Raw genomic sequence first — 56,483 nt, 5'->3', positions numbered from 1 at the left:
AATATTTGCCCAAATGGAATTATCGAGCCGTCCCCCAACCAGAGTAATTCATTAAGTTATTTATTTTTCATTCCTTAATTCTGTGAGAGTGTCATTCTCAGAGGTTGCCGAGCATGGAAATTTTATATTTTGGTTAGTATCTATAGTAATTGTAAATGATAAGAAAAAGTGTTGTATGGGCAATCAAAATCGTGGTTTACCCCTCGATAATGGCGGTAGCCAATCTTAATTGCCCATACCGTTTTTTGATAAATAAATTAGAGGCGGTCTAAATATATTTTAAGGAATTTTAAAATTAGCAGTTTTAAGTTGTTTTTTAGTCATCCCCGAAATATAGCAATCCTAAATAGGTCGTGAAAAAATTCCCTACTCTGAAAGTTTCGGGAAATCAAATATTTGACCATCAGCAAAAAACTTAAATAGCCACTTGACTATTTTAAAAGATTTACATAAATGGTAGAATTGTCTGATAAAGCTTTTAATTTGTAGCCAAATATCTTCTAGGGGATTTTGTTCTGGAGCATTAGGGGCGAATTTATGACAAGTAATTATCCATTCTTCTTCTAATAACCCTTCATTTACTATACTTAAATATTCCCGAAATACTTTTGAGTCATGGTAAGTGGCTCCATCCCAAAATATAGCTAATCTTTTTCCTTTTCTTTTTGAGCGTAAATAGTTGATGAACTTAATCGTATTTTCTGTATTTCCCCTCTCGTATTCTTCGACAATAAACTCTTTCATTCTCTAGTCTAATGCTCCATAAGTAGAGACGTTACGCCGGAACGTCTCTACTCGATTTTTTTCATTTTTAATGGGAATTTCTATTCGTTGATCTGTTCTACCCCATACATAGCCTAAAATGTCTCCCCAAAGTAAATGGCATTCATCAACCATAAACACCACAAGTTCTCCACTTTCTATTTCTTCTTTCCATCTCTCTAATTTTTCAGTGATTTCTTTTTTTTTAGCTTCCACGAGTTCTTCGTTTTTTGCCGGATTCTTTTTTTGAGTTTTTTTTCCAACTGATTTTTGCTTCTGCCATCAAAGCATAATAACTTTGATTCGATTTATAGATAACTTTATACTCTTGTTCTAAATATTTTTTTAAATCTGATAATCTTGGATGTTCTTGTTCTCTTAACCAGCAAATAACTTGGCTTTTTTCTTCGGGTTTAATTTACCTTTAGTTCCTTTATACTGTAATTTTAAACTCTAGACATCTCCAAAATAGTAACAGTTCGTGGTAATATCACATCATAAAGCTTTTTTGACACAGAAACATGAGCGACATACTAAATCATATTGAAGAGCATCCTCAAGAAACACAGCGATTAATTGGTTTGGATTATGAACAGTTACAACAATTAATCCAAAACGCGGAACGATTACATCATAAAAAACAAGCTTCACTCGAATCAAAAAAAGTTAGAATTATTGCTGGTGGAGGCGGTAGAAAACCAAAACTCTCGTTGGGCGAACAAATAATTTTAACATTGGTCTATCTGAGGCATATGACAACATTTCAACTTCTGGGAATCCAGTTTGGAGTAAGTGAGTCTACAGCTAATAATACATTTAACTATTGGTTGCCTCAATTGCGAGAATTGCTACCATGTAGCTTACTAGAACAAGTAAAAAAAAACGCTGCTGACTATGAAATAGTTAAGGAAATACTCACAGAATATGAATTAATAGTAGCTACCTACGAACAAGTCAGAGAGAGACCTGGAGATAAGGATGAACAAAAAAAATACTTTTCAGGCAAGAAGAGTAATCATACCTTCATGCATTCAAATAATTATTATGCCAAATGGTAGAGATATCGTTGATGTTGTGGCCGGGGAACCTGGACCTAAAAGCGATATAACTTTATTCCGAGAAGAACGCTCACAGTTTGACCCTCAACAAAGATTTAAGGGAGATAAAGCTTACGTTGGAGAAGCTTTAATTACAACTCCCATTAAAAAACTCAGAAATCAAGAATTAACAACTGAAGAAAAAGAACAAAACAAAGCATTTTCGGCTAAAAGAATCTTTGTTGAACATCGAATTCGTTCGCTCAAAATATTTCGACTTGTCCAAGAAAGATTTAGGTTGAATCCCCAAAAATATGAGCAAGTAGTGTTGACGATTTGTGGAATAGTAAGGTGGCGAATTAGAGCGCTAATATTACCATGATAAATATCTGCTACATTATCAGTTTAAAATCAACGCACATAACTAGATATTTTGGCTTAATTATCAACAATAAATATCTCAAAGCCTTATTATAGCGTACAGAGCCGCTAATTTAGGATGATTGCATTTACGTCATACAACCTAGTTACACAAAGGCTTTAATTGTTTTTGGAGATGTCTTCTCTACTCCGAAAAACAGAGCTTGATTTTTCCACAAACTAATAAAACTATGAGAAACTTGTAATAATTCTTTGATTTCATGGTAGGATTTTCCTTTTAAAATCATTTTGACAGCTAAAGCTCTTTTTATTTCTCTAGCTTCTTTCGTGTGATTAATAAAATCATTTAACTCAGAAATAATTTCCATGTTCATTTTTTAATTTAGACACCAATTAATACTATACCTGTTATGACCCAGAAGTGTTGAATGTTAAGAACGAGGTTAAAAAAAACGCCCAAAATATGGTAAACTTTGGGCGAACAATTAAAATAAATGATTAATAATGATTGTAAATTCATTTCCGCAGATTGTCAAAGACATCCTCAAAATTTTGCCTAAAAATGATTATCCGGTTTTGAACAGCCGCCTGTATGTTGAGTGTTGGTTGGCTTATGCCCTCGATAATAGCTCGCGCGAGTATGAGGGACTTATTTAAAAGGTTAAATAATACAGGGATTGACGTAAGAATTTCAACATTTTCCAAGGCCAACACTCACAGAAGCCATGAAATATTTAAGAAAATTTATGCTCAACTGAATCGGTTAGTCCAGAAAAAAGTTCCTACTAAATTCCGGGATAAATACGCTATATGTCCAATTGATTCAACCGTGATTACCTTAACGAGTAAATTACTATGGGTTCTAGGATATCATCAAGTAAAACTTTTTAGTTCTCTAAATTTGTCTAAGGGAAGTTTAGAAGAGAGCTTGGTAAATTTTGGAGATACACATGATTATAAATTTGGCTCAAAAATGATATCTGAATTGCCTCCAAATGGAGTTGGTGTAATGGATAGGGATTTGCCGGACTAGATTTAATAGAATTCGCAGTCCAAAAAGACAAATATTTTGTCTTGCGAATTAAAAATAATTGGAAACTCGAAATTGACGAAGAAAGGGGATTAATAAAAATTGGCTCATCTTCCGAAGCTAATAGAGTTGTGAATTTTTGCGATGTAGAAACTAAAACGGAATTTCGCTTAGTTACTAATTTACCTAGAGATGGGGAGGCGGCAGTCACCGATGATGAAATTAGAGATATTTATCGCTTACGTTGGGGAGTTGAATTGTTATGGAAATTTTTAAAAATGCACCTAAAATTGGATAGACTAATCAGTAAAAATGTCAATGGGATTGGCATACAAATTTATGCCAGTCTCATAGCCTATCTGATTTTACAACTTGTATCGACTCCCCAAGAATGGGGTAATAAAATGTTAGATAAGTTTCGCTATTTACAGGCTTGTATGTGCCAAAAAATTAGTTATGTCCATTGGATGGAAGATATTATGCGATGTTGACATTTTAACCCTTGATAAGCGTATTATAATCATTTGTGTAAAGTTTTGTAACAACATTCAACATTTCTGGTTATGACCTATTTAGGACTGCTATAGTATCATTTTCTGATATAAAGAATATAATAACAGTTTTTTCCACCAAACTTAGGAGTTCTATACTAGAGCATATAAACAAGAACCCTCAAGAAACACAACGATTAATTGGTGTCGGGTATCCTGAGCTACAATCATTAATTCAAAATGCCGAAAAGTTACATCAAAAAAAACAAATTCTCGCCGAATCAAAGAAAATAAGAATTATCTCGGCTGGAGGTGGCCGTAAACCCAAGTTATCTACAGAAGAACAAATAATTTTGACTTTAGTGTATTTAAGACAAATGACCACATTTCAACTTCTTGGTATCCAGTTAGTAGAGACGTTCGCAGCAGTTCGTCTCTACTGAAACAACAGCCAATGATACATTTAATTACTGGCTACCACAAAAGAGTAGAATTACTACCATGTAGTTTACTTGAACAAGTAAATAAAAAGATTCCGACTATTAGATGGTTAAAGAAATACTCACAGCTTATGAATTAATTGTTGATAGCTATGAACAAGTCAGGGAAAGACCTGGAACTCAGACCGAACAGGGAAAGTATTATTCAAGCAAGAAAAGTAATCATACATTTAAAACTCAAATTATTGTCTTACCAAACGGCAAAGAGATTTTGGATGTTATAACAGATGAGCCTGGATCAAAAAGTGATATAACTTTATTTCGAGAAAACCGCGACAGCTGTGCTCCCGAACAAAAGTTTAAAGGAGATTTAGCTTAGAAGGGGGAAGATTTAATTGAGACTCCAATTAAAAGACCAAGAAAGGGAAAGTTAACCAAAGAGCAGAAACAAGAGAATAAAATTTTTTCCAGCCACCGAATATGTGTTGAACACCAAATTCGTTTGCTCAAAATATTTCGAGTTGTTCAAGAAAGATTTAGGTTAATTCCTAAGGAGTATAAACTAGTCATTATGACAATTTGTGGATTAGTGAGACTCCGAATTAAATCCCTTATTTTACCAGTCGTGAAAGCTTCTGTTATCTCCTCATAAAAATCAGGCAAATTCCTCGATTTTTTTAGCTGAGTTAGCAATAGCAATAAACTCAAACCCTTATTTTATGGTGTAGGCTAGTTAATCATCTGTGCCTTTACTTAAAGAAAAAAAGCTAGTCAGAGAGCAGCTTTGAGAGTTTGCGGAGATGTCTTTTTTACAAAAACTATTTTACAGGGTTTAAAATATTTGGGAAGCTTTGGGATTATCCGCAAGCTGAGCAGGTTTGTGTGGTGTTTGTTCTGGGAGCCAGTTCAACCTTAAATTAGTTTTTGATACCGAGGAAGGTACACTCAATGCTAAAAACAAATTGAGCAAAAATGTGAGGGTAGTTGCCAAAATGACTTTTTCTAACATGGGTTTCTCTCCTTGGCTGTCTTGGTAGCGGCTATTCTCCGAGAATTATTCCTCTAAATTGATAGTGCCTCTTAGAGAGGACAGTAGAAGTGATATTAAACTGCTAAAAGCTGTGATTGTTATCTTGGTGGTTGGTGATCTAGATCGCAATCAGGGTTTCTGCGCTCACTTGGTTGATGAGCAGCACCACAAAAATCATTGCTGGCTAGGTGAAAAAATTTAACAAAAAAACGCTTTTTTCAGTTTTCGATGCTTTAAAATTGTCCGGCTAGAAACCGAGGTTTCTCCAGATATGCCAAGAGTCGCCACCTTTACCTTTGGTAAGAATTTGCTCAACCGGCTTGACAGTCCGCTGTTGACAGGAATGTCATTGAGTCGGCTTGATAAAAAATCATAATGCAGGCTTTTTGTCAAGGCTATATAGGAAAGTATAGAGTGGAGCGAGGTTGATTGTACAATTAGTCAAAGCTCCAATAGTAAAGGTTAATAGCTGAACTGCGAATCGCAGAGAGCTTTACATGAGAGAAAATACTGCATCTCCCGCACCACAAACCTATGACGATCTGACCGGCCTTAGCTCCCAGTTAAGGACGGCTCCCGAAAAAACTCAGATCCAACTTCTCCAACAGTTCGCCAACCCTAGCGAGGCGGCTGTGGAGATTTTGATGCAATTTTTAAGTGAGCTTTCCCAACAATCGGTAACACCAGCCGCCGGCAAAGCTTATCAAATGCTTTTGCAGTCAAAACAACCGAAAGTCACTGAATTTTTAACAAGCCACTTTCCTTGTGGTGTCATTCCTCTGTTTTCTGAGCGAGATATCGATTACAAACCTTTGTTTGAGTTGCTTGCTCGCTGTGAGTTTGAAGCAGCCGACCGGCTAACGATACAATTGCTGTGCCAATTAGCAGGGGAAGGAGCCGTTACCCGAAAATGGCTGTATTTCACCGAAATAGATAACATTCCGGGGGGCGATTTACAAACCATTGACAAACTGTGGTTTGTTTATTCGGAAGGAAAATTTGGCTATAGAGTCCAGAGGGAAATGTGGCTATCTTTAAGTAAAAACTGGGATAAATTCTGGCCTAAAATTGGTTGGAAAAACGGCAACAACTGGACGCGCTACCCGCAACAGTTTACCTGGAACCTGAGCGCACCGAGAGGGCATTTACCGCTGTCGAACCAACTGCGGGGGGTGAGAACGATGGAAAAATTGTTAAATCACCCTTGTTGGCAGTCGTCTCTTTAAGAACTTGGTAATGGGTGATGGGTAAAATTTAAAATTTAGCCATACCCAACCATTGGCGGGTTTTGTAAGTTGTTATGGCTATGAAATAACCAGCCAGTGAGCATTTAAAATTGAGGCTTAAGCGCTAGAGCGAGATTGAGAGGAAAGGTCAGGGGAAAGCAAAGAGATTTTGTTGCGTTGAAGAAATATTTGTAAGCGCCCAAACGAGAAATCCCTGGAGCGATTGTTAAAAGAGTTGCTACTTAGGGAAAGATGAATGTAAGTCAACTTCCCCATAAAGTGATAAGCGCTTAGCCTACATCTGTTGTGGGGGGTAAATTTGGAAAAAAAATATCGCCGGTGAGCAGTAACAATGGCCATACCGGCCGGTGGTTGCTCTTGAGCCTCGCTGGGTACACCGGCGCGGGAAATGGTGAGAGGATGGCGCGACAAGATCATTTTCCCGATCCAGCGTTTGTAATACTTATAAAGCGCAACTTAATCCATCGCTTGTTGGCAGAGGAAAAGAAAAAAGTGAGTAGAGAGGATTGTTTAAGTGCGCTAGCACTGCAAAACTACCGTCTTGGTCAGCCGCTAGAAGATAATGGCTATTTAGAAGGGCAACCGTGTCCGGCTTTTGAACAAGCGTCGAAAGCGGCGGCTGAGTTTTTAGAGATTCCCATTGCGATTGTGGGATGGCTCGATCAAAACCGGGTTTGGGTTTTGGCTGCTGAGGGGTTGCCCCACTTGATGCCTATCAAACGAGGATCGGGGACGGTTTATTTATCTTGCGATGAGAGTTTATGTAAGACGGTGATCGAAAACCGGCAGGTTGTGGCGATCCGCGATACGGCGGCTTACCCGGATCTTGCTCAGGTTGCTTTGGTGCAGGAGGTCGGTATTCGTGCTTATTTGGGGGTACCATTGCTGAGTTCAACGGGCAAGTGTTTAGGAACGTTGGCGGTGATGGATCTGGCTCCGCGCTATTTTAGTTCAAAAGAAATTCAATTTTTGGAAATGACGGCTCGCCTTTGTATGAGTGAATTTGAGCGCCTGTCGTTGCTGGCTTCGATGCCGGTGCCTGAAGTTGCTTCGGCGATGGTGCTAGGCCCAGAAATTAGGCTGGGTGCAGCTTCCAACCCGAATGAGGGTTTCAAAAGCATTAAAACGCAAATGATCACTCGTGTGACTGAGGCGCTGCGAACGCCTTTAACTTCGGTGTTGGGGATGGCAAGTGTACTCAACCGGGGAATTTATGGGTCTTTGACGAATAAGCAGCAGGAATATCTCGGTATTATCCACGATAGCGGTAAGTATTTGCTTTCGCTGGTGGATGAGGTTTTGGCTTTGATGGAACTTGACGACAGTGGGGAAGCTCTGCACCAGAGTCCGCTGGATGTGGAGATGCTTTGCTCTAAGGTAATTAATTCTTTGGAGCAAGACTTGAACCGGCGTGAACAAGAAATTCGCTTGACGGTGGAACCGGGAAATCGCATCTGGGTGTTGGATAAACTGAAAGTTCAGCAGTTGCTCTATAACTTGATTTTTTGTGTGATTGAGTCTTCTTCTGCGGGTAGTATTGTTCGCATTCATGTTTCGCGGAAAATGCAGCGTCTCCATCTCACGGTCTGGGTGTCTCATCCTTGGCTGGGGGAGGGTTTACCTCTGGCGGCGTTGTCTTCTTGTTCGCTAAATGACCGTGTGGTTGGGCCGGCTCTTTTGGATGAGTCGGAGACTAAGGTGTTGTCTGAGGGTGAGTATAGGCTGCCGATGGGGGGGATGGGAAATGGTGTGGCGGTTGAGGAGGTTGTAAATTCAGAAAAATTAGAGTCTCACCGGCATTCTACGATAGCAAACCAGGGGCGAAGTGCATTCCACCGGTCGCGTGAAAGTTTGGGTCTTCTGTTGAGTTGCTTGCTGGCGGAACTTCACCGGGGTGAAATTTCTGTTCAGGGTTCGCCGGAAGCAGGATATCGTTATGTGGTGAGTTTACCGGAGTTGGGTTAGTCAACTGTTATGGGTCATTATGTTAAAAGTCAATTGTCATGGGCTCAGGATCTCTGGTTTGAATGATTTTTGACGGTTGACTTTTTTGTGTGGACGGAAATTTTACTTTTATTAGCACTATGTTTTCTATTTGGCAACGTTTATCTTTGGAGAATTTTTTGCTACAGGGGTGGCAAAATTCTAGTTTACTTTTTGGGTTTGTCAATCGCCCTCTGCGCCGGTGGCGAGAAAGTAGTTTTCTGATGCAGTGGGGAGATGTAATTGCGGCTTCTATTGTCTCTTGTGTTTATTTATTGGCTCCGTTTTCTAGTAATGATTTGTTGGGGATTCTGCTGCTTTGTTGTGCTGGTTTTTGGCTTTTGCTTACGTTGTCTGATGATTCTGGGGTTGGGGTAACTCCTGTTCATTGGATGGTTTTGCTTTATTGGTGTGTGGCGACGGTGGCTACGGCTGTTTCGCCGGTGAGGAAGGCTGCTTTTTCTGGCTGGACTAAGTTAACTCTTTATTTGATAATTTTTGCTTTGCTTTCTCGGCTTCTTCGTTCGCCGCGTATTCGTTCTTGGTTGATTGCTGTTTATTTGCACGCTGCTCTTGTGGTAAGTGCTTATGGGATTCGTCAGTGGTTTTTTAAGGTGGAAGCTTTGGCTACTTGGACTGATCCTACTTCTTCGACTGCAAATGTGACGCGGGTTTATAGTTATTTGGGGAATCCTAATCTTTTGGCTGGGTATTTGGTGCCGGCGGTTGCTTTTAGTTTGGCGGCGTTTTTTGTTTGGCGTGGTTGGGGGCCAAAGTTGCTGGCTTTGACTATGTTTTTGTTAAATTCTGGTTGTTTGGTTTTAACTTATAGTCGGGGGGGTTGGATTGGTTTTGCGGTTGCTTTGTTGGCAATGATTTTGTTGTTGGTTTTGTGGTTTAGTGTTGATTTGCCGCCGGTTTGGCGCCGGTGGGGTGTGCCGGCAACTTTGGGGGGTTTGGCTGCTATTTTGGTGGTGGCTGTGGTTTTGGTTGAGCCGGTGAGGGATCGGATTTTTAGTATGTTTGCAGGACGGGAAGATAGTAGTAATAATTTTCGGATTAATGTTTGGGAGTCGGTGCGCCAAATGATTCGGGCTCATCCTATTTTGGGAATTGGGCCGGGAAATGTGGCTTTTAATCAGGTTTATCCGCTTTTTATGAAGCCTAAGTTTAGTGCTTTGAGTGCTTATTCTATTTGGCTTGAGGTGGCTGTGGAAACTGGTTTGATTGGTTTTAGTTGTTTTGTTTGGTTGTTGATTGTGACTTTTAATCAGGCTCGTGTGCAGTTTTTACGTTTGCGAGATTTGAGGAGTGTTGATGCTTTTTGGTTGATGGCTGCTGTGGCTTCTATGTTGGGTATGTTGAGTCATGGTTTTGTTGATACGGTTTGGTACCGGCCAGAGGTTAGTACGCTTTGGTGGTTGGTTGTGGGGATGATTGCTAGTTTTTATTCGGTTCGCCGGCGGGTTGTTAATGAGGGGGAAATTGAGGCCGGGTAAAAACAGTTTTCTTATGTGTGTAGTTGCTATTTAGCGCTTTTGCATTTAGGTTATGCAAAGAAAGCGTGAATGGCAACTACATACATTTTTTTAGTTGCTCCGCTAGGATTTTTACATGAGGTTTTCTCACCATAGTTAAATGATTACCTGGAATCTCAAGAATGTCTACTCTTTCTGTGGTTAAATGACTCCAGCCAAGGGTTGAATCTGTGTTGTTTAAGCTTTCTTGATTTGATTTAAAAAGGGTAATTCGGTTTGGATAAATTTCGGGTGTGTAGTTAAGGGTGGCTTGATTATTTGCCCAAAATACAGGGAAGATGGGACGCAGTGCTAGTTCTCGGAAAATTTGCTGTTTTGAATCGTTAGAGATGAGGTTAAGTATTTGGGAAAATTTGAGGGCAGATTTTTTATTTTTGGGGTTGTCAGAAAGAGTAGTGAGGGAAAAATAATCTAAGAAAAAAGGCCAAATATAGCGGGATACGGTGGTGAAAAGAAATTTGCAACTTTGCCACAACGAGGGTTTATTTGTACTGACCGGCGCTTGGGTATCAAGTAGGGCTAATAAAGCTATTTTTTCGCCGGCTTTTTGTAGTTGTTGTGCCATTTCAAAGGCTACTAATCCACCAAAAGACCACCCTCCTATATAATACGGCCCTTTTGGTTGGACGGTTTGCATCGCTTGTATGTAAAAAGCTGCCATTTCTTCTATGGTGGTGAGGGGTGGGTGCCGGCCATCAATTCCTTTGGGTTGGAGGGCGTAAAAGGGTTGATTTTTGCCGAGATGAAAGGCTAATTCATAATAGGGAAAAACTACGCCAAAGATGGGATGAACGCAGAAAAATGGCGGTTTTTTTCCTTGGGTTTGCAGGGGAACTAAGGGCGACCAAGAAAGATTAGGTTTTTCTAAGGTAAGGGTTTTTGCTAAGGCTTCTAATGTGGGGTTTAAGAAGAGAAAAGATAGGGGGAAGTCGCGGTTAAATGTGGTGCGAATTTGGTCTAAAAGCTTGACGGCGGTGAGGGAATCGCCACCGGCTTCAAAAAAGTTATCGGTAATGCTGATCTGCTGGGTGTTTAGTATTTCTGCCCAAATTTTTGCTAGGTTTATTTCGGCGGGGGTGCGTGGGGCGATGAAGGTTTTATTGTCTGAGGTATTGTTGAAAAATTCGGGTGAGGTTAAGCGGTGCCGGTCGATTTTGCCATTGGAATTTAGGGGGAAGGAATCGATGCAAATAAAGGTATTTGGTAGCATGAATTGAGGGAGTTTTTCTTTAAGAAAGTTCCGCAATTCTTGGGGTGAGGGTGCGGGGAATTGATGATGGGTTGTGTAAGCGATTAGGCGTTTGTTGCTGTCGGGATTTTCTAGGACAATTACGGCGGTTTGTTTGATGTTTGGATGCTGAGTTAATAGGGTTTCAATTTCTTCTAATTCGATGCGGTGGCCGCGAATTTTTACTTGTTGATCTATGCGTCCTAAAAATTCTATGTTTCCATCTGGTAAATAGCGGGCGAGGTCGCCGGTTTTGTAAATGGGGGATGGGGAATTGGGAATTGGGAATGGGGGACTGAGGGAAATAAATTTTTCGGCTGTTAATGCGGGCCGGTTGAGGTATCCTCTGGCTACACCGGCTCCACTAATGTATAATTCTCCGGGGATTCCTACGGGGACTGGCTGTAAATTTTTGTCTAAAATATACAGTTTGGTGTTGGGAATTGGCCGGCCTATGGGTGGGTTTTTGCTAGTATCAATAATTTCGGCAAAACTTGCCCAAACTGTGGTTTCTGTGGGGCCATAAGCGTTAATAAATGTGCGGTTTGTTGCCCATTTTTTTACGATGTCTGGGGTGCAAGTTTCCCCGGCACAAATAATAGTTTGCAGGGCGGGTAATTCGTCGTTGGGTAAAAGTTTGAGGACTGCGGGGGGGAGGGTGATGTGGGTGATGGAATGCCGCTTTAGAAATGAGATTAAGGGCTGTCCGGGTAAGAGGGATTCTTTTTTGCCTAAATAGAGGGTTGCGCCGTTTGCTAGGGCCATGACAATTTCAAATATTGAGGCATCAAAACTGAGGGAGGCAAATTGCAAAATGCGGTGATGGGGTTGGGGGTTAAATATTTGTTTTTGGGCTTGTATTAAGTTGTTTAATCCTCTATGTTCTATTAATACTCCTTTGGGGGTGCCGGTTGATCCAGAGGTGTAAATTACATAGGCTAGATTGTCTGGGGTGAGGTTGGTGGTTGGGTTTTTTTGAGTTGTTTTTTCTAGGGGTTTATCGATGCAAATTATTGATAATTTGGTTTTTTTATTTTCTTCAATATGGTTAAAGGTGGGGGCTAAGGAACTATGGGTTATTAATAAAGATATTTGCGTATCTTCGAGGATAAATTTGAGCCGGTCTTCTGGGTAGTTGGGATCTAAAGGAAGATAACCACCACCTGCTTTTAAAATGCCTAATAAGGCGGCGATGAGTTCTGGAGAACGTTCAAGACAAATACCCACTAAAACATCTGGAAGAACGCCTAATTTTTGCAAGTGGTGGGCGATTTGGTTGGCTTTATTGTTGAGTTGCCGATAGGTTATTTGCTGGTTTTCCCAAACTATTGCTACGGCTTCTGGGGCTTTTTCTACTTGGGTTTCAAAGTGTTGATGAAATAGTTTCTGATTGTTTGGAGTGGTGGGCTGAAATTGATTTTGATTGAATTTTATTAAAATTTGATGTTGTTCGTCTGGTGCTAAAATTTGGAGGTGGCTGAGGGGTTGGTTTGGGTGGGCTGCAATGGCTTGGAGTAAAGTTTGAAAATGCTCTGCCATGCGGGCGATTGTGTTTTGATTAAATAAATCTGTGCTGTAAATTATTTGACATTTAATAATTTCTAATTCTTCCCAGATGTGAAATTCTAAATCGAGTTTGGCTGTGCCGGTTTCTATTTCTAAAGGTTGCAAAGTTAGCTCTGGTAATTGCAAGGTTTGTATGGGTGTGTTTTGCAGACTAAAGCTTATCTGAAATAGGGGGTTGCGGCTGGGATCTCGTTCTGGTTGGAGTTTTTCTACTAATTTTTCAAAGGGTAAATCTTGGTGGGTGTAGGCTTCGATTGTTGTTTGTTTGACGCGGTTTAATAGTTCCTGAAAGGTTGGGTTGCCGGTTAAGTTTGTTCGCAAAACTAATGAATTGACAAAAAAACCGATTAATGGTTCTATTTCGCTTTGGTTGCGGTTGGCTATGGGGGAACCTATGGTGATATCTTCTTGTTGTGTATAGCGGTAAAGTAAGGTTTTAAATGCGGCAAGGAGGGTGACAAATAAGGTGACGTTTTGTTGCCGACTTAGGGTTTTTAGGGCTTGTGTTAAAGGGGGAGAGAGTGTGAGGTGTTGTTTTGCTCCTTTGTAGGTTGGAAGGGGGGGTCGGGGCCGGTCTGTGGGGAGGTTAAGGGGGGTTATTTCTTTGAGTTTTTGTTGCCAATAATTTAGCTGGGTTTCTAATATTTCTCCTTGCAAATATTGACGCTGCCATTCGCTAAAGTCGGCGTATTGGAGGGGTAGTTGGGGGAGTGTTAAAGGTTGGTTTTTTTGAAAGTTTGTGTAGAGGGTGGCGAATTCTTGAATTAAAACGCCAATTGACCAACCATCGGCGACAATATGATGTAGGTTTAAAAGGAGGATAAATTGGGCTTCGCTGAGTTGTAAAAGGGTGGTTTTGAATAGGGGGCCGGTGGCTAAGTCAAAAGGTTTTTTTGCTTCTTCTGTGGCTATTTTTTGGGTTTGTTTTTGTTGTTCGGTGGCTGGAATATTTTGCAGGTTGATGATGGGGAGGGGGAGGGTTAGGTTGGGGTGAATTAATTGCAGTAGTTGGCCGTTTTGCATTACAAATGTGGTGCGTAATGTTTCGTGCCGGCGGATAATTTCGTTGAGGGTTTGTTGGAGGGCTGTTATGTTGAGGGGGCCGGTGATTTGTAGGCCGGCTGTGACGTTGTAAAATGGGTTGGCTGGTGCTAGTTGGTTGAGAAACCAAAGCCGGTTTTGGGCAAAGGATGCGGGGAAGATAAAAACTTCTGTTTCTTGATCGGGGAGGGAATTTGTATTTTTTTCAACTACCATTATTTTTTTGGTTTTCTTTGTTTAAAGATGACAATTTCATACGCCGGCTTTCGCGGGAAATGGGTACTAAAGCAGGGGTTTTTGTTTGGGTACTACTTTGTTTAATATTGTCAATAATTTTGGCTAATTCGGCAATCTTGGGGGCTTCAAATACCTGCCGCAAAGGTAACTCTATCCCCAAAGTGTCGCGCACTCTGGAAACAAGCTGAGTTGCTAACAACGAATGACCTCCTAATTCAAAGAAGTTATCGCGGACTCCAACTCGTTTTATTCCTAAAATTTCTGCCCAAATTTTTGCTAATATTTGCTCTATTTCTGTTCGCGGCGGTGCATAATTTCCTGCGACTTCTATGTTAATTAAATCGGGAGTAATTAAAGCGCGGCGATCTATTTTGCCATTGGCTGTCAAGGGGAAAGATTGCAAGATTACAAAAGCTGCCGGTATCATATATTCTGGCAGTTTTTCTGCTAAATATGTTTGCAATTGTGGTACTACTTGACGCGCTGCTTTTGCTTGTAAGGGATTATTGGCGTAGGTATGCCAAGGACGCATTTTTTTAGCATTTTCTTGGGGGATAAATTTTAGGGCATCGCCGCGCACAAAGGTTACATCATAGCTGTCTTTCTCTGCCGGTTTAATGTTGACAATATAGGGTATATCTAAATCCCACCATTCTTGCGGATCTATTCCGCTATTCTGGAGTTTTTGCACGGCATTTTGCAATTGGCCGGCTGTTTTAAATTTCTCTGTTTGCAGCCATTCTGCGGCTTTCAGTGCGGCGGTAATTCGGGGATTCGGCACACCGGCTACCCGCAAAGATTCCGGCTGCTTTTCTAATAAAAACTGATGCACTTCTGCAACTGTCAAAGCCGGCTGAAAAGAAACGAATTCCTCATTTTTGCAAGTTTCAATTTCACCGACTATCTGGAGAATGACATTATAACGAAACTGCGTTAGCTCATTGTGAAAACTTCCTCGTAACAGTTCAATTTTTACACCGCTTATTTGGGGAAAATGTTGTTTTAATGCCAGGAAAAAATCTGGAGCAATCACTAACTCACTTTCTTGAAAAATTTGCAATTGTACGCGCTGCTGTAACTGTTTGCAACTCAGAGAAGGTTCGGCGCGATACAGTTGCACGGCTGTATGAAAAGCCTCTAAAGTTTGCAAATTCCGCACATCTCCGATGAAAATAAACCCGCTTGGGGCTGTTGCTTTTATGGCTTTTCCTATTACTTCTAAAAGGTAATCAATGCTGGGAAAGTATTGGACAATTGAGTTAAGAATGACTGCATCAAAAGCGCTGTTTTCTATTTGATTAAAATCTGTTGCCATTTGCGGAAGCAAAGTTACATGATTTAAGTTTCCCTCTCGCAATTGTTGTTGAATATAGTTAAGAGATGGCAAGGAAAAATCTGTGCCGTAATATACCGTGCAGTGCGGCGCAATTCGGAACAATAATAAGCCCGTGCCACAACCAATTTCTAATACTTTGTTTGGCTGTAATGCTAAAATTTCCGCGACTTGATTATTTACCCATTCTTGCAGTTGTTGTGAGGGTATGGGTTGGCCGGTGTAGCTGCTATTCCAACCGATAATATTAAAGTCTGGGTTGCTGTCGGCTGCCGGTTGTTTATAAGTATCGTTATAGAGCATTTGCCATTGGGATATATGCTCTTCTTGTAATTGCTTAAAGTGGTGGTTGATTAGTTCGGAATTGAGGGCAAGATAAGCTATTAAACGCTTATCTTGTTGGGCATTTTCAGCGGCTATTACAACACATTGCTGGACGGCGGGGTGCTGAGTTAATAGGGCTTCTATTTCTCCTAATTCAATACGGAAACCTCGAATTTTTACTTGTTCGTCTGTGCGGCCTAAAAATTCCAGATTTCCATCGGGTAAATAGCGTACTAAGTCTCCTGTTTTATAAAGTTTTGTTGGGGGTACAATGTTGTTTTTTGAGAGCCAAATAAATCGCTCTGTGGTTAATTCTGACCGGTGGCGATAGCCTCTGGCTAAACCCTCACCGCTGATGTATAATTCTCCGGGGATACCAACTGGCACCGGCTGCAAATGTTTGTCTAATATATAAACACAAGTGTTGGCAATAGGCCGGCCAATTGTAGGTGATCTTTCGGGGTTGTTTTTAACAGGAATTATGGCAGAAGTTGTGACAACTGTATTTTCTGTGGGGCCGTAATTATTGACAAGTTTAAACGGATGGTATGCTAAAGGATATTGGTGCAATTTTTCGCCGCCGGTGAGCAAAATTCGTAATGCTGTATTAACCGGCCATTCTAATTGCAATATTTTCTCTGCCAAAGGTGTCGGCAAAAATGTTATTGTGATTTGTTTTTCTATTAGCCAATCTCGCAATTTATAAGGAGAAAGCCGCGTTTCATTATCGGGAAAATAGAGGGTAGCACCGGCAGTTAGATAAGGCCAAATTTCCCATACGCAAGCATCAAAGGCAATTCCTGCTATTTGCGTGGCGCGGTCATTTGGCGAAACGGAAAACTGTTTTTGATGCCAAAAAATGAGATTTAGCAAGCTGTGATGTTCTATTTCAACGCCTTTGGGGGTGCCGGTTGATCCAGAAGTATAAATCACATAAACTAGATTATTTGTTGAAACATTAACGGTAGGGTTGTCCGAAATTTGCTCATTTTCTTGGTAAATTTCATTTAAATAAATAATTTCTAAATTTGACTTTTCCCACCGCTTTTGTTCCTGTTTATGAGTTAATACCAGAGAAATTTGAGCGTCTTCTAGCATAAAATTTAAACGCTCAGATGGATAAGTTGGGTCTAAAATAAGGTAAGCTGCACCAGCTTTTAAAATTCCCAACATTCCCACAATCAAATCTACAGATCGGCCCACACAAAGCCCCACTAAACTCTCCACAGTCACGCCTTTTTTTTGCAGAATATGCGCGAGTTGATTACTGCGATCATTTAGCTCTTTATAGGTAACTTTTTCTTCTCCAAATACCAGCGATAGTGCATCTGGACGTTGTTTTGCTTGAATTTCAAATAACTGATGAACACATAAATTTTTCTGGAAATCGGCCTGAGTTTGGTTCCACTCTACTAATATTTGATGTTGCTCTTTTTTGCTTAAAATCGGCAACTCAGAAAGCCGCTGTTCAGGGTTTTTAACAATGCCTTCCAGCAAGATTTGAAAATGCTCTAACATTCTCGTGATGGTGGCTTCATCAAATAAATCGGTACTGTAAATAACAAACCCACTAATACCACCGCTATCATCTACCCAAAGGTTATTATTTGGGGTTGATTCCCACAAATGAAACTCTAAATCAAACCGACTTGTTCCCACATCTAATTGTTGTGGACTAAGCGTTATTCCCGGTAATTCTAACGCTCCCACCGGCGCATTTTGCAAAGCAAAAACGACCTGAAATAAAGGATTTTGATTTAATTGGCGTTCGGGATGTAGTTCTTCTACTAACTTCTCAAACGGTAAATCTTGATGAGCATAAGCGCCTAAAGCAGTTTGTTTGACTCTCTGCAATAATTCCAAAAATGTTGGATTTCCTGATAAATCTGTTCGTAGCACTAAAGAATTAACAAAAAATCCAATTAACGGTTCAATTTCGATGCGGTTACGGTTAGCAACCGGCGAACCTATAGCAATATCTTCTTGTTCGGTATAGCGATAAAGTAAAACTTTAAATGCCGCCAGCAATGTCATAAATAAAGTAACTTTTTGCTGCTGACTCAAAGTTTCTAAATCTTGACTAAGTTGTTTTGGTAGTTGCAAAAGTTTTCGGGCACCTCGATAACTTTGAACTGCCGGCCTGGGCCGATCTATTGGCAAATTTAAAGCTGATATTCCCTCCAATTTTTGACGCCAGTAACTCAGTTGATTTTCTAATACTTCCCCTTTCAAAAACTCGCGTTGCCAGCAAGCAAAATCTGCATATTGAATTGGTAAGTCGGGGAGAGGAGAAAACTTTTCGTTAGTAAATGCTGTGTAAAGTGAACTTAATTCCTGAATTAGCACTCCAATAGACCAGCCATCGGAAACAATATGGTGCATATTCAACATTAATAAATATGCCTTTTCTTCTAGCTGAATAAGCAGCACTCGCAACAAAGGGCCGGTGCTTAAATTAAAAGTTTTTTGTGCTTCTTGAGTAGTTATTTTTTGCGCTTCTATTTCCCGTTGCGAAGAAGGCAATTTTCGCAAATCTGCTATATCAATGGTTAGGGAAAGATGAGAGCTTATCTTTTGCACCGGCTCCTCTCCAACCACAGCAAAACTTGTGCGTAAAACTTCGTGCCTGCGGACAATTTCATTAAAAGCTTTTTCGAGAGCAACTAATTTGAGATTGCCGGTTAACCGCAAAGCAGCCGGCATATTATAAAATGGATTATTCCCCACTAATTGGTCGAGGAACCACAACCGCTGCTGAGCAAAAGAAAGCGGTAAATTTGCTTTTTGCGCTAGGGGTACAAGAGGTTTAATCTGCTGGCCGATGGGGCGGCGAGTTTGTTGCAAAAAAGCGATAATTTCTGCTTTACGTTCAGCGATTTCTGCTTTTAATTCTGCCGTTAAAATTCCTTCCTTCGCATCGCAGCAAAGGCAATTTTCTTCTACAAAAACATTAATATCTAAACGGCTCAGGTAAGATAAAAATTCAACAGTATTCAAAATTGCACCTCTTCTCTAGCATCCTTATTTGCAATTTTTTGACTTTTTGTAATCCAAGAAGCAGCCTCAATATATTTGGCTAAACTTGCTACTGTGGGAGCTTCAAATACATGGCTTAATGGTAACTCGATTTCAAAGCTGTTGCGAATTCGAGAAATTAACTGTGTTGCCAGCAAAGAATGGCCGCCTAATTCAAAAAAGTTATCGTACACACTCACTTGCTTTTTCCCCAAAATATTGGCCCAAATTTTTACTAATTTTTCCTCTACTGAAGTTCGAGGAGCGACATAATCTTCTGGGAAATCTTCTGGTTCTGCATCTATCTTAGGTAAGAGTTGCCGATTAATTTTGCCGCTGGGTGTGAGGGGTAAGGATTCCAAAATTGCATAACTTGAAGGTATCATATATGCCGGCAGTTTTGCTTTCAAAAATTCCCGCAATTCTGAGATGATATGTCTGCCTTTTTGATGTGTAACAATATAGCCTACTAAATTTTTCTCACCTGGAATTTCTTCGCGGACAATAACTGCTGCATTTTGCACGTCTGGATGCTGGTTTAAAATGCTTTCAATTTCTCCCAATTCTATCCTAAACCCACGAATTTTTACCTGATTGTCAGCGCGTCCTAAAAATTCTATGTTCCCGTCTGGTAAATATCGCGCTATGTCGCCAGTTTTATAAACTCTCGATTGTTTATTCTCAGGTAAATTAAGCGAAATAAATTTTTCTGCTGTTAATTCTGGCCGGTTGATGTAGCCTTTTGCTAATCCTTCCCCGCCAATGTAAACCTCACCGGCAATGCCAATGGGAACTGGGTTTAAATGTTGGTCTAAAATATAAATTTGGGTGTTGGAAATAGGCCGGCCTATCGGTAGTGATGTAGATTCTTCTGCTAAACTTTCCACAGGATAATAAGAAGTAAAAGTGGTGTTTTCTGTAGGTCCATATACATGAATTAATTCTTGAGGCGCACCGGCTTTTAAAACTTTTTTTACCCATCTTACATCGACTCTTTCACCGCCAAAAAGCAAACAGCGTAAAGACTCAAATGCTTGCGGCACATTGCGGGCAATTTCTTGAAATAAAGCTGTAGTTAAAAACAAAAAGCTAATTTTTTTGGCGCGTATTTCTGCCGCGAAATCGTGGGGAGAAAGCAAGATTTCTTGATTGATTCCTACAAGTTCTGCACCGTTGAGAAGCGCGCCCCAAATTTCAAATGTGGCGGCATCAAAGCAGAGGTTAGCGGCTTGAGCAATTTTATCAGTTGCATCTATTTTTATGTAATTTGTATTGACAACAAGCCGGTTAATTGCTTTGTGGGTAACCGCTACGCCTTTCGGTTTGCCGGTAGATCCAGAGGTGTAAATAATGTAAGCAAGATTGTCAGATTTCAATAAATTATCTTGCACTATAAAGTTAATTTCTTGCTGCTCGAAAATTTCCCAATCTTTATCTAGGCAAACCACTGGTATTGATAAATCTTTAAATCGCTCAATTTGCTTTTCTTCCCCTAGCAATAAACTAACTTGTGCGTCTTCCCGCATCAATTTTAGTCGCTCAGCGGGATAATTTGGGTCTAAAAGTAAGTAGGCTCCTCCTGCTTTGAGAATTCCTAAAATTCCCACTATTGTATTAACGCAAGCTTCGGCACAAATTCCCACTATAACTTCTGGTTTTACTCCCATTTTTTGCAAGTAAGCCGCTAATTTATTGCTCAGGTTGTTTAGTTCTTGGTAAGTTAATTTTTGGTTATCAAAATTAATAGCAATTTTATCAGGATTCTTTTTAACTTGTTTTTCAAATAATTGATTAACCCCCAAATATTCAGGATAATTTGTTTGAGTGTTGTTCCATTCTGTTAATAGTTGATGCTGTTCTGCTTGGCTCAAAAACGCTAAATTATTAATACTCTCGTGGGGGTTGATAATGATGTTTTTCAGCAGATTTTTATAATGTTCCAGCATTCGTTGAATTGTGGCTTCATCAAATAAGTCTGTGCTATAAACCGCCACGCCTCTGAGACTATCTAAATGCTGCCATTTTTCGCCGTAAATGCTGCGGAAACTGTCGGAGGGTTCCCACAAATGCAACTCTAAATCAAAGCGAGTTGTTTTGGCTTCCCAAGTAAGTGAATTTAAGGTTAATTCTGGCAATTCTAAGGTTTCCATTGGGGCGTTTTGCAGGCTAAATACAACTTGAAATAGAGGATGCCGGTTTAGCGAACGCTCTGGATGCAAATATTCTACTAATTTTTCAAAAGGCAAATCTTGATGAGCGTAAGCGTCTAGGGTGACTTCGCGCACACTAGCTAAAATTTCTTTAAATGTTGGGTTAGCAGCTAAATTTGTTCGCAGCACTAACGAGTTGACAAAAAAGCCGATTAATGACTCTATTTCGCTTTGGTTACGGTTAGCAACCGGCGTACCTATGGCAATATCTTCTTGGCCGGTGTAGCGGTAAAGTAAAACTTGAAATGCAGCCAGCAATATCATAAATAAACTAACATTTTCTTGCTTGGCTAAGGCTTTAATATCATCGGTTAGTTTTTTGGGTAGTTCTAAAAATTGACTGGCTCCTTGGTAAGTTTGCTGGTGAGTTTTTGGCCTATCTGTTGGCAAATTTAATACAGATATTCCTTTAAGTTGCTGTCGCCAGTAAGCAAGTAAAGTTTCTAATTTTTCTCCTTGCAAACAATCACGTTGCCATTCTGAAAAGTCGGCGTATTGCAGGGGTAATTCTGGCAGAGGTGAAGGTTGATTTTCTGCTAAAGCTTTATAAATTGTTCCCAATTCTCGAATTAGCACGCCCACAGACCAATCATCTGATATAATGTGGTGCATACTCAGTAAAAGGATATTTTCTGTTTCTTCTAATTGGATAATGCTGGTTCTTATTAAGGGGCCGGTTGCTAAATTAAACGGTTGTTCGCTTTCTAATTCCGCTAGTTTTTTGGCTTTACTTTCTCTTTCAGTTTTTGGCAATTCTTGTAAATTTAATATTTTTAAAGGTATATTTAATCTAGGGGAAATTATTTGCATTGGTTCCCCTTCGATGGCTGCAAATGTGGTGCGTAATGCTTCATGTCGGCTGATAATTTCGTTGAAAGTCTGCTCTAAAACTGTTGAATTAAGCGGGCCGGTTAAGCGCAAAATTGTTGAGACATTATAAAAAGAATTGGCCGGTGTTAGTTGGTCGAAAAACCACAGTCTCTGTTGAGCAAAAGATGCGGGAAAAACAAAAACTTCCCTTTCTTCATCATCAAAATTACCTTGTTCTTTATTTCCGTTATGGTCATTTTTAAAAGTGTCGATGTTCATTATGCTTTTTTTTGAGGATAGCTAGAGTTGGGAAAACTAATTATTTTATTGAGGTTAAACCTCCCGATTTAAAGTTTAAACTTTATCGAAATTTATCAGAGCTTTTTTAGATAAAAGGACAGGTTTTTAATTGCTTAAATTTTTTCGTTAGTTTAGCAGGCCGGACTTTATTTTTAAGTCTGTCTAAAGATAGATTTTTAGGCAATTGGCTTTTATAGGATGGCTTTAGAAAGCGATTTTTTTTAACCGGCCCCTAATTCCACCCTTTCAAAAGCCAAAAATTATTTTGACAGTGCGCTAGTCCCAAATAAACTAATACCAATGGGCTAAAATATCTCACCTAAAAATTTTACATTCAACCCAGCTTAAGCATACCCAATAAACTTAATAATCTCAGCCCTACCCTTCAATAAACCCACTAACTGCACGAGAAAACTCCTCATTTAACTCCATCAAAGCCATGTGTCCCCCTGGTTTTAAAGTGACGATTTCTGCTTGCGGTAAAAGAGCTTTCATTCGCCAGCTAGTTTCAGGAACAATTGCAATATCTGAAGCGCCTGTTACCAGCAACACAGGAATATTAATCGCTTTTAAGGTGGCACTTTCTTCTAATTTCAACATCGCCAGAGTTCCCCTTGCTAAAACTCCGGGTTCACCCAAAGCAGATAAGTAGGCGGAAAAATCTAATTGACCTCGCGTTTCTTTGCCGGTGTAACCAGACAATTCTACAGTCAAATATAGCGAACCGTTGAAATAGCTTAACCACGTCAGCAACCATAAAAGCGGTGACAAAAATATCGTCAGATAAAGCATTGGTTCCAGCACTGGTTTTTGCAAAACTTGTAATAAACCACTTAAAATAGAGGTCTTTACTGGATTGATATAACTTGTATCTACAAGAATTAATTTTGCTAATTTCGTCCCTAAATATTGAGGAAATAACCGGCAAAATGTTAAGGCAATCATTCCCCCCATACTATGTCCTAAAACAATGGCCGGTTTATCTCCCGTAAGGCCAAGAACCGCCTCTAAATCACCGGCATATTTTTCTAAGGAATAATCGTTATTTTTCGGGCGTTTTGATTTCCCTAAACCAGGCAGATCCCAAACAATCACCCGGTAGCGGTCGCTCAGTTGCCGTTTTGCATAATACCAAACTGTGCTATTTGGCCCCCAACCATGTATCAAAATCAGCGGTTGGCCGTCTTCTGGGCCATACAATTCTATGTGCAGTTCACTACCATCCGGGCGGGCTATGCGGCGCACTGTTCCTGTACGCATGGGTTTGGGTTCGTTCACACCCCATCGCCGCAGCAAGGGCAAGCTGAAAAAACGACCGGCCACAGACCACAAGATCATTAGCAAACCAGCCACTAAATAACCATAACCATCCAGTTCGCCGCTGTACCATTTATAGACAATGTAAATTCCTCCCCCCAAAACTGCTAACGATAGCAGGCCGGTGAGCCATACTAAAGGAAAAATTAGCGGTATAAATTGCATAACTTAAAAGTCCTTAAATTAATTTGAAATACCTTGTCCCGCTTTGACTTCTCAAATCATACCTATCCATTTAACAAAATCGCTTGTAAAATTGCCGATGGAGTTGAGACTGTTGGAACGTCATAAAAATAGAAAAAAGGCTCAAGCATTCATGCCTGAACCTTTTTAGAAATTTATAAGGGCTAACGGTTTAGCCTTAAAGCTTAGTAACGACGAGAAAAATTGTTGTTACCACGACGGTCACCACCGCCGCCGCCACCGCCGCCGCGATAACCACCACCACCACCACGCTCTTCACGGGGTTTGGCCTTGTTCACTTTCATGTCACGGCCCATCCATTCTGCGCCGTCCAAAGCTTCAATCGCTGCGGTTTCTTCGGCATCGCTATCCATTTCCACAAAAGCAAAGCCACGCAAGCGGCCCGTTTCGCGGTCTGTGGGAAGCTGAACCCGCTTAACTGTTCCATATTCGGCAAATACTGCGCTCAAGTCTTCTTGGGTAACTTGATAAGAAAGATTGCCTACATAAATCGACATAACTCGTCTCCAAAATCAGAAAGGTGGGATTGGTGAGATTTCGGAGAGAAGCCTGCCAATACTAAAAGCCAAATGCCTGTCAATACTAAAAACAAACGCTACAACCGAATTCTACTCTCGCCACTCAATATAGCATATCTTCCGAAAAAAAAGGGGGAAATTTTATTTGTAACAAAACTTTACATTCCCCCTAAAACAAGAAAACGCTTGCTCGCCAGCAGTTTTCACAGCAAAAGAGCAGATCCTCTCCTTGCGGCTAACAGCTTAAACAAACTTATAAAGAGTGAGATTTCAAGTATTCGTCGAGTGCTTCCGAACCGCCAATTTGTTTACCATCAATAAAAACTTGCGGTACTGTAGTCGCCCCCGTCACCGCTCGTAAAGAACGAGTGCTAATCTCTTTACCGAGAACAATTTCTTCAAACTCAATACTACGCTCTTGGAGAGCAGTTTTGGCACGAGCGCAATAGGGACAACCCGGTTTTGTAAACAAAGATACCAGCTTAGGTTTAGCAGCAGTCGGATTAATGTAGCTCAGCATTGTTTCAGCATCGGAGACTTCAAACGGATCTCCTGGCTTTTCTGGTTCAATAAACATTTTGTCGATGACGCCATCTTTGACCAGCATAGAATAGCGCCACGAACGTTTGCCAAACCCCAAATCTTCTTTATCAACCAACATCCCCATTTTTTCAGTAAATTCTCCATTACCATCGGGGATAAAAGTAACGCGGTCGGCTGCTTGAGTTTTCTTCCACTCTTCCATTACAAAAGGGTCATTAACCGAAAGGCAAATAATATCATCTACGCCATTGTCTTTGAAAATTTTGGCGAGTTCGTTGTACCCCGGAACATGAGTAGAAGAACAAGTTGGAGTGAAAGCGCCTGGTAAAGAAAAAACAACCACTGTTTTACCGGCAAATAAATCGTCAGAAGTGACATTAACCCACTGACCGCCGTTGCGAGTCTTGAAGGTAACGTTGGGTACTTTTTCTCCTTCTCGGTTTTTCAACATTTTTGTTTTCTTTCCTAATATGTGAGCTTTGATGAGCCAGACTTTTAGAGTCAGGTAGGCGTTGGGAGAGTCTTAGTGCCATTAAATCATTTCGCGCCACAGCGGGCCGGCTCAAGTGGGGCAGTTTTCCGGCTTCCTCTAAGCGCCGCCTACATTTTAGGCTGTTCGGAAACAAAATTTCCGGATCTCTCAGAGTCTCCTTTCAAAGGATACCTCAAACACCCCCACCCCCGGAGCGGCGGCCAGTCAGACAGAGTTTTTCTTTGCCAGCGGGGCTACTTTTGAAAAACCGAAATTAGATAAAGCTCTTGATAATATTAGGCAACGGTGAATGATATTACCTGCAAAGTTACCTCAATTTTTAATTTTTTTGCCAAATTATAGCGATTTATTACAGAGCTTGTTGTATATTTATCACTCGCCTGATAAATATAGTATTATTTGGTTTGACAACTTCTGGGGCGAACTCTCACCAAAAATGATATTTTGAAATCGCTACTTTAATAGATTTCCCCGCTTTGGTGTGTCGCCACCTTGCCTGATTATACCGAAGACAAACAAACTAAAAACCCATGAATATAGATGATTTTTTGAAACGACACGCAGCCGGCGAACAAAGTTTTCCTGAAATAAACTTAGCGGAGGCTTGTCTGCGGGAAGCCAATTTAGTCAGCACAAATCTCAGTAAAGCCAATCTCAGCAAAAGTGATTTGCGGGAAGCGCGCCTAGGACAAGCTAATCTTTCTTTTGCGAATCTTAGCCAAGCAAATTTAAGCGAAACAATCCTCTGGGGAACAAACCTCAGTCATGCTAATTTGAGTCACGCTGATTTGCGAGAAGCTGACTTGACGGGAGCGAAGTTAATTAAAGCAAATTTAGAAGAAACAGAACTTATTAAAGCCTGTTTGTGTGGGTGTGATTTGGGAGGGGCTGTGCTTTCAAAAGCTCTGCTTGTTGAAGCTGATTTTCGCCCAAATTACGAGCAGCACACAAATCTTAGTGAAGCGATTTTAAGCGGTGCAAATTTGAGCTATGCTAATTTAAGCGGGGTGATTTTGCAGCGGGCAAATCTGGATGGTGTTAAACTTTGCCGAGCAATTTTAGGAAGTTTTAAAAATAACAAATTCTATCAAGCGGATCTCAGCGAAGCCAGTTTACAAGGTGCAGATTTGAGTTATGCGGATCTCACTGGGGTGAATTTGTCAAAAGCGAATTTACAAGGCGCTGATCTTTCTAAAACTATCCTTGCCGGTGCTAATCTCCAAGGTGCCATTATGCCTGATGGTACCATCCGAGACTAACCCCAAGTTCGAGTTTTAAGGGTTCTTTTTTTGGCTTTGACTCCATTCCCCAGTGGCGCAGGCGTCCCGCCTGCCCGCCCCTACAGGCAAGATGCCGGCTCCCCTACAGGCAAGATGCCGGCTCCACCCATTAGCCCATTATTAAGAATTTTTAAGAAAAAACTCCTCTACGCTTAATCGCTATATAGTGATTAAAGGCTAAAACATGACACCGATGGCCAAAAGTGGCTTGAGGAAGTCGCGCAAAGCTTTTTGGATGAAAGATTGAGGATTTGATGATGAATAATTTAGCGATAAAACTGCGAAATGGAATCCAGCAATCTCATGGGGATGCGGAACATTCGGGATTTATGAAACGCTTTTTGGCCGGCCAAATTGAGCGAGATTTGTTTGCAAGATTACTAAGTAATTTTTATTGGATTTATAGCCAACTTGAGGAAGAATTGAAACTCCACAAAGATAATCCTCTGGTGGGTGGGGTTTATTTTCCTGAACTGAATCGTCAAGCAAATTTAGAGAAAGATTTGGCGTTTTATTTTGGAGAAAATTGGCGCTCACGAATTACGCCTGGGCCGGCTGTGCAAGCTTTTGTAGCCCGTTTAAGAGAAGTTTCGGGTTCAGAACCGGCCCTATTAATTGCTCATGCTTATACGCGTTATATGGGCGATCTTTCAGGGGGTCAAGGTCTTAAAAGAATTGTCCGCTCAGTGTTTAATTTAACAGGAGAGGAAGGCAGTTGTTTTTATGAGTTTGAGCAAATTGCTGATCCGAATGCTTTTAAGGCTATTTATCGCCAAGCATTAAATGAGTTGGCGGTTTCCGAAGAAATGGAAGACAAGATTGTGGCGGAGGCAATTGTGTCTTTTAAGTTGAATATTAAAATGATGCGAGAACTGGAGGATAGTTTTGCGTGTCGTTCTGTGGTGCCGGTGTAACTCAAAGAAATCGGGTTTTTATAAATAAACCCGGTTTCTGACACTCTAAATTTTGTTGTCAAAAATAGTTGAAAAAAGTTTGAGAGGTATCAATGGTTTTTTCTGTGCAAAATGTAACCTGGGATTTGAATTTGATCAAAAAGTATGATAATCCGGCTCCCAGATATACGAGTTATCCACCGGCAACCGAATTAAATGCAGAGTTTTCTGAGAGAGATTGGCGTGAGGCAATTGCTGCTTCTAATCAGCGGAAATCACCGCTTTCGCTTTATTTTCATATTCCCTTTTGTCAAAGTGCTTGTTATTTTTGTGGCTGCAATGTGGTGGTTTCTAATAACAAAAAAATTGCCGAAAAATACCTGCAATATTTAACAAAAGAAATTGAAATGACTGCTGGCTTGATAGACTTAGACCGAAAGGTAGTGCAACTGCATTGGGGAGGTGGAACGCCAAATTATTTGTCTATAGAGCAAGTACAGTTTCTCTGGAAAGCGATTAATGATAAATTTAACTTTGCGGATAATGCAGAAATTTCGATTGAGATTAATCCCCGTTATGTAGACAGGAATTATATTTTTTTCCTGAAGTCTTTAGGGTTTAACCGGCTCAGTTTTGGCATTCAAGATTTTAATCTTATCGTCCAAGAAGCGGTGAATCGAGTTCAACCAGAAAAAATGCTTTTTGAAGTAATGGGTTGGATTAAAGAAGCGGGGTTTGAGAGTGTTAATGTCGATTTAATTTATGGGTTGCCTTTTCAAACTTTGGAGACGTTTAAGGAAACGTTGAAAAAGACATTGCAGTTAGAGCCGGCGCGAATTGCAGTGTTTAATTTTGCCTATGTGCCTTGGATAAAGCCGGTGCAAAAGAATATTCCTGAATCTGCTTTGCCACCGGCACCTGAGAAGTTAAAAATTTGGCAAATGACGATTGAAGAATTGACAAATAATGGTTATGTTTTTATTGGGATGGATCACTTTGCCAAACCGAATGATGAATTGGCAGTTGCTCAAAGAAATCAAGCTTTAAAGCGGAATTTTCAAGGTTATACAACTCAACCAGAGGCCGAGTTATTTGGTTTTGGTGCTACGGCGATTGGAATGTTGGAAGATACTTATAGCCAAAACCACAAAACTTTGAAGGATTATTATCAAGCGATTGATGAGGGATGTTTGCCGGTGAGTAAGGGAATAAAACTCAGTCGTGCTGATATGCTGCGGCGGGAAGTAATTATGCAAATCATGTCTAATTTTCAGCTTGATAAGTCAGAAATAGAACTCAAGTATGGCATTGATTTTGATAATTATTTTGCCGCTGAATTGGAGGCAATTTTGCCTTTAGAAAAAGATGGTTTGGTAAAGTTATATCCTAACCTCCTTGAAGTTACGCCTCTGGGAAGATTGCTAGTCCGAAATATTGCTTTTCTTTTTGATGCTCATACAGAGATACGAGGTGAGCAGCGGCTTTCTCGGACGATTTAAACGGATTTTTTGAAGGATAAGACAGCCGGTTTTTCGGAAAAGCCGGCTTTGGAAAGGAGAAAAAATGGCTTATTTATGGTTGAAAACGTTTCATATTGTTGGGATTGTTGTATGGTTTTCGGGGTTGTTTTATTTGGTGAGGCTTTTTGTATATCATGCAGAAACAGAGCAGCATCCAGAACCGGCACGCGGGATTCTTAAGCAACAGTATGAGATAATGGAAAAACGCCTTTATAATTTGATAACAACGCCAGCAATGATGGTGGCGCTAACAATGGCGTTAGGGATAATTTATACTGAGCCAGAAGTCATAAAAGAAGGATGGCTTCAGGTAAAATTAGTATTAGTTTCCGGGTTGATAGGTTATCATTTTTATTGTGGTTGGTTGCTGAAACAATTAGCTAAAGATAACTGCATTTGGAAAAGTCAGCAATTCAGAATTTTAAATGAAGTTCCAACGGTTTTTTTAGTGGCGATTGTGCTGTTAGCTGTTTTTAAGAATAATCTGCCTTTGAATAGTGCTATGTCGCTGTTGGGGAGTTTAATAGTTGTAATGATCGGGGTGATTCACGTTTATGCTAAAAAGCGCCTGCGGGAAAGTTTAAAGAGCAGTTATCCTATGTTGTAAAAATAAAAAAGGCAAAAACTTATTCTCTGGGTTTTTGCCTTTTTTTTGAGTGATAGCTGAGTTTAATTTGAAAAGGTGCTGTTTAGAATATTGAAAAATTCATCTAAACTTCCGCACATCCAAGCTTGCACTGATAATTGTCGTAATTTGTCAATTGTCAAGCCTTCAACTTTTGGATTAACTTCAGGTGGAACACTATTAAAACGCATTTGCAGAGCCTCATAAATAGACGTTTTTAAGGATTCTTGAATTCCTTGTTGAATTCCTTGTTGAATTCCTTGTTGAAGACCTTGTTGAAGACCTTGTTGGACACCTTTTTGCAAGATATCTTGATAAGTAGCTGATTCTCGCATAATTTCCTCCCGAAATAATCGATTTATCAAGTTTTTGTCAAAGCGTAAACCGGCTAAAATATTGGTACAGGCAGTAATTTGTCCCCGCTCTGTGATTGGTTCAATTTTAGCCAATTGTTCAGCAATTAAATTTAGCAAGTCTTCCCCTGAATTTGTGCGACATAAACTAGCTAAGGGTAAAAGTGCCGGGTTTTGTAAAAATGGGGTGGGATCTAATTCCCAGAGCCGTATGATTTGATAGCGATGTTGTGTTCCCTCCAGCCGAAATTGATTTTTTAATCGTTTGTTGGCTGCGCTTTCTTTTAGGAGAATGAGGGTTTGGGTGATGGGTTGGCGATAGCGCCGGTAGAGTCTCACCCAATAGTCTAGCATTCGCAGCGGTAAAGGTGGATCACCTTCCACATCAACCTCAAATTCTAAATGTAAAATTCTCTGTTGAGTGCGTAAAAAGGTCAGGTAGTCGGCTCGAATTGGTTCGATGCTGAGTTCTGTTTTCAGAACTTCTACCGATGGCGGAGTTTCTCCTAGTATCCATGTGGCAAATTCCAAAGCATATCTTTCGGAGAGATATTTGCAGGCGTTGTCATAAGCCATTCTCGCACCCTTTTATTGATAAGTTGTTTGTCTAAATTTACTGTAAATTTTAAAATCTAACAACCTTGTAGATTCTCTACAATATGGCACAATACTCTTACCATAAACCCTTAACGGCGTGAGAAATTACTAACTTCCCAACAACAACAAAAGCGCCAACAGACTAATCAAAATTGCATTATAAATCGCATGATCCGCCGTACTCGCAGCCACCCCCGCCTCCTGCGCCTTTAACTCATCATCTTCAATTTTTTTCAAAAACCGATCATGCACATACTTATATCGCCAAGCAAACAAAAATCCCGGCACCGCCAACACAAACCCCATATAAATCGGAATCCCCACAATCAAATGAGTCAACCCAAACTGAAGCGACTTCACACAAATCTTACCCCAAGAATTCACACCTTTACGAAAAATTAACTCCTCAGTTTGCGCCCAAAAAGGTAAAATAAAAACCAACACCGCCCAAAACAAAACAATCAAAACCGCACCCCAATTCACACTCGAACCCTGCGCCACACTCGCCGCCCCTACCTTCTCCATCGTATCAAACGGCTGTAGTAAAACATTAGTCGGCCCACTCGAAATTAAACTCCCCCACCCCCACCGCAAAAACTTCGGCACAAACGGATAAACCCCAATAGCCAAAGTAATCGTCGTCACCGCAATTAAAAACGCCCGTAAATAAGCCAAAAACCCACTAAAATAAATCTCTAAAACAAAATTAAACTTAGACCGATTAATCCACAACTCCTCCAAAACCAAACCTACAATCAAACCTGAAAAGCTCAGCGAAATCGCAAACTTCGCCAAACTCAGCAAATCACCTTCACCCAAAAGAAAAACCAACAAAAAACTTAAAACAGTCAAAACCAAATATCGATAACCAATCAATGTATCTTTCAAACTTATAAAAAACTTTTGAAAACCGCTCAATTGCGGCACCGGCTTCTCAGGGTTCGGCATATAAGGGGAAATAAAAAAACAATTTTCACCTAAACATTTTAACCGCTTTTCCCAGGACTTGTCCCTTTAAACACACCGGCATAGTAAACTATCTCATGCAGCCTCAACCATCCAACCTGCTGCTACCTTAAAAACCAAAGGAGAAAACCTGCGTGAGCGAACAAGATACAGCCAAAATAATGAAACAACAAGTCGGCAAAGCCGCCGCTGACCGCGTGCAATCCGGTACAATTGTTGGACTAGGCACCGGCTCCACCACCGCCTACGCCCTACAATACATCGGAGAACGCATAGCCAAAGGCGAACTCAAAGACATCAAAGGCGTCCCCACCTCATTTCAAGCCGAAGTCTTAGCCAAACAATACAACATCCCCCTCACCACCCTCGACGACATTGATCATATCGACATCGCCATCGATGGCGCAGACGAAGTAGATCCCAACAAAAACCTCATCAAAGGAGGCGGCGCCGCACACACCCGCGAGAAAATTGTAGACTGCCTCGCCACACAATTTATCGTCGTCGTAGACAGTACCAAACTCGTCGAAAAACTCGGCTCAACCTTCCTCTTACCCGTCGAAGTTATTCCAATGGCAAAAACCCCAGTAATGAACGCCATCGAAAAACTCGGCGGAAAACCAACCCTCCGCATGGGAGTCAAAAAAGCCGGCCCAGTTATCACCGATCAAGGAAACTTTGTAATTGATGTAAAATTCGACAACATCGAAAACCCCGCCGAACTAGAAAAAACCCTAAACAACATTCCCGGCGTATTAGAAAACGGCCTATTTGTAGGAGTTGCTGATGTTATCCTCGTAGGAGAAATAATAGACGGACAGCCAAAAGTCCGCGAAATTTAACCAAAAAATCTAAAACCTAAAAACTTAAAAACCCGATCCCTAGTAAGAATCGGGTTTTTAAAAACTCAAAAACACTAGACTCCTGCATCTTCGATATGATTATGAAATTCCTCTTCCGAAGAAGGAAGAGCCATTTGAGAACGCGGACAACACCAATTACTAGGAAGCATAGACGGCCATCCCAAACGCAAAGCTTCAGGACAAATAGTGTGAATCGTAAGCTGGCAATCAATCATTTGCAGACCCGTTTTTTCTGCCTGTTTCAAGCCACTTTTTAAAATTGAATCATTTTTAAACTCAATCGTCTTATTGCATTGAATGCAAACAAGATGATGGTGGTGGTGGGGGTAGGGTTGATTCAATTCATAATGCTTGTGACCTTCAGCCAACTCCAACTCACGCAACAAACCCATTCTAGCCATCAGCTTTAGCGTTCGGTAAATCGTAGATAAGCTAATAGCTTCACCACGTTGGTGAAGAACATTGTACAAATCCTCCGCACTCAAATGATTTCCCCTGGGAAGATTTTGGAAAACGTGCAAAATCGTTTCCCGCTGCGGAGTCAGGCGCCACCCACGAGCATTGAGTTCGGCCTTTAGTGAAGTTGCTGTGTACAGAGCCATAACCCTCTTCCCAAAAAAGTCGATTTATTGACAATCATAGCTATTTTTTCGATTAATTTTCAACAACTGGCAATAATTGAGAATACTTTGCATTACTAACCTTACCATGCCGGTGATTAGTGACCCTTCAATAGCCAATAGTCAATAGTCATAGCAGCATCTACCACTGACAACTGACCCCTAAACAATTACTAAAAATTCCTTTTTACATTTGTTTTAAAACAATCGTTTTTCCCTGTGGCCGGCAAATAATCCCTTCCCGCTCAAACTTTTGTAACAATCTCGTTACAGTTACCCGCGCCATCCCAATCGCCTCGGCAATTTCTTGATGCGTTAGCCTTAACTCAATCTGCCGGCCAGTTTCCACTTCCTCGCCAAACTTTTTAGCCAACCAAATTAAAAAATTTAACAACCTTAAATAAGCTCGCTCACAACGCACAATCGCCAACAATTCTTGCGCCTGCTTTAGTTGCAAAATCATCGCCTCCGAACCTCTCTCCATCAAATTTAAAGGCACCCGACTTAACTCTGTCGCCTTCACACACTCAACCTGGCAAGGTTCAACCGGCAACAAAAACCCAGACACAATATCCCCAACACCCCAATATCCTAAAATCACTGGCCTCCCCTCCTCACTCCAAGTCACAGCCCTCACAGCACCCCGTTCAATTTTCCAAACCACCTCTGGCCATAGCGGAATCACATCTCCAACCGCAAACGTAGAAGGCAGCCGGCCAGAACTTAAAGTTGAAGCAACCCCAGAAAAAGCCCCCTTCTGATTAACTCTCGATTGTGCAGAACATAAAACACCCATATCCCTACTCCGCCATCATGTCATTAAAAAAGCTGGCCTTGTTGCTAAAATTTCTAGTCAGCATCAAGCCACCGGCAGCCTGCAAACTTGAGCAAACCACCGATCCGGGTTTTTGCCTCCCGCAACACCTTAGCAACAATAACTTAGACATCACTCTAAAATTATTGATAAATAATGTCAATAGTTAGTTTAGAAAATTTCTTACTCATCCCCCACAAAACCTATAATCTCAAGCAAAACCCAAAAAAATAAAGATTTATTGCAACAAGTTGACTCGGCTGCAATATTTATGTAATCGGCTTTTACAGCCCCAAATCGGGAAAAACCGCCATTGCAATAAACAGTTACAATATAAAAAACCTATTGATACTTAGTTGCAATAAGGAAAGCGTAAATAGAATAACTCTGATTACAAAAGCCGATTTTGTAGCAAGCGGAGGTACAGAGACAACAGCAAAACAAGTCCTATTTTAGGGACAATTATAAATAAGACACAAAATGTAGCCTGCAATACAAAGTCAGTGGCGCAGGCGTCCCGCCTGCGATAGGCGTTCCCAACCCTTCTTATAAACTCATAAACAACAAAGGTATTTATGGAGCAACTACTTAAACTACTAATTGAGTATGCCATTCCCATGTTCAACACCCTCATGTATGTACGCTCAGGACATCCCCTCAATGGCATACAAATCGCCCTAGATCCCAAACAAAAAGGAGCACATTTAATGCTCGATTATGCGGAAAATAGCCGCCAACAAACAGCCATACAAATAGACAGCCACCCCGCCGAAAAAATCCTAAAACTCGCAGTAGAAAACAGCGGCAACATTTCCCAACTTTTCCAAAGATTAAACCCAGGAACTCAACAAAACAACCTCGATTTTTATGCGTGGCAAATAAATCAACAAAAAAACCTCCAAAAAGAACTCGCAATTTATAACCGAGAAACCCAACTAAAACTAGCCGATGAACGCAAAGAAACCAGCTTAAAACTGCCAGAAATAGAAAAAATAGTCCAGAACTGGCCCCTGCGATTATTACCCTCCCAAATCTTAAATACACACACCGGCACCGCACCCATACCTTTGCGAATTATCATCGCCCCACCCGACACCCAAACCTTAAGAGCCAGCCTGACAACAAACAACCAACCTCCAAACCTACCCGAAATAGAAATAAAACTCGCCCAAGGACTCCGAGAATTTCTCAGCCAAAACTACCCCCTGCAAAGCCAAAACCGGCCCGTCGAATTTTTAGGAGACATTTGGCAAAACAAAAACTTTCACAGCGAAGCCGGCATCAAAGCCCTATATAGCCACCTCTCCAGCGAACCAACCTTAATATTAGAATCAGAAATAGACGGTGATTTTCTCATTTTTCGCCTAGCATACTGGGGAAACAATCAACACACCTACACCTATCAAACCCTCTTCAAACTTCCCTACCGCAGCATTGTATATGAAAGCGTTAAAACCCGCGCCAAAAAATGGCAACAAACCCGCGCCAAACTCATCGACCTTGGCAAAACACCCCAAGAAATTGAAATTCTCGGAGGCGAAAACGAAATTAATCTAAAAATATTACAAGAAGAAGAAGAATTAAACGCCGCCGGCATTGATACCAGTGATTTACAATTTCCCTACAAAATCACCAACAAAGACTTTGAACCCATCAACCAACTATTAATTACCTCTCATTGCATAGTAGCCGGTTGGATGGCAGACATACATCATCTTGCCGACAGACAAATAGCGCCAAAACTCCCAGAACTTTTACCCCAACTCATCCAACAAGCCACAGACCAAGAGTTAATGGAAAAGCTCACAGAAGCCGCAGTTTTCAGCTATCAAAGCATATTACAAACCCTTCCTGATCCTAGCAAAATCCCAGAAATGGCTGTAAAACTTGCCACAAGCCTCACCCAACTACCCGACAAAACGTGGGCAAAACAACAAATAAATTACGCCTTATTAGCTTGGCTACAGCATAAATTTTCCTCTGATGAAATCCAAAATTTAGATTTTTCTCAAACCCCCCTTAGCCTACTGCAAGCAGACCGATCTTTACTTGAACAAATCAAAGATTGTTTAATAATTTTAGGAGAAGAAGCAAGCCTCAAAGAAATTGAAAATATCTTAAAAACCCCCGAACAATCAGTCCAAACAGAAATCCCAAAAAACTATGAAACAGCTTATACTTTAAAAGCAATTAGTTGCCAATCATCACAAATAGCAATTAGTGCCGACGGAAAATTAATCGCCGCAGGAAGCGAGAAAAACAAAATTGGACTCTGGGAAGTAGAAACCGGCACCCTTAAAACTCAACTAACCGGCCACACCGGCCCCGTTCTCACCCTCGCCATAAGTGGAGACGGAAAAACATTAGTAAGCAGCGATACCACCGAACAAAGAAGCAACATAAAACTCTGGAACCTCGAAACCGGCGAACTAATACGCACCCTATTTGGACACAAAAAATCAATACACGCCCTAGCCCTCAGCCCCGATCAACAAACCCTAGCCAGCGGTTCCCATAAAATCAAAATCTGGAACCTGCAAACCGGCGATCCAACCAAAACTTTATTCGGACATAAAGAATGGGTTTATAGCCTCGCCATCAGCCCCACCGGCAAACTTTTAGCTTCCGCCAGCGAAGACAAAACCCTCAAAATATGGCATCTCGAAACCGAAACTTTACTGCGAACATTACGCAGTCATAACGGGCCGGTTTATTGCACAGCCATTTGCCCAAAAGGAGAAATTTTAGTGAGTGGAAGCGCCGACAAAACCCTAAAAATTTGGCAACTACAAACCGGCAAACTCATAACAACATTAAACGGACATAATGGGCCGGTTTACTCAGTCGCCATCAGTTCAGATGGACAAAGATTAGTCAGCGCCTCCCAAGACAAAACCATCAAAATATGGAATCTCAACAACCCAGAAAATTCTCACACCCTAACCGGCCATACAGACTCCGTGTACTCCGTCGCCATTGCAGCCCAAAACATCATCGTTAGTTGTAGCGCAGATAACACCATTAAAATCTGGCAACCAACCTCCACCCAGCAAAACTAACAACCACAGTTTTAAACACAGAGAAACACAACCTCCCTTTTTCCTCTGTGTTTTCCCCTGCCTTCCTTATGTGTCAAAAAAATCTTCAATGTAATGCACAATACAAATGTTTAGCAAACTTAAAATACCTCAAAAAACCCCAAATCAAAACACAGCAAACATTTCAAACCTTTGGCCCCATCAAAAAAACAAAAAACTTTCTAAAACCCCTTGCTTAAACCAGATTTCGTGTTATATTAACCTTGTCTTAACCAAAAGCTTAACCTGCTATTGCCCTCAACAAAGACTGAGGGGGGTAAGCCAAAAGCCGCTGCAATTCTTCAAAAAAGAAACGCTGGCCGGCAGTGGTAATCCCGCATGGGGAGGCTGCTTTCAACTCTTAATCTCAACCTGGGGGTAAGGAGGGGGCAACTCTTATGATGCACTATGCTTCTGTTGTGTCAGTTACACAAAAAATAAATAACAACCGTAGCTACAGCTTACGATGCCGCACCGGCCTGTACCTGGTGCCGATGAGAAGATGATGTGATTGCGGAGAGCCGGTACTGCCGGTGCGACGAAACCTCATTGCAAAAAAAACATCATCCAAATCATTAACCCTTGCCATACAAAGCAAGGCTGTACATCCCAATTTCATAGAGAAATCATGCCAGAAATCAGTATTCAATGCCCGATCAGCGGCGTTGAAATTGTCCACGCTATTCCTGGGCGAGTGCGTCTATCTTGCTTAAGGAAAGCGCAAATAACTCAGACACCACACAAAAGCCCGCAAACGTTGCAATATTTAAGCAAACAGCTAGAGCAACAAAAAGGCATCAAAAAAATTGAAATCAACCCCCAAAGCAAAAGCGCCCTAATTTTGTTTGACGAGAAAGTTTTGCCCTTGCAAACTTTGCTCTTAATCTTACAAACAATGGGAGTAGAAGATGCTCACCACACACCGGCATTACCCTTAAGCGAGCCCCTAGAAGCAGCCACCCGTGCCCTTAGTTCAGCATCGCAGCTAGATACAGTTATTCCTTATATGGTGGGAATGCTTTTAACCCAGCAGCTAGGAATCACCGGCCTGCCGGCGCTGCCATTTTACTTATTAGCAGCCGGTACAACCAAACAAGTATTAGAAGACTATAGCGAAACCGAAACTCCCCACACCCCAAGCCCCGAATATCGCCTAGCCCACAGCGTGCCCGGACGCCTACGCTACGAAATCAAGCGATTGGTAGAAGATGAAGTGTATGCCCGCCGGCTCGAACGCACAGTCCGAGACATTCCCGCCATCACAGGCGTCCGCATCAACCGCAGCAACGCTTCCTTAGTCGTACTCTACAACCGCCGCATCAGTTCCCTTGAACAGATCAAAGCCCTGATAGAGGAAGCTATACACCCCACACCCGTCGCCCCCGACTCTAGGGGCAATGCAGAGGTGCCCACCCCCGACTCTAGGGGCGACGCCAAGAGTGGCATAAAAGTCTCGCCTGTGATCGCCCGCTCTGGTAGAGGCGATGGAGGAGTGCCCACCCCCGAACAAGCCACCGGCTTCTGGGGACAGTACAAACCCCCCGCCATCAAAATGTGTCTTGCCTTCCTCGCCCGTTTGTAACAGTAAAAACGTGATATTGTTAAAAACATCAGGCGGAGAAACGGACAAAACCCTTTTGACACAGCATTTACAAAAGGCTTTTTATCAAAATAGCTACCCAAATTCACTCTTTGGATAGAACAAAAGGCCCGGAAGTAAAAAGTAGATTAAGAGCAGGTTAGGTATAAAACGATACCGAACCTGGGGGTTTTCCGACCCCCAAACGGAAAAAGCAAACCCTAGTACGGAGCATTATGAGTTAAAGAAATGGCAAAACTAATGGCATTGGCAACACAAACAAATATCGAAATCGCAACAGAAGAAACACAAAAATCTTCTCTAAAAGCTACACATAACCGCAGCACTATAAAAACAAATAATCCCGAAAAAGCCAAGCGGCCAACAATAGAAGCCAGCCTCGTTCATGCTACCCCCGGACGGGTAAGATATCGCGTACCAGCATTAATCAAAGATGCCGAATACGCTCAAAGTCTGGAAGTATTAGCAAGAGCAACAGCCGGTGTAACAAATGTCATTATTAAGCGATCTGCCGGTTCAATTGCCATTAGCTATAATGTCAGCGAAATTTCGGCAGCCGACCTAAAAACGCATCTTGAAACATTGATACAGCTTGCAGCCAGTGCCATTATTCCCATAGAAAAAAAAGGCAAAAAAGAAGCCGAAGAACCAGAAGAAAACAACGCTTGGGGGGGGATGAAATTGCCGGTTTTGGCAACAACACTGGCAGTTTTAAGTGGGCCATTTGGGTTGCCGGTTCCCGCAGCTTTAGTCGGTGGAACCATTGCCATGACAGCAATGCCGGTGGCTAAACGTGCTTGGGAAAGCCTCCGCAACGAACGCAAACTCAATATCGACTTTTTGGATTTTTCAGCGATTTTGATTACAACACTGCAAGGGCAATTTTTAACACCGGCCCTCATGCTATGTTTAATTGAAGTTGGAGATGCCATTCGGGAACGCACAGCGCGGTCTTCTAAACGTCAAACACTGGATTTATTAGACACCCTAGCTGATAAAGTTTGGGTAGAACGCGATGGCGAAAAAGTAGAAATTCCTATCCAAGAAGTTGAACACGGAGACACAGTAATTGTTTATCCGGGTGAACAAATACCGGTAGATGGAACCGTTTTGCGAGGTTCAGCAACCGTTGACCAACAAAAACTTACTGGCGAATCAATGCCGGTAATTAAACAACCAGGGGATGAAGTTTATGCTTCAACTTTGGTACGAGAAGGGCAAATTTATATTGTTGCCGAACGAGTAGGGAATGAAACACGGGCCGGTCGCAGTATCCAATTAATTCAAGAAGCGCCGGTGCATGATACAAGAATTGAAAACTACGCGGCAAAAATAGCAGATCGGGCCGTTATTCCGACAATTTTGTTAGCCGGTGTTGTGTTTGGTGTCACCCGAAACTTAGCCCGCGCCGCGTCTGTTCTCACCCTCGACTTTGCCACCGGCATTCGCGTTTCCGTTCCTACTACCGTGCTTGCAGCCTTGACAGCAGCGGCGCGGCGGGGGATTTTGATTCGTTCCGGTCGCGCTTTAGAATTGTTTGGTCAAGTTGATACTTTTGTATTCGATAAAACCGGCACCCTCACCAAAGGCGATATGGAAGTCATAGCCGTTAAAACCGTTAATGGTATGACAGCAGATCGCGTGGTGGAACTAGCAGCGGCGGCTGAACAACGCCTCACTCACCCCGTCGCCTCAGCGGTGGTACGCTATGCAGAACAGCGTGGCGTGGATCTGTTGGCGCGGGGAGAATGGAGTTATGAAGTTGGTTTAGGAGTCAAAGCAGAAATTGATGGTCAAACTGTTTTAGTAGGTAGTAAACGGTACCTCAAACAAAACGGCATAGACTTAAATTGCTTGTATGAAGAGCACCCAGAATTGCAAGCCGGTTCGTTAATTTATGTCGCCAGTGATGGACATTTGCGCGGTGTTTTGCAATACACAGATCCGCTGCGGAAAGAAACATCCGAAGTAATTGACCAATTGCAAAATCAGATGGGAATGGAATTGCACATTCTCACCGGTGATAACTGGACTCGTGCAAAATCGGTAGCTGCGGAGTTGAATATTTCCGAAAAAAATATTCACGCCGAAGCATTCCCCGAAACAAAAGCAACAGTCGTTCAAGAATTGCATAATGCCGGTCGTACCGTAGCCTTTATTGGCGATGGAATTAACGACTCAGCAGCGTTAGCTTATGCCGATCTATCGATTTCTTTTGGTGACGGTTCGGATGTAGCGCGAGAAACCGCAGACGTAGTATTGATGACAAATGATTTGCGTGGTTTAGTCGAAGCAATTAACTTAGCCCGTCAATCAATGGCATTAATTCGTCAAAACACCGGCATTGTCGCCATTCCAAATTTAGCCGGTTTAGTTTTGGCCGGTACCATTGGCCTCAACCCGCTTGCCGCAACTGTTGTAAATAACGGTTCTAGTGTAGTTGCCGGTGTCAATGGTTTGCGTCCATTACTAAACAAATAGACACCTATTCATGGGTCATTCCAAAAAAGACCCATGACAAAACATCCCCGTTCATCTGCGTTCATCCGCGTAGCGCTGCGCGCGGCTGCGCCTAACATCTGCGGTTAAAAAATTAACCAACAAAAAGAGAGGAAAAAACAATGGGTTTAATTGGTAAAGCTGTCGAAACAGTAGTCGAAGATATTGCATTACCGGTAATAGTCGTCGGAGTAGGCGCCGTTTTACTCGCACCGATCTTAATACCTGTCGGCAAACCAATTGCCAAAGCAGCGATAAAAGGCGGTTTAGCTGCTTATGAAAAAAGCAAAGGAGTCTTTGCAGAAGTCGGAGAAGCCTTTGAAGACTTAGTAGCCGAAGCCAAAGCCGAACTAGCAGAATCTCACGCCTCAAGCGAATTGAGATCCGCCGCTATTCCTACAGAAGCAACACCGATTTCTGATTGAGATAGCAATGCTAAAAATTTCTACCAAATCCTAAGCCGAAAAATAACCTATTGATAAGCCGGATTTGGTATTCCTCCAAAACGTCTACAGAACACAAAAATCACCAAACAAAGAGAAAACAAAATGAAACTGATTGAAGAACCCCTCGCTTTATTAGAAGAAACCACCGGCCCTGTTGGCCTTGTAGTTGGAATTGGTGCTTTATTACTCGCGCCGGTGTTAATTCCTGTGATGGCCGGTGTTGGTAAACCGCTTTTTAAAGGAGTCATCAAAGGCAGCATTACCTTAGCAGAAAAAACCAAAGGAATGCTGGCAGAAGTGGGAGAATCTGTAGAAGATATCGTCGCTGAAGCAAAAGCAGAAATGGCAGAAAATCAAATGCCAAAAACAGCCACCGGCAACCAATCCGAAGCCTAGTTTTTAGAAACACATCAGGGGGGACAACAACCCCCTACCCCAAATCAAAACCATCACCAATTAGGAAAAATTCACTAAAATGGAGACTAGAACAGCCAGCAATGCCAAAATACAGCGCATGAATGAATCAAGCCTTAAATCTCTAAGCCCAGAAATTCATAGCCGCGTAATCAGTCAAACTCCTGGCCGGCTGCGTTTAAAAGTATCTGCATCTCACCGTAATCCTGCCCAAATGCAAGCAATGGTAAGAGAAATTGAAGCACATCCCGATGTTTCCCAAGTGCGAATGAATCCACAAACAGGCAGTATTGTGATTCATCACGAAACTCACCAAGAAGCCGTTAAAAATGTAGTGGGAACTTTAAAAGATTTAGGGATTATTTTTGGCGGAATAACACGCGGAGAATCAGACTCAGCCGCCGATGTGGCCGGTGCTTTTGTTGATTTGAATCAAAAAGTTAATCACGCAACCAACGGATTTATAGACTTACGCTTTATTGTGCCGGTGGGTTTAGGAACTCTGGCAATTCGTCAATTGCTGATCAAAGGTTTACAATTAGATGTGGTGCCTTGGTATGTATTGGCTTGGTATTCGTTTGATAGTTTCTTGAAGCTACACTATACGAATAAACCAGAGCAATTTAAAACTCAAAGCCAGATGGAACACCTTTAAAACTAAGTTAAGGCAAGTTTATCAAAGCAGGCTTCTCGGCCTGCCTTAAGTTTTATTATATTTTTGAGTTTAGGCAACCTAAAAGCCGGTAAAATAAACTTTAAAAGGAGGAAAAAATAAATGTCAGAAGCAATAAAAAATACCAACAAAGAACAAGCAACCTCTAATAAAGCAGACCCCTTTGCCGCTTGGAAATCCTCGGAATATTGGAAAACTCAAGGCAAAAACTTTTTACCGTTGATCGTGGGTTTAGTGGTAACAAGAGGGTTAAATTTGGCCGGCTGGCGGGCGCTTTTAGGTTACATGGTGGCTGCGGGAACCACTCGCCAAATTATTGAGCAATTAGATTCGGAAACCCCAGAAGTTTTACCAACCGTCAAAAACTCCGAAGTTTTAGCCAAAACTCAACAAGAATTAACCCCCCCATCAAGTTTAAATTATAAAATTGTTCATGCAATCCCTGGCCGAATTCGCCTCTCGGTTCCTCGCGTAGCAGAAGATATCGAATATGCAGAATATCTCGATGACTTGCTAATGAGAAACGAATCTGTAAAAAGTGTCCGAATCAACCGCAAAGCATCATCAGTGCTGGTAAATTATAACACCGGCATCGTTTCTGATTCAGAAATGCAGGCTTATTTGGCTGAAGTCTTAGACTCAACTCAAAAAACCGAAGATTCAGAAGATATTTCTGTTAGCCAAGAGGTAATAGAAAAGCCAGTTTCGGAAAAAATAGAATCAAAAAAAGATGATGACGAACTCCCGCCACCGCCAGGGAATGCAGACAATGAAACCATAGAAACACCAACAGTAGAAACACAGGCACCAATTTTATCTGAACAAAGCAAAATAGAAGAAGTGGCTGTTGCTGTAGAAACTATCTCAGAAACACCGCACTTAGTTTCTCAACCGGCAAAAATTGAGCCTGTAATGGTAATTTCTTCTTCAGAATTTGAAACACAAATGGTGCCGGTGGAAGAAGCCGCAAGTTTTTGGTATTGTCTGGAAAATATAACCAAAAAAACAGTCTGGTGGTTACAGAGAGGGCAACCTTTGTATAGTGCATTACCTTTAGGATTTCGAGAAGCGGTGAAAGTGCGTATTTTGGCAATTGCAGCGCTTGCAAACGATAATTCTTCGCAAGATTCACTAACAGGTTTAGGTAGTCTATCCTAGAGATAATAGAGATATTTTTGGAGGAGAATTTTATGGCAATTAAAGCAGGTGAGTTGTTTGAAGACTTGGGGCCGGTCGGTGTGGCTGCCGGTATTGGTGCCGTTTTGTTGCTCCCAGTAATTGCCGGTATCGGTAAACCCGTTGCCAAAGCAGCAATTAAAGGCGGAATTTCACTTTTAGAACGCAGCAAAGGCGCTTTAGCAGAGGCCGGTGAGGTATTTGAGGATCTCGTCGCCGAAGCGCGTGCAGAACTTGCAGAAGAAGAAGTCAATGGCGTTGTGGCGTCAGGAAATGGCATTTCTGGGCCCCAAGGTTAACAAGATTGGTTTTTGCAAATTAGCCTACCTTTTTTAAAAAGCCGGTTTCTATCACAAGCCGGCTTTTTAAATTGCATTTAAAACAGGGTTTTTCATAATTATTCGTAGGATGGGTAGAGCGTAAGTGAAACCCATCAAAGCTTCGATAGTGTTGGGTTTCGTTCCTCTACCCATCCTACATTAGTGCTACGAACGTCTCTACATTTTTAAACCGGCCTCCTCAATCCCTCACCGCCGCTTGCCAATAACCAAAAGTGACAGAGCCAATTTTATCGCCTTCCTGCTCATAAATCTTCTGCAAACACCCAAAAAACGCCACAGCCTCCTTTTTCAACCCCAAATAACCCAAACACTTTAAAATCCGCGTAATTCGCAAAAAATTATGATTTCCCCGGCGTAGCCAATTTTGCTTACGTTCCTCAAAATTATCCCCCAAACACACCTCATTCCCCACCAACTCCAAGCCATAAAAACCCAACATTAACTCAAACGAATGTAGCAACCTTGAACGCAACTCCTCACTATTTTTAACCTTTTCAATCACCTCTTTATTCAAAACCGGCGCATCCAAATTCACCATACTTTTATCCCGCAAAGGAAACAACCACTGAATAAAATCGTGGATAGCCTCCAACCGGCCATAACTCCATCCCCATATTTCCTCAATTTTTCGCCCTTCTGTATCCGGTTGTAACCCTAGATAAAATGCTATGATTGGGTGATAAACTTCTTGCATTTTTACCTCTTTTTTCTAAACCCGTGAACAGTGATACTATTTTGGCACAATCTTCTAAGTTAGGCATCCAACTAGGCTTAGAACGCATCCAAACTCTACTCGCCAACCTCAACAATCCCCAACAAAATTATCCCATCATTCACGTCGCCGGCACCAACGGTAAAGGCTCAGTCTGCGCCTATCTTTCCTCCATATTAACCGCTGCCGGCTACAAAACAGGCCGGTACACATCCCCGCATTTCATTGACTGGACAGAACGCATCACCCTTAACGAAACTCCCATCACAAACTCTGACTTAGAAAAATATTTATTACAAGTAAAACAAGCCATAAATACCGAAAATGAACCTACCCAATTTGAAATTATCACCGCCGTAGCTTGGCTATATTTTGCCGAAAAAAAAGTAGATATAGCCATTATGGAAGTGGGGTTAGGGGGCCGGTTAGATGCCACAAATGTCTGTGAAAAAGCCCTTGTTAGTATCATCACATCCATAGGTTTAGATCACACAGAAATGCTGGGCCCAACCTTAGCCGATATCGCCTTTGAAAAAGCCGGCATCCTTAAACCCCAAATTCCCAGCATTATCGGCAAAGTTCCCCCCCAAGCCAAACAAGTCATCCAACAAAAAATCACTGAATTAAACTGTCCTGTCACCTGGATAGAACCGGCCACCCTCCACCCAACAAAACCCAACACTGCTATTTACAAAAATATCGAATATCCTCTACCTTTAGCCGGTGATGTACAATTAATCAATTCAGCCATTGCCATAGAAACAATTTTAAATTTAAAACAACAAGGTTGGAAAATAAGCCAAGAAAATATCATCCAAGGCATAGAAAAAACCCGCTGGCCTGGACGCATTCAATGGGTGAAATGGCGAGAAAATCAGCTTTTAATAGATGGTTGTCATAACCCCGACAATGCCTTAGCTTTGCGCCGATATTTAGACAGTCAAAACATCAATTCTGTAAACTGGGTAATTGGAATGATGGCTAGAAAAGATCATCAAGCCATTTTCCAAGCTTTATTACGACCTCAAGACCGGCTTTATTTAGTCCCCATTCCAGATAGTGGAAGTGCTAAGCCAGAAGAACTTTTAACCCTCGCAAAAAGTCTCAATATTCCGTTACAAGAAAGCCGATGTTTTCCTGATCTTGAAACCGGCTTAATCACCGCCAGCCAACACCTTGACAAAACCACTGTTTTATGCGGTTCACTTTACTTAATTGGGCATTTTTTAAAGGCAAATGTTTGATGGTTCAGAAACCCTTAAAATTCTTTAAAGACACCGAAAAATATTCACACTCAAAGGACTTCTAGGGATGAGAAAAATAATCTTGTTTATCGCATCTAGTTTAGATGGCTATATCGCCAGAAATTCAGGAGAAATAGACTGGTTATTCACCGATCAAGATTACGGCTACTCGGATTTTTACTCAAGTATTGATACACTTCTCATGGGTAGAAAAACTTATGAGCAAGTTTTAACCTTTGGAGAGTATCCTTACCAAGGGGTAAAGACTTATGTTTTTTCCAAAAATTCTCGCTTTAGTCCTACTCCAGAGACGGAAATTATCAGCGAAAATATCAAAATTTTTGTGTCTAATTTAAAGCAACAAAACGGTAAGAATATTTGGTTAGTAGGCGGGGGGCAGTTGGTTTTTGAATTAATGAATGAAAAGTTAATTGATGAGGTTATTCTTTCTATTCATCCTATAATTTTAGGAGAAGGGATTAGCCTTTTTCCGGCAAAAATGACTCCTCAATTTTTCCAACTCAGCCAATGTCAAAGCTATAACACCGGCCTTGTACAACTTTCCTATCATCTTAGGGATGGAAATTAAAGCCGGTTTTTCGGAAAATTGCTGAAAGATACAGAAAAAATTAACCTTAGATAAACATAGATATGTTCTCTGTGTCTATCTAAGGTTAAAGTTATCAGAAATTAAAGGCTATCCCACGACTTGGCTGCATCGGATATTGCTTGATCTACAGGTTTTTCTCCTAACATTGCTGCTTGCAAGTTTTCATAGATGAATTTTTGCAATTGGTTAACGTTTTTCATGGCCGGTACTAAAACTTCTGCATTTTTAAGTTGACCGGCACTCACTACCCGCGCTTTATCCACAGCAGCAGCATCTTTTGTCGCTTTAGTAAAAAATTCATCCTTCAAGCCGGCTACTGTAGAGGGCAAAACATTGGCTTCCTTGGCAAACTGTAACTGATTGGCATTATTCGTGACAAACAAAGCAAACTTAAGGGCATTTTCTGGCTGATCTGAATTTTGGGGGATTACTAAATTCATCACAGCAACACTCTTTTTATTGGTTTGACCTGTAATTTCTGGTGCCGGCAAAGAAACAGATGCAATATCGGGTGCATTTTTCTCAATTGTCTTAAAAAATTGCGGCCCGGAATTCAACAAAGCCACCTCGCCCGCCTGATACAATTCAACAGCCCGCCGATGTCCTTGGGTTAACACTTCCTGCGGCAAAAGTTTATTTTTGTAAAGGTCTACCCAATACTGAAACGCCGCTTTTCCTTCGGCAGAATTAAACGCCGCTTTTCCAGACTCATCTACCAACTTTGTACCCATTTGCACCAAAGAAGCCAACACCTCACTAGAATCTTCTGGTACAAAAGAAACAAAAAATGCGTATTTACCAGTTTTTTCTTTAACTTGTTTTGCTACCTGTGCTAATTCCGCATAAGTTTGAGGCGGTTTTGCAACACCGGCCTGCTCAAAAAGCTTAGAATTATAAATACTAATTCGTGCCGTCAGATACCAAGGAATCCCGAAAGTTTTGCCATCAAACATACTCGCTTTCCAAATATTCGGCAAATAAGACTCACGAACCTCTGACGACACCTTAGAATCTAAATACAGCCAAGCATTCCGTCCTGCCAACAGCGAGGCAAAATTAGGGTTAAGATTAACCACATCCGGCGCAGTTTTGGCAGAAACCGCCGCCAAAATCTTGCTTTCCATCGCTGACCAAGGTACATCTACCCAGCGAATCTTAACCTCTGGGTTCTCAGATTCAAACGCAGCGATTAGATTATTGAAATAATCTGTAAATTGCGGTTGAAGCTGCATCGTCCAAAACTCCACTTCCGCCCGCCCGGACGCTTGTTGAGAAGAGCCGGTGCCACAGCTAACTGCCCAACTTAACAATAAAACCGCAAGGGCCAAAGCACAAAAACGTTTAGCCTTGGAGGACAAAACCCGACCAAAACTCAACCACCAACTTTTTACACCATTAAACATCCCGTATATCTCCATACCTTTTTGTGCCGGCCACCATACCGATAGACTCATCAACTAGATTATCGAGCGCAGCATCACAACTGCGATATTATTTTATCGGGACAGGCAACCCAAAAGCCAACCTCAAGCCCCGTCATAATTTATAACAATCAAAAACTGTACTTTTCGCTTTTTTAGAGGAATACTTATAATGGCAAGTATGCCCCAAAAAACAAACCCTTAAACCTTCTCAAAAAAAAATCCTAGATAAAAGAGCAAAAAAACGTGATCAACTCATTAAAAAATCTATTTTCAAAAAGTAAACAAGGCGTCGGCATCGAAATTTCCCCCGAACGCATTAGCATCGTCCAACTCAAAAAACAAAAACAAGGCTATAAACTGGCAACCTACATCACCGTAGAGGTACCAGAAGACATCTTTCAAGAAGGGCAAATAGTCGATGCACCGGCCCTAGCCGCCTTAATATCGCAAACAATGGCCGAACATAAGCTCAAAGGCAAACAAGTAGCCACTGCCATACCCGGAAGAGAAGCCGTTATCCGCATTATCCCCGTACCCGCCGAACTAAACGACCAAGAACTGCGGGACTATATGAACCAAGAAGCCGGTTTATATTTACCATTTCCCAGAGAAGAAGCCGACGTTGACTTTCAAAAACTAGGGCTTTTTGTTGATGAAGACGGCATCGAAAAAGTCCAAGTTCTTTTAGTCGCCACCCGCAAAGAAATCACCGACATTTATATAGATATATTCCGGCAAGCCGAATTAAAATTAGATGTCATAGAAGTGACAAGTTTTTCTTTAATAAGAACCATAAAAGAACAACTACAACAATTCACTTCTCAAGAAGCAGCAGTTTTAGCAGATATTGAATTTGACAGCACAGAAATTGCCATAGTAGTAGACGGAATTCCGCAATTTTCCCGAACCATCCCCATAGGAACATTTCAGATCCAAAACGCCCTAGCAAAAGCCATGAATTTATCGGCAGCAAGAAACACCGATCTGCTCGTCGGCATGACAATTCCCCTAACACCAGCAGACACCTCTGGGCTAGGTACAATGGGAAATAACAACCCCGGAACAGCAGCCATGTTAAAAATATTAGGAGAATTAGCCGATGAAATACGCCGGTCAATAGACTTTTATTTGAACCAAAGCGAAAACCTAGAAGTCGCTCAATTGCTATTAGCCGGCCCAGGGGCAGCCCTCGGACAACTCGATGAATTTTTTATGCAAAGATTAAGTTTGCCCACATCAGGAGTCGATCCTGTAGAAAGCTTATCATTGCAAATTGAAGAAGAAATCACCCCAGTACAGCGACCGGGTTTAGGTGTTGTCTTGGGATTAGGACTCAGAGAGGTATAAACAAAAATGTATAGCTTAGATATTAACTTTCTCAATGACCGAGCGCCGCTTGGCGACCCCAAAGCCAAAAGAAAAGGCATCGTCGTAGCCGATAAAAGTGCCTTAATTGCCGGTGGAGCAGTAGGAGCAATCTTACCCTTGATTGTGGCCGGTATCTCCGCCTGGGTATATTTCAACAATCAAACCCTAACCCAAAAACTCGCCGAACTTGAACAAAAAGGCGCAGTTTTATCTAGCAAAAAACAAGAAGTAGACACCATAAAAGCCCAAACCCAACAAATAGAAGTAGAAACCCAAGCCCTCGGCAAAGTTTTTAACACAACCATCAAACCAGTAGCCGCCGTATTGCAAGACATTCGGGATCGAGTGCCGGCCAACTTACAAATTAGCAAAATCGAACAAACAGTAACCGCCAATGCCGCCGGCGCAGCCCCAGCAGCCCCCCCGCCACCGCCACCGGCCCCAGCAGCAGCCGCCCAACCTGGACAACCAGTGCCACCCCCAGCCCCCGTAGCACCTCCAACACCGCGTTGGGAATTATTCAACCAAAAAATAAAAATTCAAGGAACAGCCAGAAGCTTTGAAGAAGTAAACGACTTTTTATTGACGCTGAAAAACTCACCATTTTTTAACGCCAAACAAGTCAACATCGTATCAGCCACCCTCAAAGATAACGACCTCCAAGACAAAGTTGTATTACCAAGCAGCCTAAACAAAAACAACACTGCAACAGCCAACAACACACCAGAAGCAACACCCCCAGAAATAGAACTACCTCAAGTCGTCGAATACATAATAGACGCCGAGGTTAGCAACGCACCAGCCTCAGAAGTCGCCCGCGAACTAGATCGCAAAGGCGCAGTTGGTTTAGCAACACGAGTACAAACACTGCAAAACAAGGGGATATTACCGCAATGAGTTATGGAGAAGACGTCTTACCAGGACAAGAACAAGAAGCCCAGGGTGGGTTATTTGGCATCCAATTCACCCCAAAAATAATCGGCGTATTGATTGCAGTTGCAGGACTCGCCGCCGCTGTAGGGGCATTTATGTACGTCTTGCAGCCAATGTTAACCCAGCAAGAAGAACTGAACACCAAAATCGCAGCCAAAGAAAGCGAAAACAAAGCTATCGAGGCCAGCCTTTCGAGAATAGAAGAAGCTCGCGCCAACTTAGAAAAAGCAAAAGTAGCCAAAGCCGATGTCCAAGTATTATTTGGAGACACCAGAAGCCTAGACACCTTGGTTTTAGATATTAACAACTTCATCAGAAAAGCCGGTGGACAATTCGGTTCCGTCAAACCGGCCACCTCAGAAATTCTCACCACAAACTTATTTCCAACCCCAGCGCCAAACCCCCAAGCCCCACCCGGAACCGTAGCCCCAGCCGGCCCCTATCAAATACAACCATTCACCGTAGAAATGACCGGCACCTTTACCCAAACTCAATCAATCATCCGCAATATCGAAAGATTGCAACCGATGATCGTTTTGGGTAAATACACTTCCGACATTGATCCAGAAACCCTGAAACTGGTCGTTAATGAACAGGGAAAAGTCCTGAGAATACCCGAACCCACCTTAAAAACCATCTTTGATATGGTCGTAATTGTACCAGCAGCCAAACAAGAGCCACCCCGAACGCCAAAAACGGCCCCAGCAGCAACTCCAGCCAAACCATAAAAAACCCAGGCGATCTTTCCACCACAGATCGCCTGAAAAAATATAGATTAGGGCGTAGTGTCAGAAGTTTTTTTTAGATGAGGAGGGTATCGTGAAACATTATCAAGGCTATAGCAGCCTGTGGCTGAGTGCCGCGAGCGTCTTATTACTCGTTGCACCGGCACAAGCGCAACAAAGCCGCGTCACAGACGTACAGATCCGGCCAACCGAGCGGGGTCTGGAAATTTTCTTACAAACCGAAAACGGAGACCGGCAGCAAATACTCACCGTCCGCAGCGGAAACGACCTCGTAGCCGACATCATCAACACTCAACTGCAACTGCCCAACGGCAGTAACGTTTTCCGCCAAGATAATCCATCTGCGGGCATTAGTTCCGTCGTCCTGACGCAACTCGACAACAACAACGCCCGCTTGATCGTCACCGGCACCACAACCCCTCCCAACGGCCAAATAGCCGGTCGTAACCAACAAGGCATTTTATTAAGCTTCAGCCCCGGCACCGGCAGCCCCCAACCAGCCGCCCCCCAAATGGCCCCACCCCCACCCCCCGGCTTACCAAGCTTAAGCGCCCCTCCACCGAGTACACCCATTCCCAGCGCCATGCCGGTTGGGCCAAGTGCCCAAATTCCCCCAGCCCCAGGCCCAGCACCGACAGGCTTTCCGAACAGCCCTAACGTCTTAGTTCCCCAACCAGAAATTACGATCAACGGTCAGCCGGCAGCCCCAACCGCCGCCATTCCCAACATCCCCCCGGCGGTTTCTGGGCCAACCGCTGCGCCCCCTATGTTACCCCGCGCCGTCGCCCCGCCGGTCGGTGATATTGCCGCCGCCACCACTGACCCCTCGCCCTCAACCGTAGATTTAGGAACCAGCGAACGTATCCCTCGTTTGGTGTTGCGAGATGCGCCGGTGCGCGACGTTTTAGCTTTATTAGCAAGGGCTGCCGGTCTAAACATCGCCTTTACCAGCGACAACGCCGCCCCAGGAGCAGCCGCTGCACCCGCCGCCCCAGGAGCAGCCGGAACAAGTGGCCCCACCGGCCCCACCATCTCCCTAGACATTGAAAACGAACGAGTCCAAGACGTTTTTAACTACGTTTTGCGTTTGTCTGGCTTACAAGCCAACAAAATAGGCCGCACCATCTTTGTCGGAACCCGCTTACCCAACGAAGTCAACGACACCGTAGTTCGTACCTTCCGCCTCAACCAAGTCACCGCACGGCAAGCATCCGGCTTTTTAGCCAGTATGGGAGCCGAAAGCGCCATCACCTCCACCCGCGAAGTAACACAGGTAACAGCCGTACCCATCCAAGGCACAGACCAAGCCATTACCCGCACCAACACCACCGTCCAAACCACCATCGACACCCTGCGCTTTTCACCCCAAGACGCCCCAGCACTTTTAAGAGGACTACAAGTGCTAGTCGATGAACGCCTCAACTCGGTAACATTGATCGGGCCCCGTCGAATGGTGGAAATTGCCTCAACGCAATTGGTACAGCTTGACCTGCGCCGCCGTCAGGTTGCCGTTAACGTCAAAATTATTGATGTCAACTTAGCAGCAAACGATAACTTTAATAGCAGTTTTTCCTTTGGAGTGGGCGATAGTTTCTTTGTTAACGACCAAGGCAGCGCTGTATTTAACTTTGGCGGCGCCAACCCCCCACTTAGAAACCAAGTTGTCGGCACTCCCACCAACCCAATCTTAAATAACCCGCCCTTGATCCGAAACCAAGTCGGCGGCGTAAACTTAGAAACCTTCGAGCCGTTTTTTGACCCCGGCAGAACCAGTAATATTCCCCTGACGGCTCCCAACCAAGGCGGGGTATTCCTTAACCCCATCCCCCCCATTGGCGAAAACCAAGGAGATGTGGGCCTGCAAGATTATACCCCCGGAACCGCTACGAGTGCCGGTACTGGAACGTTTAGTCTATTTCCGTTTATTCAATATCCCCGCCGGTTCTTGTCGCTATTGCAAGCCCAAGTTACCAGCGGCAATGCCAAAATCTTGACAGATCCAACACTGGTGGTACAGGAAGGCGAAACAGCAACCGTAAACCTTACCCAAGATGTGATCGGCAACATTCAAACTCAAACTACGGCTTCTAACCCGCCGCAAATTACGACCACAGCCCAAATTCAAAAGGCCGGTTTGATTTTGGGGATTAATATTCAGCGCATTGATGATAACGGCTTTATTACCCTCAACGTTACTCCCAAAGTGACGGCTGTGGCAGATACTCAAAACTTTGCTGGCACAACCATTGCTTTGCTGAGTGAACGCTCTTTAAACTCTGGCTCAATTCGTTTGCGCGACGGTCAAACTTTGATTCTTTCAGGGATTATTCAAGAACAAGACCGCGTAACCTCTAGCAAAATCCCGCTTTTAGGCGATTTGCCCATTATTGGCGCTTTGTTCCGCAGCACCACCCGTAATAATACTCGCGCTGAAGTGATTGTGGTTCTGACTCCGCAAGTTATGGATGATTCTGATCGTTCACCGTTTGGCTATGGTTACACCCCAGGGCCAGATGTCCGCCCCCTCATCCAAAGGCAGATGCTGCCCGGTACCACACCGCAATAATCATCAATAGTCCTTTGTCCTTTGTCCTTTGTTAAATTTTCCATAGTCATTTGTCACGTTTAGCTGTTACCAGTGACTATTGACAAATGACCCTTGACAAATAACAGTTTTTATGCTTACCCTCTGTTTTGATGAAGACAGGGGGTTTTTAGGCAAATTAGAGGGCCAAAAAGAGGCCAAACAACGAAAAAAAACGAAAATCAACATAAATTAAGCGTTTCAGGCTTCCATATCCGCGTTCTGCGTGTCAGAATATTGCAGTGAAAATAAGTGTCTGCGGGATTTTCAGCCCGTTCTTTCTGAACCCGACTAGACTGAATGCGTGAATTTCACCGCCAAGGACACCGAGTGATGTTTACAAAATTCCTTACACAACAGTCAGGAATCCCGCCTTTACGCTGTGGACAAAACGATTCCACCGGCCCCGCAAAAGGAAAACTCGCTCGGTTCAAACTCTAGTAATAGAGTGGCGAAAGGCAACTCAACTGCCTCGTTGATTGTGCGGCGAAACGCAACAGGGAAACCCCCGAAGTGCTGTTTGACGCAACAGCCAACAGTACGCAGGAGGAAACTCACGGGTTTTGTTAGTTCCTGGCCTTTGGCAATAAAAACTAGCAATCGACTTTTACAAAACAGGAAAGCGATGAATAAAGGTGAATTAGTTGATGTCGTGGCTGATAAAGCCAGTGTTACGAAAAAACAAGCCGATGCCGTGATCACAGCCGCTTTAGAAGCGATTATGGAAGCGGTTGCCGATGACCAAAAGGTGACTTTAGTGGGTTTTGGCTCCTTTGAAGCCCGCGAACGCAAAGCGCGTGAAGGTCGCAACCCCAAAACCGGCGACAAAATGGAAATTCCGGCCACTAAGGTACCTGCCTTTAGTGCTGGGAAATTGTTCAAGGAAAAAGTTGCTCCCGAATAGTCTTTCAGGCTGCTGATAAATCCTTGACTCGACCAACTCACGGGGGAAATTTAATTTGGGCAGCCGCCATTGCCGGTTGTCCACCCTCTGACATTGTTGATTTTTCTGCCAGTATTAGCCCCCTTGGGCCTCCCGCAAGTGCTCTGGCTGCTCTTCAAGACCGGTTGTGTGACCTGAGTGCCTATCCTGACCCAAATTATCAGGAACTCCGCAACAGCATCGCACAATTCCACAATTTAAGCAGTGAGTGGATTTTGCCCGGTAATGGTTCGGCTGAGTTGTTAACTTTGGCCGGCTGGGATTTTTCGGAACTGGCAGAAACTTATTTGATTACCCCAGCTTTTGGTGATTATTGGCGTAGCCTCAATGCGGCGAAAGCAATTGTAGTTGAGTGTCCTTTGGTTGGTAGTTGCGCTTTAGGGCTATCTCCTGATGAGCTTTCCTCTAACCAAAACACGCAAATCAATTTAGCTGATGTGGCACCGGTTTTATCTGAAAAACCAGATTTTAAAAAAACCGGTTTATTACTCAACAACCCCCACAACCCAACGGGTAAATTATTCTCAAAAGAGTCGATTTTGCCCTACTTAGACCAATTCTCTCTGGTGGTGGTGGATGAGGCTTTTATGGATTTTTTGCCGCCCGATGAACAACACCGGCAAAGTTTAATTTCGGAGGTGCAAAATTATCCAAATTTGGTGATTTTGCGAAGTCTGACGAAGTTTTATAGTCTGGCGGGGTTGCGTTTGGGTTATGCCATTGCTCACCCAGATCGTTTGCGAGTTTGGCAATCTCGCCGTGATCCTTGGCCGGTGAGTATTTTGGCTGTGGCGGCTGGGGTGGCGGCGCTTGAGGATGTTGAGTTTCAGCAAAAAACATTTGCCTGGTTGTCACCGACTCGCAGTGCTTTTTTTGAAGGGCTCACCCAAATACCGGGGTTATTTCCTCTGGCCGGTTGTGCTAATTTTTTATTAGTTAAAAGCAACTGGCCGGTTTCTTCACTGCAAGAAATGCTCCTCAAACGTCACCAAATTTTTATCCGCGACTGTAACAGTTTTCCTGAACTGGGAGATAGTTACTTCCGGGTGGCAGTTCGCACTACAGAAGACAACCAGCGCTTACTCAATGCTCTCAAAGAAATTATCATGGGGGATGGGTGATTTGCCACAAGTCTATTTGTAAGAATTTTTTTTGACAAATGACTTTTGACAAATGACTAATGAGCAATGACCATTGACAAATGAATTTTGACAAATGCCTTTAGATTATGATTTGGTGATTGTTGGCGCTACGGTAGCTGGTTTTTATGCTGCTGAGGTTGCTGTGTCGCTGAAAGCTCGTGTTGCTTTGGTGATCCCGCAAACTGATAGGAATTTGAATTTATCTATTAAAGCTTTTAGTCATATTGGCAACGTTGCCAAACAATTTATTTCCGCCGAGCAATTCGGGATTTATTGCAGCGAAATTAAGGAAAATAAATTTTTAGAAAATAGTATTAGTTGGCGATATAAAGAAACAAAACAATGGGTTAAGAGCGCCCTTTCTAATTTAGAAGAATATAAATCTCCGGCTCTTTTGGCGGCTTTGGGGGTTGATGTGATAGTGGGAGATGGGCAATTTTGCCCTAAACCACAGCTTTGTTTTGAAGTGAATAATCGCCGTCTTTTTTCGCGGAGTTATTTATTAGCACCGGCCACTAAACCAATCACAACAAGCAAAATTGAAGGTTTAGAAGCCATTGGCTATTTTACCCCGGATACAATTTGGAAAATTCAACCCCCAAAAAGTTTAATTATTATTGGCGGCGAACCGGCTGGCATTGAATTGGCACAAACTTTTGCGCGGTTGGGATGTGCGGTGACGCTGGTGGTAAAAAGTTCGCGTATTTTGCCAAAAGAAGATGCCGAAGCTGCGTTTTTAGTGCAGGGGCAATTAGAAGCAGAAGGGGTGAGAGTTTTGACAAATACAGAAGTTTGTCAAGTCAGAAAAATTGATGGTAAAAAATGGATTCAGGCCGGAAATTTAGCCATAGAAGGCGACGAGATTTTACTAGCTATTGGTCGGGTTGCTGATGTGAAATCATTAAATTTAGAGTCGGTGGGCGTAAAATGGGGCCGGTATAT

41 protein-coding genes and 4 pseudogenes (1 of these 45 only partly in view) are annotated in these 56,483 nt (G+C 42.3%); 30 read left to right on the top strand and 15 right to left on the bottom strand.

Features of this window, described 5'->3' with window-relative positions; all coding sequences use genetic code 11:
- Positions 1–366: 366 nt before the first annotated feature.
- Positions 367–1,215, bottom strand: a pseudogene (locus NG798_RS19295) (IS630 family transposase); the annotation flags it as partial.
- Between the two features lie 68 nt (positions 1,216–1,283).
- Here NG798_RS19295 and NG798_RS19290 point away from each other — a divergent pair.
- Entirely contained in the window at positions 1,284–1,820 is a 537-nt protein-coding gene (locus NG798_RS19290) for a transposase family protein (protein WP_261225329.1), read from the top strand.
- Complete coding sequence (locus NG798_RS19285) at positions 1,807–2,181, top strand: transposase family protein (protein ID WP_261225328.1); 375 nt, start codon at positions 1,807–1,809, stop codon at positions 2,179–2,181. The genes NG798_RS19290 and NG798_RS19285 overlap by 14 nt, the downstream gene beginning before the upstream one ends.
- Positions 2,182–2,362: 181 nt before the next feature.
- On the opposite strand, the pseudogene NG798_RS19280 reads toward NG798_RS19285, so the two are convergent.
- Positions 2,363–2,548: pseudogene (locus tag NG798_RS19280) on the bottom strand (helix-turn-helix domain-containing protein); the annotation flags it as partial.
- Positions 2,549–2,684: 136 nt separating this feature from the next.
- On the opposite strand from NG798_RS19280, the pseudogene NG798_RS19275 reads away from it, so the two are divergent.
- The 6 genes and pseudogenes from NG798_RS19275 (at position 2,685) to NG798_RS19255 (ending at position 9,900) form a co-directional block, all read left to right on the top strand.
- Positions 2,685–3,701: pseudogene (locus tag NG798_RS19275) on the top strand (IS4 family transposase).
- A gap of 362 nt (positions 3,702–4,063) precedes the next feature.
- Positions 4,064–4,144, top strand: a complete 81-nt coding sequence (locus NG798_RS28195; protein WP_375338982.1) for a hypothetical protein — start codon at positions 4,064–4,066, stop codon at positions 4,142–4,144.
- 103 nt (positions 4,145–4,247) lie between these two features.
- Positions 4,248–4,793, top strand: a pseudogene (locus NG798_RS19270) (transposase family protein).
- An 875-nt stretch (positions 4,794–5,668) separates the two neighbouring features.
- Positions 5,669–6,397, top strand: a complete 729-nt coding sequence (locus NG798_RS19265) for a GUN4 domain-containing protein (protein ID WP_261225327.1) — start codon at positions 5,669–5,671, stop codon at positions 6,395–6,397.
- Positions 6,398–6,736: 339 nt separating this feature from the next.
- Positions 6,737–8,383: a GAF domain-containing sensor histidine kinase gene (locus NG798_RS19260; RefSeq protein ID WP_261225326.1), complete on the top strand. Its 1,647-nt coding sequence runs from the start codon at positions 6,737–6,739 to the stop codon at positions 8,381–8,383.
- A 119-nt stretch (positions 8,384–8,502) separates the two neighbouring features.
- Positions 8,503–9,900 (top strand): IctB family putative bicarbonate transporter, encoded by a 1,398-nt coding sequence (locus NG798_RS19255; protein WP_261225335.1) that lies wholly within the window; start codon positions 8,503–8,505, stop codon positions 9,898–9,900.
- Between the two features lie 76 nt (positions 9,901–9,976).
- Here the strand turns inward: NG798_RS19255 and NG798_RS19250 are convergent, their stop codons facing one another.
- From NG798_RS19250 to NG798_RS19225, 6 genes are all read right to left on the bottom strand, one after another.
- The gene (locus tag NG798_RS19250; protein WP_261225325.1) at positions 9,977–13,990 is read right to left on the bottom strand and encodes a non-ribosomal peptide synthetase; all 4,014 of its coding nucleotides are present in this window, start codon (positions 13,988–13,990) and stop codon (positions 9,977–9,979) included.
- Complete coding sequence (locus NG798_RS19245; protein WP_261225324.1) at positions 13,980–18,665, bottom strand: non-ribosomal peptide synthetase; 4,686 nt, start codon at positions 18,663–18,665, stop codon at positions 13,980–13,982. The genes NG798_RS19250 and NG798_RS19245 overlap by 11 nt, the downstream gene beginning before the upstream one ends.
- Positions 18,662–21,982, bottom strand: coding sequence for an amino acid adenylation domain-containing protein (locus tag NG798_RS19240; RefSeq protein WP_261225323.1), 3,321 nt, complete (start codon positions 21,980–21,982; stop codon positions 18,662–18,664). The genes NG798_RS19245 and NG798_RS19240 overlap by 4 nt, the downstream gene beginning before the upstream one ends.
- Positions 21,983–22,381: 399 nt before the next feature.
- Positions 22,382–23,485 (bottom strand): alpha/beta fold hydrolase, encoded by a 1,104-nt coding sequence (locus NG798_RS19235; RefSeq protein WP_261225322.1) that lies wholly within the window; start codon positions 23,483–23,485, stop codon positions 22,382–22,384.
- Between the two features lie 203 nt (positions 23,486–23,688).
- The gene (locus tag NG798_RS19230; RefSeq protein WP_261225321.1) at positions 23,689–24,021 is read right to left on the bottom strand and encodes an RNA-binding protein; all 333 of its coding nucleotides are present in this window, start codon (positions 24,019–24,021) and stop codon (positions 23,689–23,691) included.
- Between the two features lie 274 nt (positions 24,022–24,295).
- A complete protein-coding gene (locus NG798_RS19225) occupies positions 24,296–25,036 on the bottom strand; it encodes a glutathione peroxidase (protein WP_261225320.1) in 741 nt (246 codons plus the stop codon).
- 572 nt (positions 25,037–25,608) lie between these two features.
- Between NG798_RS19225 and hetL the strand changes: the two genes are divergently transcribed.
- The 4 genes from hetL (at position 25,609) to hemJ (ending at position 29,378) form a co-directional block, all read left to right on the top strand.
- On the top strand, positions 25,609–26,337 hold the full coding sequence (gene hetL, locus NG798_RS19220) for a heterocyst differentiation pentapeptide repeat protein HetL (RefSeq protein ID WP_261225319.1): 729 nt from the start codon (positions 25,609–25,611) through the stop codon (positions 26,335–26,337).
- Positions 26,338–26,612: 275 nt separating this feature from the next.
- Entirely contained in the window at positions 26,613–27,272 is a 660-nt protein-coding gene (locus NG798_RS19215; protein WP_261225318.1) for a heme oxygenase (biliverdin-producing), read from the top strand.
- Positions 27,273–27,364: 92 nt separating this feature from the next.
- Positions 27,365–28,750 (top strand): oxygen-independent coproporphyrinogen III oxidase, encoded by a 1,386-nt coding sequence (gene hemN / locus NG798_RS19210; RefSeq protein WP_261225317.1) that lies wholly within the window; start codon positions 27,365–27,367, stop codon positions 28,748–28,750.
- Between the two features lie 64 nt (positions 28,751–28,814).
- Positions 28,815–29,378, top strand: a complete 564-nt coding sequence (gene hemJ / locus NG798_RS19205; RefSeq protein WP_261225316.1) for a protoporphyrinogen oxidase HemJ — start codon at positions 28,815–28,817, stop codon at positions 29,376–29,378.
- A 62-nt stretch (positions 29,379–29,440) separates the two neighbouring features.
- On the opposite strand, the gene NG798_RS19200 is transcribed toward hemJ, so the two are convergent.
- Both NG798_RS19200 and NG798_RS19195 read right to left on the bottom strand, forming a co-directional pair.
- Complete coding sequence (locus NG798_RS19200) at positions 29,441–30,325, bottom strand: hypothetical protein (RefSeq protein WP_261225315.1); 885 nt, start codon at positions 30,323–30,325, stop codon at positions 29,441–29,443.
- Positions 30,326–30,454: 129 nt separating this feature from the next.
- The gene (locus NG798_RS19195) at positions 30,455–31,234 is read right to left on the bottom strand and encodes a hypothetical protein (RefSeq protein ID WP_261225314.1); all 780 of its coding nucleotides are present in this window, start codon (positions 31,232–31,234) and stop codon (positions 30,455–30,457) included.
- A 239-nt stretch (positions 31,235–31,473) separates the two neighbouring features.
- Here NG798_RS19195 and rpiA point away from each other — a divergent pair, with 239 nt between their 5' ends.
- Positions 31,474–32,154 (top strand): ribose-5-phosphate isomerase RpiA, encoded by a 681-nt coding sequence (gene rpiA / locus NG798_RS19190; protein ID WP_261225334.1) that lies wholly within the window; start codon positions 31,474–31,476, stop codon positions 32,152–32,154.
- Positions 32,155–32,228: 74 nt separating this feature from the next.
- On the opposite strand, the gene NG798_RS19185 is transcribed toward rpiA, so the two are convergent.
- Both NG798_RS19185 and NG798_RS19180 read right to left on the bottom strand, forming a co-directional pair.
- Complete coding sequence (locus tag NG798_RS19185; RefSeq protein WP_261225313.1) at positions 32,229–32,777, bottom strand: transcriptional repressor; 549 nt, start codon at positions 32,775–32,777, stop codon at positions 32,229–32,231.
- A 205-nt stretch (positions 32,778–32,982) separates the two neighbouring features.
- Positions 32,983–33,591: a Crp/Fnr family transcriptional regulator gene (locus NG798_RS19180; protein ID WP_261225312.1), complete on the bottom strand. Its 609-nt coding sequence runs from the start codon at positions 33,589–33,591 to the stop codon at positions 32,983–32,985.
- 593 nt (positions 33,592–34,184) lie between these two features.
- Between NG798_RS19180 and NG798_RS19175 the strand changes: the two genes are divergently transcribed.
- The gene (locus NG798_RS19175) at positions 34,185–36,668 is read left to right on the top strand and encodes a WD40 repeat domain-containing protein (protein ID WP_261225311.1); all 2,484 of its coding nucleotides are present in this window, start codon (positions 34,185–34,187) and stop codon (positions 36,666–36,668) included.
- A gap of 472 nt (positions 36,669–37,140) precedes the next feature.
- Here NG798_RS19175 and NG798_RS19170 read toward each other — a convergent pair whose 3' ends face one another.
- Positions 37,141–37,305 (bottom strand): hypothetical protein, encoded by a 165-nt coding sequence (locus NG798_RS19170; RefSeq protein ID WP_261225310.1) that lies wholly within the window; start codon positions 37,303–37,305, stop codon positions 37,141–37,143.
- 9 nt (positions 37,306–37,314) lie between these two features.
- Here NG798_RS19170 and NG798_RS19165 point away from each other — a divergent pair, with 9 nt between their 5' ends.
- The 7 genes from NG798_RS19165 to NG798_RS19135 all read left to right on the top strand — a co-directional run bounded on the left by NG798_RS19165 (position 37,315) and on the right by NG798_RS19135 (position 43,793).
- Positions 37,315–38,268: an HMA2 domain-containing protein gene (locus NG798_RS19165; protein WP_261225309.1), complete on the top strand. Its 954-nt coding sequence runs from the start codon at positions 37,315–37,317 to the stop codon at positions 38,266–38,268.
- Positions 38,269–38,514: 246 nt separating this feature from the next.
- On the top strand, positions 38,515–40,767 hold the full coding sequence (locus tag NG798_RS19160) for a heavy metal translocating P-type ATPase (RefSeq protein WP_261225308.1): 2,253 nt from the start codon (positions 38,515–38,517) through the stop codon (positions 40,765–40,767).
- A 140-nt stretch (positions 40,768–40,907) separates the two neighbouring features.
- Positions 40,908–41,210, top strand: coding sequence for a DUF5132 domain-containing protein (locus NG798_RS19155; RefSeq protein ID WP_261225307.1), 303 nt, complete (start codon positions 40,908–40,910; stop codon positions 41,208–41,210).
- A 123-nt stretch (positions 41,211–41,333) separates the two neighbouring features.
- Positions 41,334–41,627 (top strand): DUF5132 domain-containing protein, encoded by a 294-nt coding sequence (locus NG798_RS19150; protein WP_261225306.1) that lies wholly within the window; start codon positions 41,334–41,336, stop codon positions 41,625–41,627.
- Positions 41,628–41,706: 79 nt separating this feature from the next.
- Entirely contained in the window at positions 41,707–42,300 is a 594-nt protein-coding gene (locus tag NG798_RS19145; protein WP_261225305.1) for an HMA2 domain-containing protein, read from the top strand.
- Positions 42,301–42,420: 120 nt separating this feature from the next.
- Positions 42,421–43,476 carry an HMA2 domain-containing protein gene (locus NG798_RS19140; protein ID WP_261225304.1) on the top strand — a complete coding sequence of 352 codons (1,056 nt, stop codon included), beginning with the start codon at positions 42,421–42,423 and terminating at the stop codon, positions 43,474–43,476.
- Between the two features lie 32 nt (positions 43,477–43,508).
- A complete protein-coding gene (locus NG798_RS19135) occupies positions 43,509–43,793 on the top strand; it encodes a DUF5132 domain-containing protein (protein WP_261225303.1) in 285 nt (94 codons plus the stop codon).
- Between the two features lie 220 nt (positions 43,794–44,013).
- On the opposite strand, the gene NG798_RS19130 is transcribed toward NG798_RS19135, so the two are convergent.
- The gene (locus NG798_RS19130; protein ID WP_261225302.1) at positions 44,014–44,529 is read right to left on the bottom strand and encodes an opioid growth factor receptor-related protein; all 516 of its coding nucleotides are present in this window, start codon (positions 44,527–44,529) and stop codon (positions 44,014–44,016) included.
- A gap of 23 nt (positions 44,530–44,552) precedes the next feature.
- Here NG798_RS19130 and NG798_RS19125 point away from each other — a divergent pair, with 23 nt between their 5' ends.
- Both NG798_RS19125 and NG798_RS19120 read left to right on the top strand, forming a co-directional pair.
- Complete coding sequence (locus NG798_RS19125; protein ID WP_261225301.1) at positions 44,553–45,791, top strand: folylpolyglutamate synthase/dihydrofolate synthase family protein; 1,239 nt, start codon at positions 44,553–44,555, stop codon at positions 45,789–45,791.
- 67 nt (positions 45,792–45,858) lie between these two features.
- Entirely contained in the window at positions 45,859–46,380 is a 522-nt protein-coding gene (locus tag NG798_RS19120) for a dihydrofolate reductase family protein (protein WP_261225300.1), read from the top strand.
- A 101-nt stretch (positions 46,381–46,481) separates the two neighbouring features.
- On the opposite strand, the gene NG798_RS19115 is transcribed toward NG798_RS19120, so the two are convergent.
- The gene (locus tag NG798_RS19115; protein ID WP_375338981.1) at positions 46,482–47,804 is read right to left on the bottom strand and encodes an ABC transporter substrate-binding protein; all 1,323 of its coding nucleotides are present in this window, start codon (positions 47,802–47,804) and stop codon (positions 46,482–46,484) included.
- Positions 47,805–48,068: 264 nt separating this feature from the next.
- Between NG798_RS19115 and pilM the strand changes: the two genes are divergently transcribed.
- The 7 genes from pilM to NG798_RS19080 all read left to right on the top strand — a co-directional run.
- Positions 48,069–49,172, top strand: a complete 1,104-nt coding sequence (pilM, locus tag NG798_RS19110) for a type IV pilus assembly protein PilM (protein ID WP_261225298.1) — start codon at positions 48,069–48,071, stop codon at positions 49,170–49,172.
- Positions 49,173–49,178: 6 nt separating this feature from the next.
- Complete coding sequence (locus NG798_RS19105) at positions 49,179–50,090, top strand: PilN domain-containing protein (RefSeq protein ID WP_261225297.1); 912 nt, start codon at positions 49,179–49,181, stop codon at positions 50,088–50,090.
- Positions 50,087–50,854: a hypothetical protein gene (locus NG798_RS19100; protein ID WP_261225296.1), complete on the top strand. Its 768-nt coding sequence runs from the start codon at positions 50,087–50,089 to the stop codon at positions 50,852–50,854. Before NG798_RS19105 ends, NG798_RS19100 begins: the two co-directional genes overlap by 4 nt.
- 91 nt (positions 50,855–50,945) lie before the next feature.
- Positions 50,946–53,438: an AMIN domain-containing protein gene (locus NG798_RS19095; protein ID WP_261225295.1), complete on the top strand. Its 2,493-nt coding sequence runs from the start codon at positions 50,946–50,948 to the stop codon at positions 53,436–53,438.
- Positions 53,439–54,081: 643 nt separating this feature from the next.
- Positions 54,082–54,360: an HU family DNA-binding protein gene (locus tag NG798_RS19090; RefSeq protein ID WP_261225294.1), complete on the top strand. Its 279-nt coding sequence runs from the start codon at positions 54,082–54,084 to the stop codon at positions 54,358–54,360.
- Positions 54,361–54,383: 23 nt separating this feature from the next.
- Positions 54,384–55,520 (top strand): threonine-phosphate decarboxylase CobD, encoded by a 1,137-nt coding sequence (cobD, locus tag NG798_RS19085; protein ID WP_261225293.1) that lies wholly within the window; start codon positions 54,384–54,386, stop codon positions 55,518–55,520.
- A gap of 94 nt (positions 55,521–55,614) precedes the next feature.
- Positions 55,615–56,483 carry the 5' portion of an NAD(P)/FAD-dependent oxidoreductase gene (locus NG798_RS19080; protein ID WP_261225292.1) on the top strand. Its footprint extends 580 nt past the window's final position, so only the first 869 of its 1,449 coding nucleotides appear in the window; it begins with the start codon at positions 55,615–55,617; the stop codon falls past the right edge of the window.

Origin of the sequence: Ancylothrix sp. D3o (genome assembly GCF_025370775.1) — a bacterium.
In the GTDB taxonomy this organism is placed as follows: domain Bacteria; phylum Cyanobacteriota; class Cyanobacteriia; order Cyanobacteriales; family Oscillatoriaceae; genus Ancylothrix.
This window is presented reverse-complemented; position numbering and strand designations above follow the sequence as displayed.

Coding starts and splice junctions, on each gene's coding strand:
- NG798_RS19265 (WP_261225327.1), top strand. CDS start 5,669: ATGAGAGAAAATACTGCATCTCCCGCACCACAAACCTATGACGATCTG.
- NG798_RS19175 (WP_261225311.1), top strand. CDS start 34,185: ATGGAGCAACTACTTAAACTACTAATTGAGTATGCCATTCCCATGTTC.
- NG798_RS19155 (WP_261225307.1), top strand. CDS start 40,908: ATGGGTTTAATTGGTAAAGCTGTCGAAACAGTAGTCGAAGATATTGCA.
- NG798_RS19225 (WP_261225320.1), bottom strand. CDS start 25,036: ATGTTGAAAAACCGAGAAGGAGAAAAAGTACCCAACGTTACCTTCAAG.
- NG798_RS19135 (WP_261225303.1), top strand. CDS start 43,509: ATGGCAATTAAAGCAGGTGAGTTGTTTGAAGACTTGGGGCCGGTCGGT.
- NG798_RS19235 (WP_261225322.1), bottom strand. CDS start 23,485: ATGCAATTTATACCGCTAATTTTTCCTTTAGTATGGCTCACCGGCCTG.
- NG798_RS19160 (WP_261225308.1), top strand. CDS start 38,515: ATGGCAAAACTAATGGCATTGGCAACACAAACAAATATCGAAATCGCA.
- NG798_RS19120 (WP_261225300.1), top strand. CDS start 45,859: ATGAGAAAAATAATCTTGTTTATCGCATCTAGTTTAGATGGCTATATC.
- NG798_RS19285 (WP_261225328.1), top strand. CDS start 1,807: ATGCCAAATGGTAGAGATATCGTTGATGTTGTGGCCGGGGAACCTGGA.
- NG798_RS19170 (WP_261225310.1), bottom strand. CDS start 37,305: ATGAAATTGGGATGTACAGCCTTGCTTTGTATGGCAAGGGTTAATGAT.
- NG798_RS19100 (WP_261225296.1), top strand. CDS start 50,087: ATGAGTTATGGAGAAGACGTCTTACCAGGACAAGAACAAGAAGCCCAG.
- NG798_RS19130 (WP_261225302.1), bottom strand. CDS start 44,529: ATGCAAGAAGTTTATCACCCAATCATAGCATTTTATCTAGGGTTACAA.
- NG798_RS19230 (WP_261225321.1), bottom strand. CDS start 24,021: ATGTCGATTTATGTAGGCAATCTTTCTTATCAAGTTACCCAAGAAGAC.
- NG798_RS19165 (WP_261225309.1), top strand. CDS start 37,315: ATGCCAGAAATCAGTATTCAATGCCCGATCAGCGGCGTTGAAATTGTC.
- NG798_RS19105 (WP_261225297.1), top strand. CDS start 49,179: ATGTATAGCTTAGATATTAACTTTCTCAATGACCGAGCGCCGCTTGGC.
- NG798_RS19115 (WP_375338981.1), bottom strand. CDS start 47,804: ATGTTTAATGGTGTAAAAAGTTGGTGGTTGAGTTTTGGTCGGGTTTTG.
- NG798_RS19090 (WP_261225294.1), top strand. CDS start 54,082: ATGAATAAAGGTGAATTAGTTGATGTCGTGGCTGATAAAGCCAGTGTT.
- hemN (WP_261225317.1), top strand. CDS start 27,365: ATGGTTTTTTCTGTGCAAAATGTAACCTGGGATTTGAATTTGATCAAA.
- NG798_RS19240 (WP_261225323.1), bottom strand. CDS start 21,982: ATGAACATCGACACTTTTAAAAATGACCATAACGGAAATAAAGAACAA.
- hemJ (WP_261225316.1), top strand. CDS start 28,815: ATGGCTTATTTATGGTTGAAAACGTTTCATATTGTTGGGATTGTTGTA.
- hetL (WP_261225319.1), top strand. CDS start 25,609: ATGAATATAGATGATTTTTTGAAACGACACGCAGCCGGCGAACAAAGT.
- NG798_RS19290 (WP_261225329.1), top strand. CDS start 1,284: ATGAGCGACATACTAAATCATATTGAAGAGCATCCTCAAGAAACACAG.
- NG798_RS19215 (WP_261225318.1), top strand. CDS start 26,613: ATGATGAATAATTTAGCGATAAAACTGCGAAATGGAATCCAGCAATCT.
- NG798_RS19200 (WP_261225315.1), bottom strand. CDS start 30,325: ATGGCTTATGACAACGCCTGCAAATATCTCTCCGAAAGATATGCTTTG.
- NG798_RS19140 (WP_261225304.1), top strand. CDS start 42,421: ATGTCAGAAGCAATAAAAAATACCAACAAAGAACAAGCAACCTCTAAT.
- NG798_RS19145 (WP_261225305.1), top strand. CDS start 41,707: ATGGAGACTAGAACAGCCAGCAATGCCAAAATACAGCGCATGAATGAA.
- NG798_RS19185 (WP_261225313.1), bottom strand. CDS start 32,777: ATGGCTCTGTACACAGCAACTTCACTAAAGGCCGAACTCAATGCTCGT.
- NG798_RS19180 (WP_261225312.1), bottom strand. CDS start 33,591: ATGGGTGTTTTATGTTCTGCACAATCGAGAGTTAATCAGAAGGGGGCT.
- NG798_RS19150 (WP_261225306.1), top strand. CDS start 41,334: ATGAAACTGATTGAAGAACCCCTCGCTTTATTAGAAGAAACCACCGGC.
- NG798_RS19250 (WP_261225325.1), bottom strand. CDS start 13,990: ATGGTAGTTGAAAAAAATACAAATTCCCTCCCCGATCAAGAAACAGAA.
- NG798_RS19255 (WP_261225335.1), top strand. CDS start 8,503: ATGTTTTCTATTTGGCAACGTTTATCTTTGGAGAATTTTTTGCTACAG.
- rpiA (WP_261225334.1), top strand. CDS start 31,474: ATGAAACAACAAGTCGGCAAAGCCGCCGCTGACCGCGTGCAATCCGGT.